The sequence below is a fragment of the Pseudomonas shiyinii genome, assembly GCF_056725765.1.
Genome location: NZ_CM161522.1, coordinates 3,810,512 through 3,866,648, shown reverse-complemented (window position 1 = coordinate 3,866,648; position 56,137 = coordinate 3,810,512). Strand labels below are relative to the sequence as shown.

At 62.5% G+C, this 56,137-nt stretch carries 56 protein-coding genes and 1 tRNA gene (2 of these 57 cut by a window edge); 44 read left to right on the top strand and 13 right to left on the bottom strand.

Annotated features, from left to right (window positions below):
- Positions 1–340, bottom strand: the beginning of a protein-coding gene (selD, locus tag ACXHGZ_RS17445) for a selenide, water dikinase SelD (RefSeq protein WP_224456856.1). 695 nt of this gene lie to the left of the window's left edge; only the first 340 of its 1,035 coding nucleotides appear in the window; its start codon is at positions 338–340; its stop codon lies off the left edge, out of view.
- A gap of 123 nt (positions 341–463) precedes the next feature.
- Between selD and ACXHGZ_RS17440 the strand changes: the two genes are divergently transcribed.
- From ACXHGZ_RS17440 to ACXHGZ_RS17420, 5 genes are all read left to right on the top strand, one after another.
- On the top strand, positions 464–1,318 hold the full coding sequence (locus tag ACXHGZ_RS17440) for a putative selenate ABC transporter substrate-binding protein (protein WP_324814433.1): 855 nt from the start codon (positions 464–466) through the stop codon (positions 1,316–1,318).
- On the top strand, positions 1,315–2,109 hold the full coding sequence (locus ACXHGZ_RS17435; protein ID WP_480460700.1) for a phosphonate ABC transporter ATP-binding protein: 795 nt from the start codon (positions 1,315–1,317) through the stop codon (positions 2,107–2,109). The genes ACXHGZ_RS17440 and ACXHGZ_RS17435 overlap by 4 nt, the downstream gene beginning before the upstream one ends.
- Positions 2,103–2,930, top strand: a complete 828-nt coding sequence (locus ACXHGZ_RS17430; RefSeq protein ID WP_084858507.1) for a PhnE/PtxC family ABC transporter permease — start codon at positions 2,103–2,105, stop codon at positions 2,928–2,930. The genes ACXHGZ_RS17435 and ACXHGZ_RS17430 overlap by 7 nt, the downstream gene beginning before the upstream one ends.
- A complete protein-coding gene (gene phnE / locus ACXHGZ_RS17425; RefSeq protein WP_480460699.1) occupies positions 2,927–3,694 on the top strand; it encodes a phosphonate ABC transporter, permease protein PhnE in 768 nt (255 codons plus the stop codon). The genes ACXHGZ_RS17430 and phnE overlap by 4 nt, the downstream gene beginning before the upstream one ends.
- Before the next feature lie 806 nt (positions 3,695–4,500).
- Positions 4,501–4,797 (top strand): addiction module antidote protein, encoded by a 297-nt coding sequence (locus ACXHGZ_RS17420; RefSeq protein ID WP_224456851.1) that lies wholly within the window; start codon positions 4,501–4,503, stop codon positions 4,795–4,797.
- A 9-nt stretch (positions 4,798–4,806) separates the two neighbouring features.
- On the opposite strand, the gene ACXHGZ_RS17415 is transcribed toward ACXHGZ_RS17420, so the two are convergent.
- The 4 genes from ACXHGZ_RS17415 to ACXHGZ_RS17400 form a co-directional block, all read right to left on the bottom strand.
- Positions 4,807–5,286 carry a GNAT family N-acetyltransferase gene (locus tag ACXHGZ_RS17415; protein WP_084858505.1) on the bottom strand — a complete coding sequence of 160 codons (480 nt, stop codon included), beginning with the start codon at positions 5,284–5,286 and terminating at the stop codon, positions 4,807–4,809.
- 232 nt (positions 5,287–5,518) lie between these two features.
- Complete coding sequence (locus ACXHGZ_RS17410; RefSeq protein WP_172403054.1) at positions 5,519–5,776, bottom strand: DUF3077 domain-containing protein; 258 nt, start codon at positions 5,774–5,776, stop codon at positions 5,519–5,521.
- A gap of 14 nt (positions 5,777–5,790) precedes the next feature.
- Positions 5,791–6,024 (bottom strand): hypothetical protein, encoded by a 234-nt coding sequence (locus ACXHGZ_RS17405; RefSeq protein WP_480460698.1) that lies wholly within the window; start codon positions 6,022–6,024, stop codon positions 5,791–5,793.
- 717 nt (positions 6,025–6,741) lie between these two features.
- On the bottom strand, positions 6,742–6,927 hold the full coding sequence (locus ACXHGZ_RS17400; protein ID WP_196154559.1) for a hypothetical protein: 186 nt from the start codon (positions 6,925–6,927) through the stop codon (positions 6,742–6,744).
- Positions 6,928–7,188: 261 nt separating this feature from the next.
- On the opposite strand from ACXHGZ_RS17400, the gene ACXHGZ_RS17395 reads away from it, so the two are divergent.
- Complete coding sequence (locus tag ACXHGZ_RS17395; RefSeq protein WP_480460697.1) at positions 7,189–7,845, top strand: hypothetical protein; 657 nt, start codon at positions 7,189–7,191, stop codon at positions 7,843–7,845.
- On the top strand, positions 7,842–8,942 hold the full coding sequence (locus ACXHGZ_RS17390) for a helix-turn-helix domain-containing protein (protein WP_480460696.1): 1,101 nt from the start codon (positions 7,842–7,844) through the stop codon (positions 8,940–8,942). The genes ACXHGZ_RS17395 and ACXHGZ_RS17390 overlap by 4 nt, the downstream gene beginning before the upstream one ends.
- 14 nt (positions 8,943–8,956) lie before the next feature.
- Here ACXHGZ_RS17390 and ACXHGZ_RS17385 read toward each other — a convergent pair whose 3' ends face one another.
- Complete coding sequence (locus ACXHGZ_RS17385; RefSeq protein WP_480464123.1) at positions 8,957–9,469, bottom strand: hypothetical protein; 513 nt, start codon at positions 9,467–9,469, stop codon at positions 8,957–8,959.
- Complete coding sequence (locus ACXHGZ_RS17380; RefSeq protein ID WP_480464085.1) at positions 9,355–9,747, bottom strand: plasmid recombination protein; 393 nt, start codon at positions 9,745–9,747, stop codon at positions 9,355–9,357. The genes ACXHGZ_RS17385 and ACXHGZ_RS17380 overlap by 115 nt, the downstream gene beginning before the upstream one ends.
- Positions 9,748–10,145: 398 nt before the next feature.
- Here ACXHGZ_RS17380 and ACXHGZ_RS17375 point away from each other — a divergent pair, with 398 nt between their 5' ends.
- Together ACXHGZ_RS17375 and ACXHGZ_RS17370 are read left to right on the top strand one after the other, a co-directional pair.
- Entirely contained in the window at positions 10,146–11,150 is a 1,005-nt protein-coding gene (locus tag ACXHGZ_RS17375) for a hypothetical protein (RefSeq protein WP_480460695.1), read from the top strand.
- A gap of 526 nt (positions 11,151–11,676) precedes the next feature.
- A complete protein-coding gene (locus tag ACXHGZ_RS17370; protein WP_480460694.1) occupies positions 11,677–11,934 on the top strand; it encodes a helix-turn-helix transcriptional regulator in 258 nt (85 codons plus the stop codon).
- 1,102 nt (positions 11,935–13,036) lie between these two features.
- On the opposite strand, the gene ACXHGZ_RS17365 is transcribed toward ACXHGZ_RS17370, so the two are convergent.
- Positions 13,037–13,121 (bottom strand) — tRNA-Leu (locus ACXHGZ_RS17365).
- A 108-nt stretch (positions 13,122–13,229) separates the two neighbouring features.
- Between ACXHGZ_RS17365 and queA the strand changes: the two genes are divergently transcribed.
- From queA to ACXHGZ_RS17330, 7 genes are all read left to right on the top strand, one after another.
- Positions 13,230–14,279 (top strand): tRNA preQ1(34) S-adenosylmethionine ribosyltransferase-isomerase QueA, encoded by a 1,050-nt coding sequence (gene queA / locus ACXHGZ_RS17360; protein ID WP_480460693.1) that lies wholly within the window; start codon positions 13,230–13,232, stop codon positions 14,277–14,279.
- 14 nt (positions 14,280–14,293) lie between these two features.
- Entirely contained in the window at positions 14,294–15,409 is a 1,116-nt protein-coding gene (gene tgt / locus ACXHGZ_RS17355; RefSeq protein ID WP_172403058.1) for a tRNA guanosine(34) transglycosylase Tgt, read from the top strand.
- A 39-nt stretch (positions 15,410–15,448) separates the two neighbouring features.
- Positions 15,449–15,784: a preprotein translocase subunit YajC gene (gene yajC, locus ACXHGZ_RS17350; protein WP_010223473.1), complete on the top strand. Its 336-nt coding sequence runs from the start codon at positions 15,449–15,451 to the stop codon at positions 15,782–15,784.
- A 63-nt stretch (positions 15,785–15,847) separates the two neighbouring features.
- Positions 15,848–17,710, top strand: a complete 1,863-nt coding sequence (gene secD, locus ACXHGZ_RS17345) for a protein translocase subunit SecD (protein WP_480460692.1) — start codon at positions 15,848–15,850, stop codon at positions 17,708–17,710.
- Positions 17,711–17,720: 10 nt separating this feature from the next.
- The gene (gene secF, locus ACXHGZ_RS17340; RefSeq protein ID WP_224456847.1) at positions 17,721–18,629 is read left to right on the top strand and encodes a protein translocase subunit SecF; all 909 of its coding nucleotides are present in this window, start codon (positions 17,721–17,723) and stop codon (positions 18,627–18,629) included.
- A 117-nt stretch (positions 18,630–18,746) separates the two neighbouring features.
- Positions 18,747–19,295, top strand: coding sequence for a glycine zipper 2TM domain-containing protein (locus ACXHGZ_RS17335; RefSeq protein WP_084858495.1), 549 nt, complete (start codon positions 18,747–18,749; stop codon positions 19,293–19,295).
- 256 nt (positions 19,296–19,551) lie between these two features.
- A protein-coding gene (locus ACXHGZ_RS17330; RefSeq protein WP_416768414.1) for an IS3 family transposase occupies positions 19,552–20,771 on the top strand; the annotation gives its coding sequence in 2 pieces (ribosomal slippage) (positions 19,552–19,900 and positions 19,900–20,771; 1,221 coding nt in all).
- A 60-nt stretch (positions 20,772–20,831) separates the two neighbouring features.
- Here the strand turns inward: ACXHGZ_RS17330 and suhB are convergent.
- Positions 20,832–21,650, bottom strand: a complete 819-nt coding sequence (suhB, locus tag ACXHGZ_RS17325) for a type III secretion system regulator SuhB (protein WP_084858494.1) — start codon at positions 21,648–21,650, stop codon at positions 20,832–20,834.
- 150 nt (positions 21,651–21,800) lie between these two features.
- On the opposite strand from suhB, the gene trmJ reads away from it, so the two are divergent.
- The 21 genes from trmJ to ACXHGZ_RS17220 all read left to right on the top strand — a co-directional run bounded on the left by trmJ (position 21,801) and on the right by ACXHGZ_RS17220 (position 40,584).
- Positions 21,801–22,571 (top strand): tRNA (cytosine(32)/uridine(32)-2'-O)-methyltransferase TrmJ, encoded by a 771-nt coding sequence (gene trmJ, locus ACXHGZ_RS17320; protein ID WP_084858493.1) that lies wholly within the window; start codon positions 21,801–21,803, stop codon positions 22,569–22,571.
- A 6-nt stretch (positions 22,572–22,577) separates the two neighbouring features.
- Positions 22,578–23,363 (top strand): serine O-acetyltransferase, encoded by a 786-nt coding sequence (gene cysE / locus ACXHGZ_RS17315; RefSeq protein ID WP_416768174.1) that lies wholly within the window; start codon positions 22,578–22,580, stop codon positions 23,361–23,363.
- A gap of 168 nt (positions 23,364–23,531) precedes the next feature.
- Positions 23,532–24,023 (top strand): Fe-S cluster assembly transcriptional regulator IscR, encoded by a 492-nt coding sequence (gene iscR, locus ACXHGZ_RS17310; protein WP_084858491.1) that lies wholly within the window; start codon positions 23,532–23,534, stop codon positions 24,021–24,023.
- A 42-nt stretch (positions 24,024–24,065) separates the two neighbouring features.
- Positions 24,066–25,280 (top strand): IscS subfamily cysteine desulfurase, encoded by a 1,215-nt coding sequence (locus tag ACXHGZ_RS17305; protein ID WP_084858490.1) that lies wholly within the window; start codon positions 24,066–24,068, stop codon positions 25,278–25,280.
- Positions 25,281–25,326: 46 nt separating this feature from the next.
- Entirely contained in the window at positions 25,327–25,713 is a 387-nt protein-coding gene (gene iscU / locus ACXHGZ_RS17300) for a Fe-S cluster assembly scaffold IscU (protein ID WP_084858489.1), read from the top strand.
- 39 nt (positions 25,714–25,752) lie between these two features.
- Positions 25,753–26,076, top strand: coding sequence for an iron-sulfur cluster assembly protein IscA (gene iscA / locus ACXHGZ_RS17295; protein WP_084858488.1), 324 nt, complete (start codon positions 25,753–25,755; stop codon positions 26,074–26,076).
- Between the two features lie 8 nt (positions 26,077–26,084).
- Positions 26,085–26,606, top strand: coding sequence for a co-chaperone HscB (gene hscB / locus ACXHGZ_RS17290; RefSeq protein WP_084858487.1), 522 nt, complete (start codon positions 26,085–26,087; stop codon positions 26,604–26,606).
- A 43-nt stretch (positions 26,607–26,649) separates the two neighbouring features.
- Positions 26,650–28,512, top strand: coding sequence for a Fe-S protein assembly chaperone HscA (gene hscA / locus ACXHGZ_RS17285; RefSeq protein ID WP_480460691.1), 1,863 nt, complete (start codon positions 26,650–26,652; stop codon positions 28,510–28,512).
- A 3-nt stretch (positions 28,513–28,515) separates the two neighbouring features.
- Entirely contained in the window at positions 28,516–28,857 is a 342-nt protein-coding gene (fdx, locus tag ACXHGZ_RS17280) for an ISC system 2Fe-2S type ferredoxin (RefSeq protein WP_084858485.1), read from the top strand.
- A 9-nt stretch (positions 28,858–28,866) separates the two neighbouring features.
- Positions 28,867–29,067, top strand: a complete 201-nt coding sequence (gene iscX / locus ACXHGZ_RS17275; RefSeq protein WP_003257859.1) for a Fe-S cluster assembly protein IscX — start codon at positions 28,867–28,869, stop codon at positions 29,065–29,067.
- Positions 29,068–29,154: 87 nt separating this feature from the next.
- A complete protein-coding gene (gene ndk / locus ACXHGZ_RS17270; protein ID WP_023382208.1) occupies positions 29,155–29,586 on the top strand; it encodes a nucleoside-diphosphate kinase in 432 nt (143 codons plus the stop codon).
- Between the two features lie 24 nt (positions 29,587–29,610).
- The gene (gene rlmN / locus ACXHGZ_RS17265; RefSeq protein ID WP_084858484.1) at positions 29,611–30,756 is read left to right on the top strand and encodes a dual-specificity RNA methyltransferase RlmN; all 1,146 of its coding nucleotides are present in this window, start codon (positions 29,611–29,613) and stop codon (positions 30,754–30,756) included.
- Between the two features lie 12 nt (positions 30,757–30,768).
- Positions 30,769–31,530 carry a type IV pilus biogenesis/stability protein PilW gene (pilW, locus tag ACXHGZ_RS17260; RefSeq protein ID WP_480460690.1) on the top strand — a complete coding sequence of 254 codons (762 nt, stop codon included), beginning with the start codon at positions 30,769–30,771 and terminating at the stop codon, positions 31,528–31,530.
- Complete coding sequence (locus tag ACXHGZ_RS17255; protein WP_480460689.1) at positions 31,527–32,606, top strand: RodZ domain-containing protein; 1,080 nt, start codon at positions 31,527–31,529, stop codon at positions 32,604–32,606. Before pilW ends, ACXHGZ_RS17255 begins: the two co-directional genes overlap by 4 nt.
- A 3-nt stretch (positions 32,607–32,609) precedes the next feature.
- Positions 32,610–33,719: a flavodoxin-dependent (E)-4-hydroxy-3-methylbut-2-enyl-diphosphate synthase gene (gene ispG, locus ACXHGZ_RS17250; protein WP_480460688.1), complete on the top strand. Its 1,110-nt coding sequence runs from the start codon at positions 32,610–32,612 to the stop codon at positions 33,717–33,719.
- Positions 33,720–33,743: 24 nt separating this feature from the next.
- Positions 33,744–35,033 carry a histidine--tRNA ligase gene (hisS, locus tag ACXHGZ_RS17245; RefSeq protein WP_084854594.1) on the top strand — a complete coding sequence of 430 codons (1,290 nt, stop codon included), beginning with the start codon at positions 33,744–33,746 and terminating at the stop codon, positions 35,031–35,033.
- 40 nt (positions 35,034–35,073) lie between these two features.
- Entirely contained in the window at positions 35,074–35,715 is a 642-nt protein-coding gene (locus ACXHGZ_RS17240) for a tetratricopeptide repeat protein (protein WP_084854593.1), read from the top strand.
- 1 nt (position 35,716) lies between these two features.
- Positions 35,717–36,859, top strand: a complete 1,143-nt coding sequence (gene bamB / locus ACXHGZ_RS17235) for an outer membrane protein assembly factor BamB (RefSeq protein ID WP_084854592.1) — start codon at positions 35,717–35,719, stop codon at positions 36,857–36,859.
- A 117-nt stretch (positions 36,860–36,976) separates the two neighbouring features.
- Positions 36,977–38,443: a ribosome biogenesis GTPase Der gene (gene der, locus ACXHGZ_RS17230; protein WP_480460687.1), complete on the top strand. Its 1,467-nt coding sequence runs from the start codon at positions 36,977–36,979 to the stop codon at positions 38,441–38,443.
- A 213-nt stretch (positions 38,444–38,656) separates the two neighbouring features.
- On the top strand, positions 38,657–39,805 hold the full coding sequence (locus tag ACXHGZ_RS17225; protein WP_480460686.1) for a pyridoxal phosphate-dependent aminotransferase: 1,149 nt from the start codon (positions 38,657–38,659) through the stop codon (positions 39,803–39,805).
- The gene (locus ACXHGZ_RS17220; RefSeq protein WP_084854589.1) at positions 39,793–40,584 is read left to right on the top strand and encodes an amidohydrolase; all 792 of its coding nucleotides are present in this window, start codon (positions 39,793–39,795) and stop codon (positions 40,582–40,584) included. The genes ACXHGZ_RS17225 and ACXHGZ_RS17220 overlap by 13 nt, the downstream gene beginning before the upstream one ends.
- A gap of 120 nt (positions 40,585–40,704) precedes the next feature.
- Here ACXHGZ_RS17220 and ACXHGZ_RS17215 read toward each other — a convergent pair whose 3' ends face one another.
- Positions 40,705–43,260 (bottom strand): PepSY domain-containing protein, encoded by a 2,556-nt coding sequence (locus ACXHGZ_RS17215; RefSeq protein ID WP_480460685.1) that lies wholly within the window; start codon positions 43,258–43,260, stop codon positions 40,705–40,707.
- A gap of 103 nt (positions 43,261–43,363) precedes the next feature.
- A complete protein-coding gene (locus ACXHGZ_RS17210) occupies positions 43,364–45,646 on the bottom strand; it encodes a TonB-dependent receptor (protein ID WP_480460684.1) in 2,283 nt (760 codons plus the stop codon).
- A 219-nt stretch (positions 45,647–45,865) separates the two neighbouring features.
- Between ACXHGZ_RS17210 and ACXHGZ_RS17205 the strand changes: the two genes are divergently transcribed.
- The 3 genes from ACXHGZ_RS17205 to ACXHGZ_RS17195 all read left to right on the top strand — a co-directional run bounded on the left by ACXHGZ_RS17205 (position 45,866) and on the right by ACXHGZ_RS17195 (position 47,990).
- Positions 45,866–46,546 carry a Fe2+-dependent dioxygenase gene (locus ACXHGZ_RS17205; protein ID WP_084854586.1) on the top strand — a complete coding sequence of 227 codons (681 nt, stop codon included), beginning with the start codon at positions 45,866–45,868 and terminating at the stop codon, positions 46,544–46,546.
- Positions 46,547–46,549: 3 nt separating this feature from the next.
- Positions 46,550–47,299, top strand: coding sequence for a tetratricopeptide repeat protein (locus ACXHGZ_RS17200; protein WP_480460683.1), 750 nt, complete (start codon positions 46,550–46,552; stop codon positions 47,297–47,299).
- 160 nt (positions 47,300–47,459) lie between these two features.
- Positions 47,460–47,990, top strand: a complete 531-nt coding sequence (locus ACXHGZ_RS17195; protein ID WP_480460682.1) for a hypothetical protein — start codon at positions 47,460–47,462, stop codon at positions 47,988–47,990.
- 224 nt (positions 47,991–48,214) lie between these two features.
- Here ACXHGZ_RS17195 and ACXHGZ_RS17190 read toward each other — a convergent pair whose 3' ends face one another.
- A complete protein-coding gene (locus tag ACXHGZ_RS17190; protein ID WP_084854583.1) occupies positions 48,215–49,378 on the bottom strand; it encodes a type III PLP-dependent enzyme in 1,164 nt (387 codons plus the stop codon).
- 534 nt (positions 49,379–49,912) lie between these two features.
- Here ACXHGZ_RS17190 and ACXHGZ_RS17185 point away from each other — a divergent pair.
- The 4 genes from ACXHGZ_RS17185 to ACXHGZ_RS17170 all read left to right on the top strand — a co-directional run bounded on the left by ACXHGZ_RS17185 (position 49,913) and on the right by ACXHGZ_RS17170 (position 55,762).
- A complete protein-coding gene (locus ACXHGZ_RS17185) occupies positions 49,913–50,455 on the top strand; it encodes an RNA polymerase sigma factor (protein WP_416768181.1) in 543 nt (180 codons plus the stop codon).
- A gap of 17 nt (positions 50,456–50,472) precedes the next feature.
- Positions 50,473–51,432 (top strand): FecR family protein, encoded by a 960-nt coding sequence (locus ACXHGZ_RS17180; RefSeq protein ID WP_480460681.1) that lies wholly within the window; start codon positions 50,473–50,475, stop codon positions 51,430–51,432.
- Between the two features lie 108 nt (positions 51,433–51,540).
- Complete coding sequence (locus ACXHGZ_RS17175) at positions 51,541–53,970, top strand: TonB-dependent siderophore receptor (protein WP_480460680.1); 2,430 nt, start codon at positions 51,541–51,543, stop codon at positions 53,968–53,970.
- A 208-nt stretch (positions 53,971–54,178) separates the two neighbouring features.
- Positions 54,179–55,762 (top strand): peptide chain release factor 3, encoded by a 1,584-nt coding sequence (locus tag ACXHGZ_RS17170; RefSeq protein WP_084854574.1) that lies wholly within the window; start codon positions 54,179–54,181, stop codon positions 55,760–55,762.
- 117 nt (positions 55,763–55,879) lie between these two features.
- On the opposite strand, the gene ACXHGZ_RS17165 is transcribed toward ACXHGZ_RS17170, so the two are convergent.
- Positions 55,880–56,137 carry the final stretch of a polyamine ABC transporter substrate-binding protein gene (locus ACXHGZ_RS17165; protein ID WP_480460679.1) on the bottom strand. The gene runs 822 nt beyond the window's last position, so only the last 258 of its 1,080 coding nucleotides appear in the window; its start codon lies beyond the right edge, outside the window; the stop codon is at positions 55,880–55,882.

Sequence of the window (56,137 nt, the reverse complement as noted above, 5' to 3'; positions counted from 1 at the left end):
GCGGCAGCACGTTGACCGGCCAGCCGAGGATGGCGATGGCCATCAGCGGGTCACCGCCCATGGCATAGATATCGCTGATGGCGTTGGTGGCGGCGATGCGGCCGAAGTCGTACGGGTCGTCGACGATGGGCATGAAGAAATCGGTGGTCGAGACCACGCCGCGCTCATCGTCCAGCGCATAGACCGCCGCGTCGTCGCGCGAGGCGTTGCCGACCCAGAGTTTCGGGTCCAGGGCCTGGGTGCCGCTCTCGGCGAGGATCACATCCAGCACCTTGGGTGAAATCTTGCAGCCGCAGCCAGCGCCATGGCTGTACTGGGTCAGGCGAATCGGTTCGCTCATACGCACCTCGAATTTTCGTGATGCGCGATTGTAGCAAAGCTGGCCTTTGCGCCAGCGACTCTTATAATTCCCCTCCGTCGGCGCGTCGCCGGCCCTTTCCCCGCTATTGAACCGGAGAATCCCATGCTCAAACGTCCCCTGGCGGTCGCCGCCGGCCTCGTGCTGTCTTGCTGTGCCGTCATTGCCCAGGCTGCTGATACCCTGCGGGTGAGTGCCATCCCCGATGAGGCACCGACCGAACTGCTGCGCAAGTTCAAGCCACTGGGTGAATACCTTTCCAAGCAATTGGGCATGGATGTGAAGTTCGTACCGGTGGCCGACTACCCGGCCGTGGTCGAGTCGTTGGCGTCCAACCGCCTGGACATGGCCTGGCTGGGTGGTTTCACCTTCGTCCAGGTGCACCTGAAGGACCCGACCGCCACGCCATTGGTGCAGCGTGAACAGGACGCCCAGTTCACCTCCAAGTTCATCACCGCCAACCCGGATGTGAAGAGCCTGGCCGACCTCAAGGGCAAGTCGTTCGCCTTCGGCTCGATCTCGTCCACCTCCGGCAGCCTGATGCCGCGCTACTTCATGCTCAAGCAGGACAACATCAAGCCTGAAGGCTACTTCAGCCGTGTGGCCTACTCCGGTGCCCACGACGCCACGGTCGCCTGGGTCCAGGCCGGCAAGGTCGACGGTGGTGTACTGAACGCCAGCGTCTGGCAGAAGCTGGTCGACGCGGGCAAGGTCGATACCAGCAAGGTGAAGGTCTTCGCCACCACGCCGACCTACTTCGACTACAACTGGACCGTACGCGGCAACATGGACCCGGCTTTGAAGGACAAGATCAAGGCCGCCTTCCTCGCCCTGGACCCGGCCAACCCCGAGCACAAGGCGATCCTCGACCTGCAGGCCGCCAGCCGCTTCATCGAAACCAAGCCTGAGAACTACGTGGGCACCGAGCAGGCCGCACGCGAGGCCGGTCTGCTCAAGTGACTATCCATCTGCACGGTGCGAGCCTGAGCCATGGCCAGGTCCGCGCGCTCGATGCGGTGAGCCTGCGTATCGACAAGGGTGAGCGAGTCGCGATCATCGGCCCCTCGGGGGCCGGTAAGTCCAGCCTGCTGCATGTGATGGCCACGGCTGTACAGCCCAGTGCCGGGCGCCTGGAACTGCTCGGCGAACAGCCCTGGGCGCTGTCGGCCAGGGCCCGGCAGCGCCTGCGCGCACGGGTGGGGCTGGTGCATCAGGCGCCGCCCTTGCCGCCACGCCAGCGTGTGGTTACCGCAGTGCTGGCCGGGCGACTGGGGCAGTGGGGCACGTTGCGGGGCCTGCTCAACCTGGTCTACCCAACCGACGTGCCGGGCGCGCGTCAGGCCTTGGCGGAACTGGGCCTGGCCGACAAACTGTTCGTCCTGTGCGGCCAGCTCTCCGGCGGCCAGTTGCAGCGCGTCGGCATTGCCCGTGCGTTGTACCAGCGCCCTGACGTCTTGCTGGCCGACGAGCCGGTATCGGCCATGGACCCGGTGCTCGCTGACCACAGCCTGGCGCTGCTCAACCGCCACGCCCAGGCCAACGGCGTAACGCTGGTGGCCAGCCTGCATGCGGTGGAGCTGGCGCTGGCGCATTTCCCCCGGGTGGTGGGTATCCGCGATGGCCAGGTGGCGTTCGACTGCCCGGCCCAGGCGGTGACCGAGAGCCTGCTCGACGCGCTGTACGCCAACGAGCAGTTGGGCTCGCCGCCCACGCCGGGGCCGACCCTGACGGTACAGATTCCACGATGCTGAAGGCCGACGCCCGCGACCCGGCGGCTTGGCCCCGGTTGTTACTGACCCTGCTCGCCCTGGCCGCGCTGTGGCCGGGCTTGCGCCTGAGCGAGCTCAACCCGGGTGTGCTGCTGCAGGCCGAAAACCGCCAACAGATGGCCAGCTTCGCCAGCGGATTCTGGCCGCCGGCCCATGATGCCGATTTCCTCTCGCTGCTGTTCGAGGCCACTTTGCAGACCCTGGCCGTGGCCACGGCCGGCATGGCCCTGGCCTTGCTGCTGGCGGTGCCGACCAGTTTGCTGGCCAGCCGCGCACTGTCGCTGCGTGCGGCTTCCCGCGGCGGGCGCCCGGGGCTGTGGTCGCGACTGCTGCGCCTGCCGGTGCGCGGGCTGCTGGTGTTCCTGCGCAGCGTGCCCGAGATCGTCTGGGCGTTGCTGTTCGTCCGCGCCGTGGGGCTGGGGCCGACCGCCGGGGTACTGGCCATCGCCATCACCTATGCCGGCATGCTGGGCAAGGTCTATGCGGAAATCTTCGAATCGGTGGACCAACGCCCGGCCCATGCCTTGTTGCAGGCGGGCAGCGGGCGGCTTACGGCATTCTTCTACGGCATCCTGCCGGGGGCGGCAGCAGAGGTGGTCTCCTATACCGTCTACCGCTGGGAATGTGCCGTGCGCGCCTCGGTGGTGATGGGCTTCGTCGGTGCCGGTGGGCTGGGGCAGCAGATCGACCTGTCGATGCGCATGTTCGCCGGGGCCGAGGTGGCGAGCATGCTGCTGGCGTTCCTGGTGCTGGTGATGCTGGCCGACGTGCTCAGCCGCGTGCTGCGGGGGAGGCTGGCATGAACCGGGTGATCAACCTGCTGGTAGTCATCGCGATTCTCGCCGCCGTGGTGGCGTCGTTCGGCTACCTCGAGCTGGACATGACGTCGGTGGTCGGCAACGGCGGGCTGGCGCAGATGGGCGAATATGCACACCGCTTCCTGAGCCCGGACCTGTCCGCCGAGCACCTGCGGGCCGTAGGCAAGGGCGCCTTGGAGACCCTGGCCATGTCTGGCCTGGGTACGCTGCTGGCAATGGTGCTCGGCCTGTTACTGGCGTTGCCGGCCGCTGGCCGCTTCGGCTGGCCGCTGCAGGGGGCTGCGCGGCTGCTGCTCAATGCCTTGCGTGCAATCCCTGAGCTGGTCTGGGCCGCCCTGACCGTGCTCGCCGCAGGCCTGGGCCCCAACGCCGGTACCCTGGCCCTGGCCCTGCATACCGCGGGCGTATTGGGCCGGCTGTTCGCCGAGGCCCTGGAAAACGCGCCCGCCGAGCCTGCCGCCGCCATCCGCCTGCAAGGTGGCAGCCAGGTGGCGGCGTTCTGCTTCGGCACCTTGCCCAACCTCTGGCCACAACTGCTTGCCTACAGCCTTTACCGCTGGGAGAACAACATCCGCATGGCCAGCGTGCTGGGCTTCGTCGGTGCCGGCGGATTGGGGCAGATGCTCTACACCACCTTGAGCCTGTTCCAGGAAGCCCAAGCCAGCACCGTGATCATCGGCATGCTGGTGCTGGTGCTGCTGGTGGATGCCTTCAGCGACGTGCTGCGCCAGCGGTACGTGCGCGCCTGAGCCATCCCTGGGGCCGCCTTGCGGCCCCACATGGATTTCGCAAGTCTTGAGAGCGGCACGATCTCGGTGGGAGCTGGCGATAGCCTGCGATGGGCTGCAAAGCAGCCCCAAGCCCTCAAACGCTGGAGCCCCTCTTGACTCAAGGGGCCGCTTTGCGGCCCATCGCAGGCTGTCGCCAGCTCCCACGACGCAAGCGGAGCCTGGGCCGTATTTGCTGCATGGTTGAGAAGTATGTATTGAACCAACCGAAGGCAATTTGAGCGTGTCCAGCCCCATACAATCTCTCATAGAACAACGCTTGATCATTTGATTTGCGGCACCTGTGGGAGCGGGCTTGTCCCGCGATTAGGCCGGGCCCGATATCACCGTCGCCTGGCAAGGGCTTCGCCCTTGATCGCGGGACAAGCCCGCTCCCACAGGGGCAACATTGGCCGCTTGTTCTCTGCGAGACAGCGCAGCCCGAAGGGCTGGGTAATCTCCCACAGATATGGCGCTGGTCTCGAGGGCGGCAGTGCCCCTGTGGGGGCGGGCTTGCCCCGCGATCGAGCGTAGCACCCGTTATCTGATGTCTCTCGAACAGCGACGATAAAGCTCACCCCAATCGTGGGACCGCACTGACTATCTCATCGCTGGAGCGCTTGTCAGAGTGAATCGCTTCCAAATCTTGTTGCGCTGTATCCATTAGGATACGATGGGGTCTATTTCACCTGCAAGGCGGGTCGGCTGATCCTCCTGCTGGCAGGTGGGGGCAAGTCCTCTCAGGCCTCCGATATCCTCAAAGCCAGGCAGCTCGCGAAGGAGATGAAATGAAAGAGAAGCTGATCCCTTTTGACATGGCTACATTGCTGGACAGCGATGAGGCCATCAGTGAATACCTGAGCCAGGTGCTGGCCGATGGTGACAGCGATGAGATCATTCGTGCACTCGGGCATATCGCCAGGGCGCGGGGAATGTCCAAGATCGCAGCAGACAGCGGTCTGGGGCGTGAAAGCCTTTACAAGGCGCTAACGCCAGGTGCTAAGCCGCGCTTCGATACCGTTCTGAGGGTCGTTCGTGCGTTGGGAATCGACCTTTTGGCACGACCCCATTTCGTATCGCGCTGACGTAGGTGCTCATATGAGCGTTTGACTCATCTGTACCAGCGCGACCCGGCTGCCGTCCGGTGCCTGCCGTTCCTCGATACCAAACGGCACGAACCCCAGCTGTGGATAAAGCAGCAGCCCCGCCGTGTTGTGGTTGAAGCACGACACCCACACCTCGCGCGCGGCGAACTGTTCGCGAGCCAAGTCGATCATGCACTGCACCAGGTAGCGTGCTACGCCACGGCCACGGGCGGCCGGAGCGACCACCACGTTGCCCAATGCACATACGCCACCGTGCTCGGCCTTGTAGAAATTGGCGAAGCCCAGCACCACGCCATCACCTTCGATCACCGTCGACCCGCTGCGCTGGGCGATGGCATCGCTCAGTTGGTCCGGCGTGAGCGGGTAGGTGGCCTTGGGGAACATATAAAACAACTCATCCGCACCTTGCGGGAAACAGCAGATGGCGGCGATATCGTCGTGGCGTACGGGGCGGTGTGTCAGCTTCATGGGGTATGCCTTGGATCAGTGGGGCTCACTTCAAGGATACATCGAAGGCGAATGCGTGCCCTTGCACTGTCCCCCTGTAGGAGCGGGCTTGCCCCGCGATCAAGGGCGAAGCCCTTGCCATGCCGGTGTGTTTCCAGGCCCGGCCAATCGCGGGGCAAGCCCGCCCCACAAGGCTCCGCGGATCAAAGGGCTATGCATCGTTCAATCAGAGCGGGCTTATCCGGCGATGGGCCTATGGCTGTGCGCGCTGGCGCCCAACCTCCACGTCATCCATGATCGCCTTGGCCATATCGCTGAGCAGATGTGCCGCCCAGCCGAGGTCCGCCTCGCCATCGGTCGCCGCCAGCAGCGTCATCCGCCGTACACACTGCAGCATCGCCGAGGCCTGGTCCAACGCCAGGATTGCGTCCTGTCCCGGTTCCACCCGAAACAAAGGCGCATCACCCGTGCCGTAGCCAAAGCAGGTCACGCCTACTGTCTTGCTTGTCATCTTCATGCTCCTTGTCAGTGGCGTACCTGAACCTTGCTCAGCGCCATTTCCACCATGCCGCGAGCCGCCTCGATCTCGTGCATCGTGGCCAGGGTCAGCGCCTGGGCGGATGAGGTCTGATGGGTGAGGGTGTTCTGCTGGGCGATGGAGAGGGCGCAAACCAGGTATTCGGAGGTCTGCATCAGAATGTCTTCGAGAGAATGGGCGAGCTCGGTGGGGTAGGGTGGGTCGGGGACGATCTTTAACATGGTGAAGCTCCTCATTTGAATGGAGCTGCCACCTTCTGCTGTCAAACAAATAGGTGGCAGCTATACGCGGGGTTGACAGACCGGTCAAATAGAGGAAACCCGGCGCACACGAGGTGCCCCCACGTACAGCTGCCATTGAGGGCAAGCCAAGAGGTTTCTATTTGAGTCGGCCTGTCAAAGCCGGTCGTTGAATTGGCAACGACAGGCCGAGACTAGAACCCGATCCAGAGCACCGCAATGGCTTGAAAGGGATAGGGAGTATGTTTGGGAAACAGCCTACAGGGAATGCGGAAAATCTGAAAATTTGAAGCTGTCGCGCATACCCTGTAGGAGCGGGCTTGCCCCGCGATCAAGGGCGAAGCCCTTGCCATGTCGGCACGTTTCCAGGGCCGGCCAATCGAGGGACAAGCCCGCTCCTACAGAGACGGCGCCATGGCTGTTCAAATCCCAGGCATAAAAAAACCGACCATAAGGTCGGTTTCTTTCGGATCTTGGTGCCCGAGGGAGACTCAATATACTTAAGTAAATATATGAATTTGTTGGCATTTTTCTGTGTTCGGTTTTTTATCTACTTACAAATCTACTCACTTGTGCGTCTGCTGGGTGCGTTGGATTCGGATGATTCGTCCGCCGCGCACACCTTCATGCCGCATCGTGACTGCGCCGTGACAAGTGTGACTTTGCCGTGACCTTCGATTCCTCGGGCCGCGGCGGGGGCTACTTCGCGTGATAGGCCCACCAGTCATCAATGGTTACGGTTGGCACCCGCGTGCGCTCCAGGCCGGTTGCATGGCTCCACAGGGTCAACAGGCGATCGCCACCCGAATGGGGCGGTTCTGCACCTTGGCGCCAACCTATGAGGGTGGTACGCGCCACCATCAGCTCATCTGCCAAGGCTTGCATGGAGTAACCTTTGCGGGATAGCGCAGTGATCACCTGGAACCAGTCGATGTGCTTCGCTGGCGCCTTCCGCCGAGTCATAATGGCCCCCTAAACGCGCGCGCGAGGGAAGCCTCACCAGCCTCATCACCATGATCCTTATCAATTCGCACCTTCCTCACGGGTTCATTCTTTCGGATCGGGTTCGCCCTGGCTGTCTGGAATTGCTTGTTTTTGCACATCAAACGATGTAAAAAAACGAGTAATTCCCCAGGGGCATCCCAAATGCTAGAAAACGCTGACTTACGGTCACTCTCGGTCGAAGACGTCCTGTCGTCGCTTGGTCTTCCTGCTCACATTCTGCCTATTGTGGTTGAGCAGCTCTTGCGTGACTTCAGGGCTACCGGCCCTAACAAACCAAAGAGCGCGCCTGGTACGAATGCTTGGCAGCGGGGTATCGAGGTTCTCCGTGAAGAGACCATCCTGTTGGGATGGACGCCAGATGAGCCCAACAACCAACCCCGCACTGTCTCGCCCGATGGGAAAATCGCTATCACGGTAAGCAGTGGGGACACGAACACCGGTAATCCAAACAAAGAACCTCAGACCAGAAATGACAAGGGGTCTCAGACCTCGCGGTGCGCTCATTATAACTCTCAACAAGGAGAGTTATTCCCATCGCAGCACAATGTTGTCAGCTTGAATAGGAGCGTGACAGAGGAGCAGGGGCCAGAGCTCTGGATCCTTCTTTTCTTCATTGACCTGGATAAGAAGGAAGTCCGTTACGAATTGTCGCGCCCCACATCCATGAGTGAAAAGTCCAAGGTCAATGGATGGTCGCACCGTTTGATTATGCCGCCAGTTGCGTTTGAAGATTCTAGTGCACGACAGTCTCCAGATAGCCCAGCAGAAGTTGACGTACCAGTAACGCCGAAATCATGAGCCACCAAACATTGTTTAACCTAAATCGCTTGATTTTGGCCAGGCGCCGTAGGGGGCTGACCAAAAAAGGTTTATCTGAGCTGTCTGGTATTAGTCTGTCTAGCATCAGTAAGGTGGAGAACGGTGGGCACTCTCCATCAGCTGAAATGATCACGTCCTTTTCACAAGCCCTGAACTTCCCGGAAGCGTTCTTTTACGGCGCGGACATTGATACTCCCAGCGAAGTAAACGCGAGTTTTAGATCATTCTCTAGAATGACGTCAGGGCAGCGTGATGCGGCCTTAGCAGCTGGTGGGATCGCATATTTCTTCAGTGACTGGGTTGCGTCTCGCTTCAACCTTCCTGAAATTGCCGTACCTGACTGCTCCGGGATGGAACCAGAAGTTGCCGCTGACACGGTAAGGGCTCTGTGGGGGCTGGGGTTCGGCCCGATCAAGAACATGATCCATCTTCTCGAATCGAAGGGAGTCAGAGTATTCAGCCTGGCGGAGGAAACCAGTCAAGTAAACGCGTTCTCATGCTGGAGAGGAGGAGTGTCTCCATACGTGTTCCTCAATACTATGAAGTCGAGTGAGTCCAGTCGTTTCGACGCGGCCCATGAATTAGGACATTTGGTGTTACACCGACATGGTGAGAACAAAGGCAAGCCCGTGGAGAATGAGGCCAACGCTTTTGCTTCGGCGTTTCTGATGCCCAGGAAAGGAATGCTTGGCACCGCGTACGGTTGTAAAACGGTCTCTGATGTAATAGTGCGCAAAAAAGACTGGACGGTGTCTGCAATGGCATTCACATACAGGCTTCATCAGATTGGGTTGCTCTCAGAGCATACTTATAAGGGGCTTTGCATTGAATTGAGCGTTATGGGTGCCCGGAAGAGTGAGCCAGAGTCAGCTCCCAAAGAGACTTCTTTGATTCTTCAAAAGGTTCTTGGCTTTCTTCGCGAAAAGGGTGTCGGGGTTAACTCTATCGCTGCTGAGATCGCCGTGGAGGCCAATGATTTGAACCAGATTTTGTTCGGTCTTGCCCCTGTAATGGTCACTTCTTCCGCAGGTGTTCTCAAGACTCCTTCTCGAGCGAATCTTCGTCTCGTCAACTGATGGCGATTGCTCATCTAAATTGATGGTGAAGCCCCTGTGCGTTCCGGGGCTTTGCCAGATCCGCACTCTAGACGCCGCATTGTTTCAATTTGGATCGATAATAGATTCGCGCGCTCCTTCTCCATCTCTGCATCACGCAAAGCCGAGGAAAGCGCAGCATCGATACCCCCCAATCGATCCAGGCGCTGTTCTAGCTCAAGCTCCCGAATCTCAAGCGCTATCCGCCAGCGTTCTAGGGCCAAGGCTTTTTGGTTCAACGTGGCTTGCCTCGCCTTCAGCGCCTTTTGCGCAGCCGCCTGTAATTCGTATTGGATGGCTGAAGCTCTTACCCAACGTTTGAACTCCATGTAGCGCTTCGTATGCAAGCCCAGTGCTGCTGCAGCCAGGTCGGAACGCACGAGGTGAGGCGGATCTACATTAAGCCCCTGGTAATAGCGCCGTATCGCCTGATGCTGGGCTGTCGAGCCCTTGATACCGCGAGCCAGCTCGAACGGCTTACCACACGAGCGGTGGAAGTCGGTTTGCATCTTACGCAGTTTGGTAGGGCCTCCAAGAAAATCACTGCCGACAAACGCCCGTCATGGGTCAGAGGCATGATGTACGCAACGAGGTGCGGAGTCCTCTCGTCCAGGTGCAACTCTGCGCAGACAATATTCGCTGCTCCATGACGAGTATTTAGCCAAATCATGGCTTGATCAAAGTAGCCGCCTGTGTCGGGAATCGTACCGCTATGCCTCTTGAATGCTTCCGGACTCGCTGTGATCAAGTATTCGATGCAGAGCACTGCATCTCTTCGTCGCTTCATTGGAAGCCTAGCCAGAACGGCCTGGGACAATTCGGCAGAGCTTGTTGCACCGCAGATATGCACGCTGGGCGCGCCATCTGAATTCGGAGTTGGTATCTCTCGGAACGTATGTCGGCCTGATCCCAATATCCCGGCGACCGTTTTCAGCTTTTTCGTCCTCAGTATTGCGTAGGGCATCCTGGGCCACCGTATTGACAGTGTTTGCTCTATCGTGTGGATGGAGCAAAGCCCGATGCAAGAGTCTCTAGCCAAGGCCTGTGCATATACTCACTACACATTGTTCTTTCCGCTGACGAAATCTGCTGTGCCGCTAGGGGAGTCAAGGCGTGGTCACTGGTACGCCACATCAGCAGGCATTGCCTGGGTTACAGTGTGTGCATCTAAAGCAAGGAAGAGTCATGGAAAATATGACGAGCATTGAGGCGCGCATGATCAGCTTCCTGGAAACACAGGATCATGTGCAGGTGCTAGATGGCAGGGTTGATCAGCCCAAAAACGTAAAAATGGCCGACTACTTATTTTTCAACGGTCGAGCGGTAACCGAACTCAAGACGCTTGAGATAGACCCTAAAGATAAGATTTTCGCCCTGGCCAAATCGGCAATGGACTCCGCTGATTTCCCTCTGATTTTCGGTCAGTACGATCTAGAAGCTGCGATCAAGACAATGCCCGATGGTGAGGCAATCATGGGCAGGATATTCACCAGTGCAACCAGAATGGTTGAAGGTGTATGCCGCCAAGCAAGGGATCAGATTAAGTCAACGAAGGATCATCTTGGCCTTGATCCGGAAACCCCTGGGATCCTACTCGTATTGAACGAGACCGTAGAGAGCATCCCGGTTAACCAATTGGTGGATCGATTCAATTTCTGGCTTGAAGGTGGTAGCGAGAAGAGACTGGATCGCTTTTCCCATATCGATTTCGTTGTGCTAATCCAAACCACTTATCGTGTCAGAGGCAACCAAGGTAAGGTGGTACCGGCATTCATCATTTACAACGAGTGTAATCCACACCGACACCACCTTGTGGAAGAGGATATTCAGAAATTCTTGGCGTCGTGGGCACGATTTCAAGGGCACCATTTCACCACCGCAGAGAACATTCAAAGCCTGAAGTTCGAGCCTGACTTCTCTCCCCCATCGCCTCCGCAATCCAGGCAAGAACATGTGGAATATCGCTATCGACAAAATCGATATCTCCAAAATTTCACCGAGGAGCAGATTATTCAGTACGGCTGCAAGGTCATGGAGCAAGTGTTCTCAATTGCTCTGACTGGCGTTCCGAAGCCTTCGGATGAGACTGCGATGCTGTACTTGACACAATTTACGGAGTTTCTAGAAGAGTGCCGGCTGAGAAGCTTCGATCTGAAGAAAGTAACTAGCAGGTTGCCGCCACGAGCCTAATAGCCTTTCGAGTCGACGGGGTAATTGTTTACATCATGACTGCTGCGAACAAGCGTGCGAACTGCCTGGAACCAGAATGCGTGCCAACAGTACGAACCCTTCAGTTGCTGTCACCCGGAGCAGTTCGCTTTGACTTACTTGACGCTAGTCAGTGTCATCGGCGCTTTCCGTTTCCGACCGGCTTTGGCTGGTTTGTGTATGCCCAGCTCGTACTCTTCCAAGAACTTGCGCACCGTGGCGACCCGCCAGCACACGCGCTTGCCCTGCTTGAAGCATGGCGGCAGCCAACTGGCCCCGTCCTGCCGCGCTCTGCTGCTGTCGATAGCTGACGCTCTGCCTGAATAGACACCAATCCAGGCTACCAGCCGCGCCTTGAGGGTGATTCCGGTGCCCCTACATACGGTGGAGATCATCGGCGAGGGGCTTCCAGCGGCGACTACGCTCATCAAGCCTGTGCTCGGCGGGGGCTTCTGCTATCGCCGGGCTCCATGGCGATCAATCCAACCCGTTGCTGGAGGTTACACAGATGAATGGAGCAACCCCTGTTCCTACAAGCGGGACGAAGGACCTCGCAGACGATATCGAGTTCATCAGGCTGCGTGAGGTGAAGAGGATTACCGGAATGGGCACCACGTACATCTACGAGAAGATGAAGACTGGGGATTTCCCTGGCCAGATCAAGCTTGGCCCCCATGCTGTCCTCTGGATCAAGGCAGAGGTACTTGCATGGGCAAGGGAGCAAGTGACCCGTACCAGGGGAGCAGCAACGCCAGAACGCATATGAGAGGTTGGGCGCCCTTGATGTTGAGGGCTGCCCGGTCACAGTGTCAGCCAGCGAGCTGCTGGCCCAGGCCGACGAAGACACCAGACCGCTCAGCAGGATGCCCGAGGATTCGCCGCTGCCGCCGCCTGCTTCCTGAAGCGTGGTTTAGACTGAGTTCAATCTGCCACCACAACGAGAAGAGACCATCATGAAATGGCTTCCGCTGCTAATGCTCCCGCTCATGGTGTCCGGGTGCGCTACGACCGGTAAATATGAAAAGGTTCTACAAAGCTGGGTTGGCTCCAGCGAACTGGATTTGGTGCGAAGCTGGGGGCCGCCGCAGCAAACATATGAAGCAAGTGGCAGGAAATTTCTGATCTACTCGAGTAGCAATGACATGTATCTGCCAGGTAGTGCGCCTACGTACCAAACCACGGTCGTGGGCAACACCGCATACACCAACTCGTATGGCGGAACCCCAGCTATGAATATTCAGCTGTCCTGCACCACTACATTTGAGATCACCGCCGATATCATTACCAGCTGGCAGTGGCGGGGTAACAACTGCGTATCCAGGTAGCTAAATAGTCGGGAATCGACACCTCTCCGCACCGAAGCTCTGTCCATCGTCGCCCGAAAGGTCGGCGGTGGCAGGGTAGTCGCTCCTACAGGTGCTATGACCTTTGGCAAAAAAGGTTCTTCACGGAAAGCTGGGGAAGAGTGGCTACGATTTGCTTGTCGGGGAGGGAGGGTGAGGGCTTCCAGGTGCATGCCTTGGGATTTAAGGTGATGCACAGATCGAGCGCCGCCCGCGCGGCGCATCGCGAGCTACGCTCGCTCCTACGTTTGTTTACGGCCAGTAACGCTTGTGACAGGCGCGCGCGACCGCCTGGTTTGTGCGACACGATCTTGCGTCAGGCGCCGAAGGCGTCCGCGCGAAAATCCCACAGGATGGATTGGCCCGAAACAAACGTAGGAGCGAGCGTAGCTCGCGATGCGCCGCGCGGGCGGCGCTCGATCGGATAGGCGCTGAATCGTTCAAGACAAACTCATAACGCCCCATGAAAGAGGCCAAATCCCAGGCACAAAAAAACCGACCATAAGGTCGGTTTCTTTCGGATCTTGGTGCCCCGAGGGAGACTCGAACTCCCACTCCTTTCGAAAACGGATTTTGAATCCGCCGCGTCTACCAATTCCGCCATCAGGGCTTGTGGGGGCGCAGTATAGAGAGCCTCCGTGGGTCGGTCAATCGGGTTTCATGGTCAATTTTCACTCTTTGGGCTAAACTTTCCGGCCCTGTCGAACCGAACACCATCATGCGCGTCGCCGATTTTTCCTTCGAACTCCCCGATTCCCTGATCGCCCGCCACCCCCTGGCCGAGCGCCATGGCAGCCGTCTGCTGGTCCTCGATGGGCCGAGCGGTGAGCTGGCGCACCGCCAGTTCACCGACCTGCTCGACTACCTGCGCCCCGGTGATCTGATGGTATTCAACAATACCCGGGTGATTCCGGCGCGGCTGTTTGGCCAGAAGGCCTCCGGCGGCAAGCTGGAAGTATTGGTCGAGCGCGTGCTCGACACTTATCGGGTACTTGCCCATGTGCGCGCCAGCAAGGCGCCCAAGCCGGGCACGCAGATCCTCATCGACGGCGGCGGCGAAGCCGAGATGGTGGCGCGCCATGAGACCCTGTTCGAGCTGCGCTTCAGCGAAGAAGTGCTGCCGCTGCTCGAGCGCGTCGGCCATATGCCGCTGCCGCCCTACATCGACCGCCCGGACGAAGGCGCCGACCGCGAGCGCTACCAGACCGTCTACGCCGAGCGCGCCGGTGCCGTGGCCGCGCCGACCGCCGGCCTGCACTTCGACGAAGCGCTGCTGGAGAAGATCGCGGCCAAGGGCGTCGAGCGTGCCTTCGTCACCCTGCACGTGGGCGCCGGTACCTTCCAACCGGTGCGGGTCGACAAGATCGAAGACCACCACATGCATAAAGAATGGCTGGAGGTCAGCCAGGACGTGGTCGACGCCGTCCTGGCGTGCCGTGCCCGAGGGGGCCGGGTGATCGCGGTGGGCACCACCAGCGTGCGTTCGCTGGAAAGTGCCGCCCGTGACGGCCAGCTGAAGGCCTTCAGCGGCGACACCGACATCTTCATCTACCCAGGCCGGCCGTTCCATGTGGTCGATGCCCTGGTCACCAACTTCCACCTGCCGGAGTCCACGCTGCTGATGCTGGTCTCGGCCTTCGCCGGCTACTCCGAGACCATGGCTGCCTACGCGGCGGCGGTCGAGCAGGGGTACCGCTTCTTCAGTTACGGTGATGCCATGTTCATCACCCGCAATCCGGCGCCACGCGGCCCCGAGGATCAAGCATGAGTCGCACCTGTCGAATGTCGTTCGAACTGCTGGCCACCGACGGCAAGGCCCGTCGCGGCCGCCTGACCTTCCCCCGTGGCACGGTGGAAACCCCGGCGTTCATGCCGGTGGGTACCTACGGCACGGTCAAGGGCATGCTGCCTCGCGACATCGAGGCCATCGGCGCCGAGATCATCCTGGGCAACACCTTCCACCTGTGGCTGCGCCCAGGCACCGAGGTGATCAAGAAGCACGGCAGCCTGCATGATTTCATGCAGTGGAAGGGCCCGATCCTCACTGACTCCGGCGGCTTCCAGGTATTCAGCCTGGGCGCCATGCGCAAGATCAAGGAAGAGGGCGTGACCTTCGCCTCGCCGGTCGACGGTTCCAAGGTGTTCATGGGGCCGGAGGAGTCCATGCAGGTCCAGCGCGACCTGGGCTCGGACATCGTGATGATCTTCGACGAGTGCACGCCGTACCCGGCCGAGCACGACGTGGCGCGCGCCTCCATGGAGCTGTCGCTGCGCTGGGCCCAGCGCTCGAAGAACGCCCACGCCGACAACACCGCTGCGCTGTTCGGTATCGTCCAGGGCGGTATGTACCAGGACCTGCGCATGCGCTCGCTGGAAGCGCTGGAGAATATCGGCTTCGACGGCCTGGCCATCGGTGGCCTGTCGGTGGGCGAGCCCAAGCACGAAATGATCAAGGTGCTGGATTACCTGCCTGGCCAGATGCCCGCTGACAAACCTCGTTACCTTATGGGGGTAGGCAAACCCGAGGATCTTGTAGAGGGTGTGCGCCGCGGCGTCGACATGTTCGACTGCGTGATGCCGACGCGCAACGCGCGCAACGGCCATCTGTTCGTCGATACCGGGGTGATCAAGATCCGCAACGCGTTCCATCGCCATGATGATTCGCCGCTGGATCCGACCTGTGACTGCTACACCTGCACCAACTTCTCCCGCGCCTATCTCCATCACCTGGATAAATGTGGCGAAATGTTGAGCAGCATGCTGAATACCATCCACAACTTGCGCCATTACCAGCGCTTGATGGCCGGTTTACGCGAGGCTATTCAACAAGGTAAATTGGCCGCCTTTGTCGACGCCTTCTACGCCAAGCGCGGGCTGCCCGTGCCGCCCTTGGACTGACTGTTTGCACTTATAAACTTATAGCAACTGGAGTGCCCAATGAGCTTTCTGATTCCCGCCGCCTACGCGGATGCTGCTGCCCCTGCCGCCGGCCCAGCCGGTACCGGCTTCGAATGGATCTTCCTGGTCGGTTTCCTGGTCATCTTCTACCTGATGATCTGGCGCCCGCAGGCCAAGCGTGCCAAGGAGCAGAAGAACCTGCTGAGCAACTTGCAAAAGGGTGACGAAGTTGTCACCAACGGCGGCATCGCCGGCAAGATCGTCAAAGTGGCCGACGACTTCGTGGTCCTGGAAGTGTCCGACAACGTCGAGCTGAAGTTCCAGAAGGGCGCCGTGGCTGCGACCCTGCCAAAAGGTACGCTCAAGGCTATCTGAGTTACCGGTTTTCTTTTCCAGTCGGGGCGCGCAACGCGCCCCGCGTCTTGAACGGGCGGCGTGATGCTGAACAAATACCCTCTGTGGAAATACCTGCTGATCCTGGTGGTACTGGCGATCGGCTTTATTTATTCCGCTCCCAACCTCTACCCGGATGATCCGGCGGTGCAGATCAGCGGTGCGAGCTCCGCGCTGCACGTGAGCCAGGCCGACCTGGACCGCGCCACCAAGGCGCTGACCGATGCCGGTATCGCCGTCAAGGGCGGCAGCCTGGGCGAGAAGGGCAGTGCGCTGGTGCGCCTGACCAACCAGGAAGACCAGCTCCCGGCCAAGGATGTGGTGCGCAAGGCACTGGGCGATGATTACGTCGTGGCCCTGAACCTGGCCCAGACCACCCCGCAATGGCTGCGCAACCTGGGCGCAAGCCCGATGAAACTGGGCCTGGACCTGTCCGGTGGTGTGCACTTCCTGCTGGAAGTGGACATGGACAAGGCCATGAGTGCCCGCATGAAAGTCTACGAAGGCGAGGTCAAGACCTTGCTGCGCAAAGAGCGCGTCCGCTACCGCAGCCTGCCCCAGCAGGATGGCGGCATCATGCTGGGCTTCGCCGACGATGCCACCCGCGAGCAGGCACGCAGCCTGATCCGCAAGAATTTCAATGATTTCGACCTGACCACCACCGAGCGTAATGAGCTCGCCGTGCTGCGTCTGGCGCTGACCCCGGCGAAAGTGACCGAGATCCGCGAGTACTCGATCAAGCAGAACCTGACCACCGTGCGCAACCGGGTCAACGAGCTGGGCGTGGCCGAGCCGCTGGTCCAGCGCCAGGGCGCCAACCGTATCGTGGTCGAGCTGCCAGGCGTGCAGGACACCGCCGAAGCCAAGCGTATCCTGGGCAAGACTGCCAACCTGGAGTTCCGCTTCGGTGCCGAGCCGGGCGCCTCCAAGGCCACCACCGAGGTCTTCGAGTTCCGCGAAGGCGGCCGTTCCGCTGCGGTCGAGCGTGGCCTGATCATCACCGGTGACCAGGTGACTGACGCCCAGGCCAGCTTCGACGAGCATGGCCGTCCGCAGGTCAACATTCGCCTCGACGGCCACGGTGGCGAGCTGATGAGCCGCGCCACCCGCAGCAACGTCGGCCGCAGCATGGCGGTGATCTTCATCGAGCAGAAGCCGATGACCCGCTACGAGAAGCAAGTGGTCGACGGCATCGAGAAGGACGTGGCGATCCAGACCTTCAAGGAAGAGAAGAAGATCATCAGCCTGGCGACCATCCAGTCGCCGCTGGGTAGCCAGTTCCGCATCACCGGCCTGAACGGCCAGGGCGAGTCGTCCGAGCTTGCCTTGTTGCTGCGCGCCGGTGGCCTGGCCGCGCCGATGTACTTCGCCGAAGAACGCACCATCGGCCCGAGCCTGGGTGCCGACAACATCACCAAGGGTATCGATGCATCCCTGTGGGGCATGCTGTTCGTCTCGCTGTTCATCATTGCCATCTACCGCGCCTTCGGCGTGCTGGCCACCATCGCCCTGGCGGGCAACATGGTCCTGCTGCTGGCGCTGATGTCGCTGCTGGGCGCCACCCTGACCTTGCCGGGGATCGCCGGTATCGTGTTGACCATGGGTATGGCGGTGGACGCCAACGTGCTGATCTTCTCGCGTATCCGCGAAGAGATCGCCGCCGGCATGTCGGTGCAGCGCGCCATCCACGAGGGCTTCAATCGCGCCTACTCGGCGATCGTCGATGCCAACCTGACCACCCTGCTGGTCGGCGGCATCCTGTTCGCCATGGGTACTGGCCCGGTCAAGGGCTTCGCGGTCACCATGTCCCTCGGGATTTTCACCTCGATGTTCACCGCCGTCATGGTGACCCGTGCACTGGTCAACCTGACCTGCGGCGGGCGTGACATCAAGAAGCTGTGGGTTTGAGGGAGCTGCGATGAAAACCATCAACTTCATGGGCGTGCGCAATGTCGCGTTCGCCATCACCGTGCTCCTCACTGTCCTGGCGCTGTTCAGCTGGTGGCACAAGGGTCTGAACTTCGGCCTGGACTTCACCGGCGGTACGCTCATCGAGCTGACCTACGAGCGCCCGGCCGACCTCAAGGCGGTGCGTGCCGAACTGGTCCAGTCCGGTTTCGACGAGGCCGTGGTGCAGAGCTTCGGCGCCACCACCGACCTGCTGGTGCGCATGCCTGGCGACGACCCGCAGCTGGGCAACCGCGTTGCCGCGGCGCTGCAGAAGGCCGGGGGCGACAACCCGGCCACGGTCAAGCGCGTCGAGTTCGTCGGCCCACAGGTGGGCGAGGAGCTGCGTGACCAGGGTGGCCTGGGCATGCTGCTGGCCCTGGGCGGCATCCTGGTCTACCTGGCCTTCCGCTTCCAGTGGAAGTTCGCCGTCGGTGCCATCGTTTCGCTGATCCACGACGTGGTGGTGACCCTGGGCATCCTGTCGTTCTTCCAGATCACCTTCGATCTGACGGTGTTGGCGGCGGTCCTGGCGATCATCGGTTACTCGCTCAACGACACCATCGTGGTGTTCGACCGGGTGCGTGAGAACTTCCGTGTAATGCGCAAGGCGTCGCTGATCGAGAACATCAACGTCTCGACCACCCAGACCCTGCTGCGTACCGTGGCCACCTCGGTGTCGACCTTGCTGGCCATCGCTGCACTGCTGTTCTTCGGCGGCGACAACCTGTTCGGCTTCTCCCTGGCGCTGTTCATTGGTGTCATGGCCGGTACCTATTCGTCGATCTACATCGCCAACGTGGTGCTGATCTGGCTGAACCTGAGCAGCGAAGACCTGATCCCGCCGGTCAAGGCCGAGGGCGAGGACGACCGCCCGTAAGCTGTTCCAAGTCGCCGTCTGGCGTAAAGAAAGGCGCGGGTATTGAACTCGCGCCTTTTTTTATGCTCCAAGGCTGGGAGAAGGCGGCTAACCCCGCCGGTATATCAGGAGGTTCACGTGAATAAATCAATGCTTGTGGGTGCGGTACTGGGTGCTGTCGGTGTGACCGCCGGAGGTGCTGTCGCCACCTACAGCTTGGTGAACAAGGGGCCGGAGTACGCCCAGGTTACGGACGTGCAGCCCATCAAGGAAACCATCAAGACGCCACGCCAGGTGTGCAAGGACGTCACCGTGACGCGCCAGGCACCGGTGAAGGACCAGCACCAGATCGCCGGTACCGTGGTCGGTGCCATTGCTGGCGGCCTGCTGGGCAACCAGATCGGTGGTGGTTCGGGCAAGAAGATCGCCACCGTGGCCGGTGCCGTGGGCGGTGGTTACGCGGGCAACAAGGTGCAGGAGGGCATGCAGGAGCGTGACACCTATACCACTACGCAAACCCGCTGCAACACCGTCAACGACCTGAGCGAGAAGGTGGTCGGCTACAACGTGACCTACTCCATCGGCGATAAGGTTGGCCGAGTGAAGATGAATCATGAGCCGGGTTCCACCATTCCGTTGGACAAGAACGGCAACCTGGTGTTGAGCGAGAACCAGGCTGGGCAGTAAACCGCGATCTGCCTTTTATGTAGGAGCGGCCTTGCGCCGCGAAAGGGGTGCGAAGCGCCCCCAGGGTGTGAACTTGGCAGAAATTGCCGGGGCTGCTCTGCAGCTCTTTCGCGGCACAAGGCCGCTCCTACAGGGAATTGCGCTATGCCTTGGACAACGGCCACAAAAAAGCCCGCATCGCTGCGGGCTTTTTTGTGGCAGGTGTCCCGTCCTGAATAAGGTTTACACCTCCTATCCCGATTTTCCGGAGAGCTAGATGGAGCAAGGTGTAAAGCGCACGCAGCGAGATTACTCGCTGTCTTTTAAATTGGCTGTCGTTGATCAGATCGAAAAAGGCGAGCTGACCTACAAACAGGCCCAGGCGCGATATGGCATCCAGGGTCGGTCGACTGTTCTGGTATGGTTGCGTAAGCATGGTCGGCAGGATTGGAGCCAAGGGGCGTCGATCCGGGCCGAGAGGAGCTGCGCGATGTCCGACCCTAAAACGCTCACTCCAGAGCAGCGGATCAAAGAGCTTGAACAGCAGCTTGAGTTAATGAGCCAGAAGGCTCAGTTCTTCGAGACCGTCGTTGATGTCCTAAAGAATGACTACGGTGTGTCGGTCGTAAAAAAGCGATCCGGCAAGTCCTCTCGCAAGGTCAAGTCGCAGGACTGAGCATTGCTAGGGCTTGTCAGTTTCTAGGCATCAGCCGACAGGCTTACTACAAACGTAATCGAGTTGCTGATAGCAAAGCGCGCCAGGCAGATCGGGTTGTCGAGTTTGTGCAACAAGTCCGGATGCGTCAGCCACGGCTAGGCACACGGAAACTGCACTATCTGCTGCGTTGCCAGCCTGATAGGCGGATTCAAGTTGGCCGAGACCGGCTGTTTGAGGTCTTGGGGGAGCGCCGTTTGTTGGTGCTACCCAAGCGGGCGTATCACAAGACGACACAGAGCTTTCATCGCTTCTATCGTCATCCCAACCTACTCAAGCCAGGCCCCAATCAGATTGTCCCATCAGGGCCAGAGCACGTGTGGGTGGCGGACATCACCTACCTGCCGGCCAGAAGCGGCCCACTGTACCTAAGCCTGGTAACAGATGCTTACTCTAGAAAGATTGTTGGCCATCATGTTCATGAGAGCCTGCATGCCGAGTCGGTTGCACAAGCCTTTAGACAGGCCCTGCGCAAACGGCGGCGTCGCCAGCCGTTAGTCCATCACTCAGACCGAGGCATTCAGTACTGCTCAGCGCTGTATCAGTCACTGCATGCACGGAACGGGGTCCAATGCTCGATGACTGACGGATATGACTGCTATCAGAACGCGCTGGCCGAACGGATCAACGGAATCCTCAAAACAGAGCTGCTGCTGAGCAATCCAGAAAATCTGGAGCAGGCGAGAAAGATGGTTGATGAGGCGGTGCAAATCTACAACACGGAGCGGCCTCACATGGCCCTGAAAAACAAAACGCCCGATGCGGTGCATCGGGCGTTTTGAGGCCTATCGGCCTACCTGAACAGGTGTAAACCTATTTCAGGACTAGACAAGGTGTAGCGTTTAGCGCTTCATGTACTCGGGCAGGTGCGGCTGGATAGCCGTCAGCACAGCCTTGAAGCACTTGATGTTGCCCGCGACGATATGGCCCTTCTCGAGGAAGTCGTGGCCACCATTGAAGTCGCTCACCAGGCCACCGGCTTCCTGGATCAGCAGCACGCCTGCGGCCATATCCCACTCAGACAGGCCCGACTCCCAGAAGGCGTCGAAGCGGCCGGCGGCCACGTAGGCCAGGTCCAGGCTGGCGGAACCGGCGCGGCGGATGCCAGCGGTCTGGCCGGTCAGTGCGCGGAACATGCCCAGGTAGTTGTCCAGGTCGGCCATCTGGTTGTCACGGAACGGGAAACCGGTACCCAGCAGGGCGCCTTCCAGGCTGGTGCGCGAGCTGACGCGCAGGCGGCGGCCGTTGAGCTGGGCGCCGCGACCGCGGCTGGCGGTGAATTCTTCCTGGCGAACCGGGTCGACGATGACGGCATGCTCGAGGCGGCCGCGGTATTTGCAGGCGATGCTGACCGCAAAGTGAGGAACGCCACGCAGGAAGTTGGTGGTGCCGTCCAGTGGATCGATGATCCACAGGTAGTCCTTGCCTTCTTCACCGGTACCGGCGTGCAGGCCAGTTTCTTCACCCTGGATGGAGTGGTTCGGGTAGGCCTTGCGCAGGGCGTTGACGATGGTCTGCTCGGCGGCGCGGTCAACCTCGGACACGTAGTCCTTGGCTTCTTTCTCGTCGACTTTGATGCTGTCCAGGCGTTCGATGGAGCGGAAAATCAATTCACTGGCGCTGCGAGCGGCGCGCAGGGCGATATTCAGCATAGGCTGCATGGGCGTTTCACCTGGGATGTTAAAGAGGAAAGCCGCATAGTCTATCAGAAATCTGCTTCGGCAGAAGGGTGACATGCGCTTTCATGGCGTTACGTCCGTCGCTTCTGTAAGATCGTTTGCCCTGTTATCCACATCCGTGAGCTCAACACCTTGTTGCAGAATATTCGTGTTGTTCTGGTCAATACCAGCCACCCCGGCAATATCGGCGGCGCTGCACGTGCCATGAAAAACATGGGCCTGTCGCGCCTGGTGCTGGTCCAGCCTCTGGATTTCCCTGCCGTGGATGCCACGGCGCGCGCGTCCGGCGCCGACGATGTGCTGGACAACGCCCAGGTCGTCGACAGCCTCGAAGAGGCATTGGTCGGCTGCAGCCTGGCGATCGGCACCAGTGCCCGCGAGCGCAGCATCCCCTGGCCGTTGCTCGACCCCCGCGAATGCGGTGCCAAGGTCGTCGAGCATGCCGGCGTCGGTGAGGAAATCGCCCTTGTGTTCGGTCGCGAGCACGCCGGCCTGACCAACGAAGAGCTGCAGCGATGTCACTTCCACGTGCACATTCCCTCGAACCCCGACTTCAGTTCGCTGAACCTCGCCGCGGCGGTCCAGGTGCTCTCCTACGAGGTGCGCATGGCCTGGCTGGCGGCCCAGGGCGCGCCGACGAAGGTCGAGAAGTTCGAAGCCAACTCGCTGCGCAGCGGCGAGCTGGCGACCATGGACGAGATGGAGCTGTTCTACGAGCACCTGGAGAAGACCCTGGTGCAGATCGGCTTTCTTGACCCGGAAAAGCCCAAGCACCTGATGCCGCGCCTGCGCCGGCTCTATGGGCGCAGCTCGGTCAATCGTTCGGAAATGAGCATTTTGCGCGGCATCCTCACCGAGACCCAGAAAGTCGCACGGGGCGAGCCGCATAAGCGGAAGGACTAGAAAAAGATGTTCGAACGTCTGCGCGAAGATATCCAGAGCGTATTCCATCGTGACCCGGCGGCGCGCAATGCCTTCGAGGTGCTGACCTGCTACCCGGGCATGCATGCCATCTGGCTGCACCGCCTGGGCCATGCCTTGTGGGTGCGCGAGTTCAAGTGGCTGGCGCGCCTGGTGTCGAACTTCGGCCGCTGGCTGACCGGTATCGAAATCCACCCCGGTGCCACCATCGGCCGGCGTTTCTTCATCGACCACGGCATGGGCATCGTCATCGGCGAGACCGCCGAGATCGGTGACGATGTCACCCTGTACCAGGGCGTGACCCTGGGCGGCACCAGCTGGAACAAGGGCAAGCGCCATCCGACCCTGGAGAACGGCGTGGTGGTCGGGGCGGGGGCCAAGGTGCTCGGCCCGTTCACCGTCGGTGCCGGGGCCAAGATCGGCTCCAATGCCGTGGTGACCAAGGCGGTGCCTGCCGGGGCCACGGCGGTGGGGATTCCGGGGCGGATCATCGTCAAGACCGAAGACAGCGAGGTCGAGGCCAAGCGCAAGGCCATGGCCGAGAAGATCGGCTTCGATGCCTACGGTGTCAGTGGCGACATGCCCGACCCGGTGGCTCGCGCCATCGGCCAGATGCTCGATCACCTGCAGGCGGTCGACGAACGGCTCGAAGGCATGTGCGGTGCGTTGACCAAGCTGGGCAGCGACTATTGCGGCAAGGAACTGCCAGCGCTGCCCGAGGAGGACTTCGTCGAGGTCAAGCAGACCGCGCAGAGCGACACCCAGGCGCATTGATTACGGCGCGATGAGATATGGGGCGTGTGCTCACGCCCCCGGTCTGTTAGACTCGCGCCCGCCTCCCCGATGCATACCCGACTAAAGCACTAGGTCTAATAGTTGACTTAAATGCTCGGGAATCGCATACTCGCACACATCCTGTAACTCCCGTGGTACCCATTAGCCATGCGACTGACTACCAAAGGCCGATATGCCGTGACCGCCATGCTTGACCTGGCGTTGCATGCGCAGCATGGGCCGGTGTCTTTGGCCGACATTTCCGAGCGCCAGGGCATTTCCCTTTCTTATCTGGAACAGCTGTTCGCCAAGCTGCGCCGCGGCAGCCTGGTTTCCAGCGTGCGCGGCCCAGGCGGCGGCTACCAGCTGTCGCGGGGCATGGAAACCATCCAGGTGGCCCAGGTCATCGACGCGGTCAACGAATCGGTCGATGCCACCCGTTGCCAGGGCCTGGGGGACTGTCACGCCGGCGACACCTGCCTGACCCACCACCTGTGGTGCGACCTCAGCCAGCAGATCCATGAGTTCCTCAGCGGCATCAGCCTGGCCGACCTGGTCGAGCGCCGCGAGGTGCAGGAAGTCGCCCATCGCCAGGACCTGCGCCGCGTCTCGGGCCGTACCGCCCGGATGGACAAGATTGAGACGTCCGCCGTCGACTGATCGCAGCGACGAGCGACGCCACCGCCTGATAGGAGATACCCAATGAAGTTGCCGATCTACCTCGATTACTCCGCGACCACTCCGGTCGATCCGCGCGTCGCCCAGAAGATGGCCGACTGCCTGCTGGTCGACGGGAACTTCGGTAACCCGGCCTCGCGTTCCCACGTGTTCGGCTGGAAGGCCGAGGAAGCCGTCGAGAACGGCCGTCGCCAGGTTGCCGAGCTGATCAACGCCGACCCGCGCGAGATCGTCTGGACCAGCGGTGCCACCGAGTCCGACAACCTCGCCCTCAAGGGCGTGGCGCACTTCTATCAGACCAAGGGCAAGCACATCATCACTTCCAAGATCGAGCACAAGGCGGTCCTGGATACCGCTCGCCAGCTCGAGCGCGAAGGTTTCGAAGTCACCTACCTCGAGCCCGGTGAAGACGGCATCGTCACCCCGGCCATGGTCGAGGCTGCCCTGCGCGAAGACACCATCCTGGTCTCGCTGATGCACGTGAACAACGAGGTCGGCTCGATCAATGACATCGCCGCCATCGGTGAACTGACCCGCTCGCGCGGTGTGCTGTTCCACGTCGATGCCGCCCAGTCCGCAGGCAAGGTCGAGATCGACCTGCAGAAGCTGAAGGTCGACCTGATGTCGTTCTCGGCGCACAAGGTCTATGGCCCGAAAGGTATCGGCGCGCTGTACGTCAGCCGCAAGCCGCGCGTACGTCTGGAAGCCATCATCCACGGCGGTGGCCATGAGCGCGGCATGCGTTCGGGTACCCTGCCGACCCACCAGATCGTCGGCATGGGCGAGGCCTTCGCCATCGCCAAGCAGGAGATGGCCGCCGAGAACGTGCGCATCAAGGCCCTGAGCGACCGCTTCTTCGAGCAGGTGTCCAACCTCGAGGAGCTGTACGTCAATGGCAGCCGTACTGCTCGCGTGCCGCACAACCTGAACCTGAGCTTCAACTACGTCGAAGGCGAGTCGCTGCTGATGTCGCTCAAGGACATCGCCGTATCGTCCGGCTCGGCCTGCACCTCCGCTTCGCTCGAGCCGTCCTACGTGCTGCGCGCCCTGGGCCGCAACGACGAGCTGGCGCACAGCTCGATCCGCTTCTCCTTCGGCCGCTTCACCACCGAGGAAGAAGTCGACTACGCCGCGCAGAAGGTCTGCGAGGCGGTGAACAAACTGCGCGAATTGTCGCCGCTGTGGGACATGTACAAAGACGGCGTCGACATCTCCAAGATCGAGTGGGCCGCCCACTAAGCAGTCGCCGGCAAGAGCGGCTCCCTGATGAGGAAGGAATTGCACCATGGCATACAGTGAAAAGGTCATCGACCACTACGAAAACCCGCGCAACGTCGGCAAGATGAACGCCGACGACCCGGATGTCGGTACCGGCATGGTCGGCGCGCCGGCCTGCGGCGACGTCATGCGCCTGCAGATCAAGGTCAACGAGCAGGGCATCATCGAAGATGCCAAGTTCAAGACCTACGGCTGTGGCTCGGCCATCGCCTCCAGCTCCCTGGCCACCGAGTGGATGAAGGGCAAGACCCTGGACGAAGCCGAGACCATCAAGAATACCCAGTTGGCCGAAGAGCTGGCGTTGCCGCCGGTCAAGATCCACTGCTCGGTGCTCGCGGAAGATGCCATCAAGGCCGCTGTTCGCGACTACAAGCAGAAGAAAGGCTTGGTCTAAGACGCGTGTGCGCTAACTGAAGTTGAGGAAAGAGTTCCGATGGCTATCAGCATGACAGAAGCCGCCGCCAACCACGTGCGGCGTTCCCTCGAAGGGCGCGGCAAGGGCGAGGGCATCCGCCTGGGCGTGCGCACCACCGGCTGCTCGGGCCTGGCCTATGTGCTGGAGTTCGTCGATGAAGTGGCGGCCGAAGACCAGGTCTTCGAGAACCATGGCGTGAAGGTCATCATCGACCCCAAGAGCCTGGTCTACCTCGACGGCACCGAGCTGGACTTCGTCAAGGAAGGGTTGAACGAAGGCTTCAAGTTCAACAACCCCAACGTGCGCGGTGAATGTGGCTGCGGCGAAAGCTTCAATGTCTGAGGCTTGACGTGGGTACTCCTTGCCATTTCGCCCTGTTTGACCTGCAGCCCGGCTTCCGCCTGGACCTCGACAAGCTGGCCACGCGCTATCGCGAGCTGGCCCGCGAGGTCCACCCGGACCGCTTCGCCGACGCCTCCGAGCGCGAGCAGCGTGTCGCGCTGGAGAAGTCCGCGGCCCTCAACGAGGCCTACCAGACCCTGCGCAGCGCCCCGCGGCGTGCCCGCTACCTGCTGGCCATCGGCGGCCACGAAGTGCCCCAGGAAGTCACGGTCCACGACCCGGACTTCCTGCTGCAGCAGATGCAGTGGCGCGAAGAGCTCGAAGAGCTGCAGGACGAAGCCGACCTCGACGGTGTCGCTGTCTTCAAGAAGCGCCTGAAGGCCGCCCAGGAGGCGTTGAACGAGGATTTCGCCGCCTGCTGGGATGTGGCTGCCGAGCGTGACAGGGCAGAGCGCCTGATGCGCCGCATGCAGTTCCTCGACAAGCTCGCCCAGGAAGTGCGCCAACTCGAAGAGCGCCTCGACGATTAACCCCGGCGTTGCACGTGACGACGCCTAAGGTACTCAGATAAGCATGGCCCTACTGCAGATCGCCGAACCCGGTCAAAGCCCCCAACCGCACCAGCGCCGCCTGGCGGTGGGGATTGACCTGGGCACCACCAATTCCCTGGTCGCCGCCGTACGCAGCGGTCGCAGCGAACCGCTGCCCGATGCGCAGGGCAATGTCATCCTGCCCTCGGCGGTACGTTACCTCGACGGCGGCATCGACGTAGGCCTGGCGGCCCGCGAAGCGGCTTCCAGCGACCCGCTGAACACCATCTTGTCGGTCAAGCGCCTGATGGGGCGCGGCCTGGCCGACGTCAAGCAGCTGGGCGAACAGCTGCCGTACCGCTTCGTCGGTGGCGAGTCGCACATGCCGTTCATCGACACCGTCCAGGGGCCGAAGAGCCCGGTGGAGGTGTCCGCCGACATTCTCAAGGTGTTGCGCCAGCGTGCCGAGCAAACCCTCGGCGGCGAACTGGTGGGCGCAGTGATCACCGTGCCGGCCTATTTCGACGACGCCCAGCGCCAGGCCACCAAGGATGCCGCACGCCTGGCCGGCCTCAACGTGCTGCGCCTGCTCAACGAGCCGACCGCTGCTGCCGTGGCCTATGGCCTGGATGAGAAGGCCGAGGGCGTGGTGGCTATCTATGACCTGGGTGGCGGTACCTTCGACATTTCCATCCTGCGCCTGACTGCGGGCGTCTTCGAAGTGCTGGCCACCGGTGGCGACACCGCCCTGGGGGGCGATGACTTCGACCACGCCATCGCTGGCTGGATCGTCGAGCAGGCCGGGTTGTCGTCCGACCTCGACCCCAGCGCCCAGCGCCAGCTGCTGCAGGCCGCCTGCGCCGCCAAGGAAGCCTTGACCGACGCCGACGTGGTCGGCGTACGCCACGGCACCTGGCAGGGTGAGCTGACCCGCGCCGCTTTCGAAGCCCTGATCGAACCACTGGTCGCCCGCAGCCTCAAGGCCTGCCGCCGCGCCGTGCGCGACAGCGGTGTCGAGCTCGAAGAGGTGGGGGCCGTGGTGATGGTGGGCGGTTCGACCCGCGTCCCCCGTGTGCGCGAGGCCGTAGGTGGGCTGTTCGGCCGTACCCCGCTGACGTCGATCGACCCGGACCAGGTGGTGGCCATCGGCGCCGCGATCCAGGCCGACACCCTGGCCGGCAACCGTCGTGAGGGTGGCGAGCTGTTGTTGCTGGACGTCATCCCGCTGTCCCTGGGCCTCGAGACCATGGGCGGGTTGATGGAAAAGGTGATTCCGCGCAATACCACCATCCCGGTGGCCCGCGCCCAGGAGTTCACCACCTATAAAGATGGCCAGTCGGCCATGATGATCCACGTCCTGCAGGGCGAGCGCGAGCTGATCAGCGACTGCCGCTCCCTGGCGCGCTTCGAACTGCGCGGCATTCCGGCCATGGTCGCCGGCGCGGCGAAGATCCGCGTCACCTTCCAGGTCGATGCCGACGGCCTGCTCAGCGTCTCGGCCCGCGAACTGGGCTCTGGCGTGGAATCGAGCATCCAGGTCAAGCCGTCCTATGGCCTGACCGATGGCGAGATCGCCCGCATGCTCAAGGATTCCTTCGAGCACGCCGGCTCCGACAAGCAGGCGCGCCAGCTGCGTGAGCACCAGGTCGACGGCGAGCGCCTGCTCGAGGCGGTGCAGGGCGCCCTGGATGCCGACGGCGAGCGGTTGCTCAGCGCCGAGGAGCGCGAGGCGATCGAGTACCAGATGCAAGAATTGCGTGATTTGCTCACCGGCACCGATGGCGCGGCCATCGAGCAGCAGACCAAGCGTCTGTCGCAGGTGACCGATGCTTTTGCCGCCCGTCGCCTTGATTCGACGGTCAAAGCCGCACTGGCCGGGCGCAACCTGAATGAGATCGAGGAGTAACCGATGCCCCAGGTGATTTTCCTGCCGCACGAGAAGTTCTGCCCGGAGGGGCTGGTGGTAGAGGTGGAGCCAGGCACCAACATCCTGGAGCTGGCCCATGAGCATCACATCGAGATGGAAAGCGCCTGCGGTGGCGTTTGCGCCTGCACCACCTGCCACTGCATCGTCCGCGAGGGTTTCGACTCGCTGGAAGAAGCCGATGAGCTGGAAGAGGATATGCTGGACAAGGCCTGGGGCCTGGAAGCGCAATCGCGCCTGGCCTGCCAGGTGATCGTCGGCGACGAAGACCTGACGATCGAGATCCCCAAATATTCGCTCAACCACGCCGCCGAAGCGCCGCACTGAGGTTCCAGCATGAGCCTGAAATGGATTGATGTACTTGAGATCGCCATCCAGCTTGCGGAAAGCAAGCCCGAGGTCGATCCTCGTTATGTGAATTTCGTCGATCTGCACCGCTGGGTACTGGCCTTGCCAGAATTCAGCGACGATCCGTCACGCGGCGGTGAGAAAGTGCTCGAGGCCATCCAGGCGGCCTGGATCGAAGAAGCCGACTGAGCGTCACCTGCAGGTTAGGCAATCCCCTGGAACCCGCGTATAATTCGCGGGTTTAATTTTTCGCAACACTCAATTTTGGAGTTATCCATGGCTGTTCAACGTACCTTCTCCATCATCAAGCCTGACGCCGTTGCCAAGAACGTCATCGGCGAGATCACCACTCGCTTCGAAAAAGCCGGCCTGCGCGTCGTCGCTTCGAAGATGAAGCAACTGTCCAAGGCCGAGGCCGAAGGCTTCTACGCTGAGCACAAAGAGCGCGGCTTCTTCGCCGACCTGGTTGCCTTCATGACTTCGGGCCCTGTCATCGTTCAGGTTCTGGAAGGCGAAAACGCCGTTCTGGCCAACCGCGAACTGATGGGCGCCACCAACCCGAAAGAAGCTGCTGCCGGCACCATTCGCGCCGACTTCGCCGTTTCCATCGACGAGAACGCTGTTCACGGTTCCGACTCGGAAGCTTCGGCTGCCCGCGAAATCGCTTACTTCTTCTCCGCTACCGAGCTGTGCGACCGCATTCGCTAAGCGAAGCAGGTCTTGGGTGATTCCATGAGTGACATGACTGGCAAGATCAACCTGTTGGGCCTGACCCTGCAGGAAATGGAAAAATTCTTCGAGTCCATCGGAGAGAAGCGTTTTCGTGCCGGTCAGGTCATGAAATGGATTCACCACTTCGGCGTCGATGATTTCGCCGCCATGACCAATGTCGGCAAGGCCTTGCGCGAAAAGCTCGAGGCCGTTGCCGAGATTCGGGGGCCAGAGGTGGTCAGCGAAGACATTTCCGCCGACGGTACCCGCAAGTGGGTGGTCCGCGTTGCCTCCGGCAGCTGCGTCGAGACCGTCTACATCCCCACCGACGACCGCGGTACCCTGTGCGTCTCGTCGCAGGCCGGCTGCGCCCTGGACTGCAGTTTCTGCTCCACCGGCAAGCAGGGCTTCAACAGCAACCTCACCGCAGCCGAAGTGATCGGCCAGGTGTGGCTTGCCAACAAATCCTTCGGTACCGTCCCGGCCAAGATCGACCGCGCCATCACCAACGTGGTCATGATGGGCATGGGCGAACCGCTGCTGAATTTCGACAATGTCATCGCCGCCATGAAGATCATGATGGAAGATCTGGGCTATGGCATTTCCAAGCGCCGCGTCACGCTGTCCACCTCGGGCGTGGTGCCGATGATCGACGAACTGGCCAAGCACATCGACGTGTCGCTTGCGCTGTCGCTGCATGCGCCGAACGACGAACTGCGCAACCAGCTGGTTCCGATCAACAAGAAGTACCCGCTCAAGGTCCTGCTGGACTCCTGCATGCGCTACATGTCCACCCTGGGTGGCAAGCGCGTGCTGACCGTCGAGTACACCCTGCTCAAGGACGTCAACGACCAGCCCGAGCATGCGGCCCAGATGATCGAGCTGCTGCGCGACGTGCCGTGCAAGATCAACCTGATCCCGTTCAACCCGTTCCCGCATTCGGGCTACGAGCGGCCGAGCAACAACGCCATCCGCCGCTTCCAGGACCTGCTGCACCACGGCGGCTTCAATGTCACCACCCGTACCACCCGCGGCGAGGACATCGACGCTGCTTGTGGCCAACTGGTGGGCCAGGTCATGGACCGCACCCGTCGTAGCGAGCGCTACATCGCCGTGCGCCAGCTGAGCGCCGACGCGGAGCTCCAAGACAACGCCGTGCGCCACTGACAGGACCTGGCCATGACCCTGCGCGCCGCGCTGTCGATCCTGACGCTTTCGCTGCTGGCCGGCTGCGTGTCCGGTGGCGCGGGCGACCCCCTGGCCAGTCGCCAGGGGCGGGAGGAAGCAGGTCGGGCCTACGTGCAGTTGGGCCTGGGTTATTTGCAACAAGGTTTGACCGGGCAGGCCAAGGCGCCGCTGGTCAAGGCCCTGGCGCTCGACGGCAATGACGCCGATGCCCACGCCGCCCTGGCCCTGGTGTTCCAGGCCGAAGGCGAGCCGGCCCTGGCCGAGACGCACTTTCGCAAGGCCCTGTCGACCCGCCCGGGCGACACACGAATTCGCAACAACTACGGCAGTTTCCTTTATGCTCAGGGGCAATTTCGCCAGGCCCAGCAGATGTTTCGCCAAGCCGCGGCCGATACCCTGTATCCTGAGCGCTCGCGGGTCTATGAGAACTTAGGCCTGGTAGCCCTGAAGCTCGAGCATCGCGATCAGGCACGCGAATACCTGGGCAAGGCCCTGCAACTCGACCCTCGGCAACCGAAAGCGTTGCTGGAAATGGCTGAGTTGTCCTACGAAAACAGGCATTATGTGCCGGCCCGGGACTACTACGATCGTTTCAGCCAGCTGAGCGACGCGAATGCCCGAAGCCTGCTGTTGGGCAGCCGCCTTGCCAGGGCCTTCGATGAGCCGGGCACCGTGGCAGAGCTGGGCCAGCAATTACAACGACTTTATCCCGGTACGCCGGAATATCAGCAATACCTGTCGGAGCAACGATGAAAGCCGCGCACCCCGAAGTAGCAGCAGCGACTCGCCAGAATCCCGGTGAGGTCTTGCGCCAGGCCCGCGAGAACCGGGCGTGGTCGCAAGCCGAGGTGGCCCGCAAGCTCAACCTCACGGTAAGTTCGTTGAACAACCTGGAAAACGGCGCCTTCGACAAGCTGCCGGGGCATACCTTCGCCCGCGGCTATATCCGTGCCTATGCCAAGCTGATGGACATGGACCAGGCGCCGCTGGTCGAGGCTTTCGACCAATACACCGGCACCCATGCCAAGGGCAGCGAGGTTCATTCGCTGGGCCGTATCGAAGAGCCGGTGCGCCTTTCGCACAATATCCTGCGCGGTGTCAGCCTGTTGCTGCTGGTGGTCGTGGTCGGCGGTGGCTTCTTCTGGTGGCAGGACCAGAGCAGCCTGCGCGGCAAGGACCTGGCCAAGATGGCCCTGGAGCATGTCGAAGTCGAAAGCGCCGACGGCACCACCCAGATCCACCCGCTGGACGAGCCTGAAGACCAGGCGGTGACCGCGGGCCAACAGCCTGAAGCTGCACCGCTGCCGCTGGAGCAAGCCGAAAGCGCTGCGGCGCCAGAGGCCGGCAGCGCCAGCGCGACGCCGGCCGAGCCGGCTGCCACGCCTGCGCCCGCCGCGCCGGCGGTAGCCCCGGCACCGGCCGAAGCCGCAGCCCCGGCGGCCTCGACGCCACCGGCCACCCCGGTCGCGCCGGCCCCCAGTGCTCCCGCTGCTGCCGCCACCGCGCCAGCTGCCCCGGCTACCCCGGTTGCCCCCGTTGTTGCGGCTGCAACCACGCCCCAGGCTGCCCCGGCCGAAATCCCGGCCGGCAGCGGCAAGGTACAGATCCAGTTCACCGCCGATTGCTGGACCCAGGTCACCGACGGCAACGGCAAGGTGCTCTTCAGCGCGATCAAGCGCAAGGGCGACAGCCTCGACCTGAGCGGCAAGCCTCCGTTCGCAGTGCGCCTGGGCTTCGCCCGTGGCGCACAGGTCAGCTACAACGGCCAAGCGGTCGATGTGGCTCCGTTCACCAGTGGCGAGACCGCTCGCCTGAAGTTGGGACAGTAAGTCATGCACGGCGAATCTCCGATCAAACGTCGCGAATCCCGGAAGATCTGGGTCGGCAATGTACCGGTGGGCGGTGATGCGCCCATCGCGGTGCAGAGCATGACCAACACCGACACCAATGATGTCGCGGCCACCGTGGCGCAGATCCAGCGCCTGGTCGATGCCGGCGTCGATATCGTCCGTGTCTCGGTGCCGGACATGGACGCCGCCGAGGCGTTCGGCCGCATCAAGCAGCAGGTCAGCGTGCCGCTGGTCGCCGACATCCATTTCGACTACCGCATTGCCCTGCGCGTGGCCGAGCTGGGGGTCGACTGCCTGCGCATCAACCCGGGCAACATCGGCCGCGAAGACCGTGTGTGCGCGGTGGTCGATGCCGCCCGTGACCGCGGCATCCCGATCCGCATCGGCGTCAACGCCGGCTCCCTGGAAAAGGACCTGCAGAAGAAATACGGCGAGCCGACCCCGGCCGCACTGGTCGAGTCGGCCTTGCGCCATGTCGAGCACCTCGACCGCCTGGACTTCCAGGACTTCAAGGTCAGCGTCAAGGCCTCCGACGTATTCATGGCTGTCGAAGCCTACCGTCTGCTGGCCAAGCAGATCGTCCAGCCGTTGCACCTGGGCATCACCGAAGCCGGTGGCCTGCGCTCGGGGACGGTGAAATCCGCCGTCGGCCTCGGTATGCTGCTGGCCGAAGGCATCGGCGATACCATCCGCATTTCCCTGGCCGCCGACCCGGTCGAGGAAGTGAAGGTCGGCTACGACATTCTCAAGTCGCTGCACCTGCGCTCACGTGGCATCAACTTCATCGCCTGCCCCAGCTGCTCGCGGCAGAACTTCGATGTGGTCAAGACCATGAACGAGCTGGAAGGGCGCCTGGAAGACCTGCTGGTACCGATGGACGTGGCCGTGATCGGCTGCGTGGTCAACGGCCCGGGCGAAGCCAAGGAGTCCCACGTGGGGCTGACCGGCGGTACGCCGAACCTGGTCTACATCGATGGCAAGCCGTCGCAGAAGCTGACCAATGACAACCTGGTCGATGAGCTGGAAAAACTCATCCGCCAGAAAGCGGCCGAAAAGGCCGAGGCCGACGCGGCGCTGATCGCCCGTGGCTGATACCCAGATTCGTAAGGATTTTTCGTGAGCAAATCGCTGCAAGCCATCCGTGGCATGAACGACATCCTGCCTGAGCAGTCGCCCCTGTGGCGCTACTTCGAGGGCACCGTGGCCGGGCTGCTGGACACCTACGGCTACAGCCAGATCCGCACGCCGATCGTCGAGTTCACCGAGCTGTTCAAGCGCTCCATCGGTGAAGTCACCGACATCGTCGAAAAAGAGATGTACACCTTCGAGGACCGCAACGGCGACTCGCTGACCCTGCGCCCCGAAGGCACCGCCGCCTGCGTGCGCGCCGTGCTCGAGCATGGCATCACCGGCAACGGCCAGGTGCAGAAGCTCTGGTACATCGGCCAGATGTTCCGCCACGAGCGCCCGCAGAAGGGCCGCTACCGCCAGTTCCACCAGATCGGTGTGGAAGTGTTCAACCTGGAAGGCCCCGATGTCGATGCCGAGCTGATCATGCTGACCTGGCGTCTGTGGGGCTTGCTCGGCATCCAGGACGCGGTCAAGCTCGAGCTCAACAGCTTGGGCACCAGCGAAGCCCGCGCGCGCTACCGTGACGCGCTGGTCGAGTTCCTGTCGGCTCGCCTCGAGCAACTGGACGAAGACAGCCAGCGCCGCCTCAAGAGCAACCCGCTGCGCATCCTCGACAGCAAGGACCAGGGCACCCAGGCGGTGCTGGTCGACGCACCGAAGCTCGAGGACTACCTGGACGAAGAATCCCGCGTGCACTTCGAGGGCCTCAAGGCCCGCCTGGACGCCGCCGGCATTCCGTTCGTGATCAACACCAAGCTGGTTCGTGGCCTGGACTACTACAGCAAGACCGTGTTCGAGTGGGTCACCGACAAGCTCGGGGCCCAGGGCACCGTCTGCGCCGGTGGCCGCTACGATGGCCTGGTCGAGCAGATGGGCGGCAAGCCGACTCCGGGCGTGGGCTTCGCCATGGGCATCGAGCGCTTGATCCTGCTGCTCGAGACCCTGGGCAAGGTACCTGAGTCCATCAGCCGCCAGATCGATGTGTACCTGTGCGCCTTCGGCGAGCAGGCCGAGCTCGCTGGCCTGCGCCTGTCCGAGACCCTGCGCGATCGCCTGCCGGGCCTGCGCCTGGCGGTCAACGCTGGTGGCGGCAGCTTCAAGAGCCAATTCAAGAAGGCCGACAAGAGCGGGGCGCTGTTCGCCCTGATCCTCGGCGACGACGAGCTCGCGCAGCGCGTGATTGGCGTCAAGCCCCTGCGTGGCCAGGGCGAACAACAGAACATTGCCTGGGATGCTCTGGCCGAGCATCTGCAAGCCGCTTTCGCCCCGGCGTGAAGCGGACCAACCAGCCGAATTGCTGAAAAGGAGTATTGGGGTGTCGAGTACCGATGATGAAGGCCTGGCCGCAGCCAAGGACTGGTGGAACCGCAACGGCAAGCCGCTGCTGACCGGTGCCCTGCTGGCCGCCGCGGTGGTGATGGGCTGGCAGACCTGGCAGAAATACCAGACCAACCAGTCCCAGGGCGCCTCGGCCTTGTACCAGGCCCTGTTGGAAACCAGCCTGACGCCGAACGGCCAGCCCGACGCGGCCAAGGTCGCGGAGCTGTCCGGCAAGCTCAAGAGCGAGTTCGGTGGTTCGGCCTACGCCCAGTACGGCAGCCTCTTCGTGGCCAAGGTCGCGGTCGAGAGCGGCAAGCTGGACGACGCCGCTGCTGAGCTCAAGGGCGTGATGGACAAGCCGGCCGATGCCACCCTGGGCGAGATCTCGCGCCAGCGCCTGGCCCGCGTCCTGGCTGCCCAGGACAAGGCCGAGGAAGCCCTGAAGCTGCTCGATGGCGATACCGACAAGGCCTTCCAGGCCAGCCGCGAAGAGCTCAAAGGCGACCTGCTGGTCCAGCTGGGCCGCGCCGACGATGCCCACGGCGCCTATGAAAAAGCCAAGGCCGCGCTGTCTGACGACGCCGCGATCGGTGGCCTGCAACTGAAGCTGGATGACCTGGCCAAAGGGGACGCCTGACGTGATCGGTTGGAAACAAGCAGCAGTGTTGACCCTGGCCGTACTGGCGGCAGGTTGCAGCAGCAACAGCAAGAAGGAACTGCCCCCGGCCGAACTGACCAAGTTCACCGAGGAAGTGGTACTCAAGAAGCAATGGAGCCGCTCGATCGGTGACGGCCAGGGCGAGACCTACAACACCCTGGTACCTGCCATTGAGAACGACCGCATCTACGCCTCGGACGTCAACGGCCGGGTCATGGCCCTGGACCGCATCAACGGCGACGTGGTGTGGAAGCAGGACCTGGACCTGCCGGTTTCCGGCGCTGTGGGCGTCGGCTACGGCCTGGTCATGCTCGGCACCCTCAAGGGTGAGGTGATCGCCCTGGATGCCAGCACCGGTGAAGAGCGCTGGCGTTCGCAGGTGACCAGCGAAGTGCTGGCACCGCCGGCCAACAATGGCGACGTAGTCGTAGTGCAGACCCAGGACGATCGCCTGATCGGCCTGGATGCCGCGACCGGCGACCGCCTGTGGATCTACGAGAACACCCCGGCCGTGCTGACCCTGCGGGGCACCGGCGCGCCGGTCGTGACCAACCGCCTGGCCGTTGCCGGCCTGTCCTCGGGCAAGGTGATCGCCGTGGATATCCGCAACGGCGTACCGGTGTGGGAAAGCCGCGTGGCCATCCCCCAGGGCCGGTCCGAGCTGGATCGCGTGGTCGACATCGACGGCGGCCTGCTGCTGTCCGGTGGCACGCTCTACGTGAGCACCTACCAGGGCCGCGTCGCTGGCCTGGACCTGGAAAGCGGCCGCGTGCTGTGGCAGCGCGATGCTTCGAGCTACGTGGGTGTCGCCCAGGGCTTCGGCAACGTCTACGTCAGCGAGGCATCGGGCACCGTCGAGAGCATCGACGAGCGTTCGTCCACCGCGCTGTGGAGCAACGACAGCATGGCGCGCCGCCAGTTGTCGGCCCCGGAGGTGTTTTCCAGCTATGTGGCCGTGGGCGACTTCGAAGGCTACCTGCACCTGCTCAGCCAGGTCGATGGCCGCTTCGTCGGCCGTGAGAAGATCGACAGCGATGGCCTGCGCGCCCGGCCCCTGGTGGTCGGCGACACCATCTACGTCTTCGGCAACAGCGGCAAGCTCGAGGCACTGACCCTGCGCTGAAGCTAAGCTTGGGGTCGCATTCGGTCCCGAGCGGCGGCGCATGATGCGCCGCACGAACTCCGGCCGCTGCTTTGCAGCGGCCTTTGCATTTTCAAGAATTCAAGAGTGGAGAGCCGCATGGTTCCCGTAATCGCCCTGGTGGGACGGCCGAACGTCGGCAAATCCACCATGTTCAACCGCCTGACCAAGACCCGCGATGCCATCGTCGGCGACCTGTCGGGCCTGACCCGTGACCGCCAGTATGGCGATGCCACCTGGCAGGGTCGCTCCTACATCCTGATCGACACCGGCGGTATCACCGGCGACGAAGTGGGCATGGACGAGAAAATGGCCGAGCAGTCGCTGATGGCTATCGAGGAAGCCGACTATGTCCTGTTCCTGGTAGACGCCCGCGCCGGCATGACCGCTGCCGACCAGATGATCGCCGAGCACCTGCGCAAGCGGAACAAGGAAGCCATCCTGGTCGCCAACAAGATCGACAACATCGATGCGGACGTCGCCCGCGCCGAGTTCTCGCCCTTGGGCATGGGCAACGCCATTCCGGTGGCCGGCTCCCAGGGCCGCGGCATCAATGCGCTGATGGAGGCCGTGCTCGGCCATATCCCGCGCGACAATGTCGAGGAAGCCCTGGACGAGGAAGTCGCCGAAGGCGAGGAGGCCACGCGCATCCCCGGCCCGAGCGAGAAGGATGGCATCAAGATCGCCATCATCGGCCGCCCGAACGTCGGCAAGTCGACCCTGGTCAACCGTATGCTCGGTGAAGAGCGCGTGGTGGTGTACGACCAGCCGGGTACCACCCGCGACAGTATCTATATCCCGTTCGAACGTGACGACGAGAAGTACACCTTCATCGACACCGCCGGGGTGCGCAAGCGCGGCAAGATCCACGAGGAAGTCGAGAAGTTCTCGGTGGTCAAGACGTTGCAGGCGATCAAGGACGCCAACGTGGTGATCTTCGTCATGGACGCCCGCGAAGGCGTGGTCGACCATGACCTGAACCTGCTGGGCTTTGCCCTGGAAGCCGGCCGTGCCATCGTCATCGCCTTGAACAAGTGGGACGGCATGGAGCCGAGCGAGCGCGACTACGTCAAGACCGAGCTGGAACGCCGGCTGTTCTTCGTCGACTTCGCCGACATCCATTTCATCTCCGCCCTGCATGGTACGGGCGTGGGTCACCTGTACAAGTCGGTGCAGGCAGCATTCAAATCGGCCGTCACCCGCTGGCCGACCAGCCGCTTGACCCAGATCCTCGAGGACGCCATCAGCGAGCACCAGCCGCCGATGGTCAACGGTCGCCGGATCAAGCTGCGCTACGCCCACCTCGGTGGTGCGAACCCGCCACTGATCGTGATCCACGGCAACCAGACCGACAAGATCCCGCGGTCCTACTCGCGCTACCTGGAAAACACCTACCGCCGGGTGCTCAAGCTGGTCGGCACGCCGATCCGCATCGAGTACAAGGGCAGCGACAACCCGTTCGAGGGCAAGAAGAACACCCTCACCGACCGCCAGGTCAACAAGAAGCGCCGCCTGATGTCGCACCACAAGAAGGCCGAGAAGAAGCGTAAGGACAAGCGCAAGTAAGCCTAGCGCTCTGCTACAGCCCAATCGCGGGACAAGCCCGCTCCCATAGGTTCACCGTTGCGCTGAAGGCCGCGGTAAGTCTGTGGGAGCGGGCTTGTCCCGCGATTGGGCTACGTAGCCGCCCATCTTGTTTCAACCTTTTTCCTGACCGCCCGATCCGCTATGCTCGGCCTCTACCCCGTGCCGAATGCAGTGTCCAGGAAAGAGGGCGTCATGATCCGCAGCAAATTGCCGAACGTCGGCACGACCATCTTCACCACCATGTCGCAGTTGGCCGTGCAGACCGGTGCGCTCAACCTCTCCCAGGGCTTCCCCGACTTCGACGCGCCCCAGGCGTTGCTCGATGCCGTCTGCCGCCATGTGCTGGCAGGGCACAACCAGTATTCGCCGATGACCGGCCTGCCGGCGTTGCGCCAGCAGGTGGCGGCCAAGATCGCCCGGCTCTATGGCGCCAAGGTCGATGCCGACCAGGAAGTGACCATCACCCCGGGGGCCACCGAGGCGATCTTCTGCGCCATCCAGGCGGTGATCCAGGCCGATGACGAGGTGATCGTCTTCGACCCGTCCTATGACAGCTACGAGCCGTCCGTGGAGCTGGCCGGTGGCCGCTGCGTGCATGTGCAGCTCACCGACGGCGATTTTCGTATCGACTGGCAGAAATTCAGCGATGCCCTGACCCCGCGCACCCGCATGGTCATCCTCAACTCGCCGCACAACCCCAGCGGCGCGCTGATCAGCCGCGAGGACCTGGACCAGCTGGCGCGGCTGATCGAAGGCCGGGATATCTACCTGGTCAGCGATGAGGTGTATGAGCACCTGGTCTACGACGGGGTGCGCCATGCCAGCGTGCTGGCCCATGAGCAGCTGTACTCGCGGGCGTTCGTGATCAGCTCGTTCGGCAAGACCTACCATGTCACCGGCTGGAAGACCGGCTACGTGGTGGCGCCTCCGGCGTTGAGCGCCGAGCTGCGCAAGGTCCACCAGTACGTCAACTTCTGTGGTGTGACGCCTTTGCAGTGCGCCCTGGCCGACTTCATGGCCGAGCACCCGGCGCACATCGACGAACTGCCAGGCTTCTACCAAGCCAAGCGCGACCTGTTCTGCGATTTGTTGCAGGGCTCGCGTTTCAATTTCACCCGCACGCCGGGCACCTATTTCCAATTGGTGGACTATTCGCAGATTCGCCCGGACCTGGGCGACGTCGAGATGTCCCTGTGGCTGACCCGTGAGCATGGCGTAGCCGCCATTCCGGTCTCGGTGTTCTACCAGCAACCCATTCCCGAGCAACGCCTGGTACGCCTGTGCTTTGCCAAACGCGAGGAGACGCTGCGTCAGGCAGCGGAAAGACTATGCGCGATCTGAGTGCACTGCCCAACCTGAAAATCGCCCTGGTGCAGACGACCTTGGCCTGGCACGACCGCGAGGCCAACTATGCCCACTTCGAGGAACTGCTGGCGCAGGCCGGCGATGCGGACCTGGTGATCCTCCCTGAAATGTTCACCACCGGCTTTTCCATGGAGTCCGAGCGTCTCGCCGAGCCGGAGAACGGGCCGACCTATAAATGGCTCAAGGCCCAGGCCAAGAAGCACGATACCGTGATCACCGGGAGTGTGATCATCCAGGCGGCCGATGGCAGCCACCGCAACCGCCTGCTCTGGGCCCGGCCCGATGGTGAGATCCTGCACTACGACAAGCGCCACCTGTTCCGCATGGCCGGCGAGCACAAACACTACACCCCGGGCGAGCGCCAAGTGCAGTTCGAGCTCAAGGGCTGGCGGGTGCGCCCGTTGATCTGCTACGACCTGCGCTTCCCGGTATGGAGCCGCGACGCCCAGGATACCGACTTGCTGCTGTATACCGCCAACTGGCCGGCCGCGCGTCGTCAGCACTGGAACCGGCTGTTGCCGGCGCGGGGCATCGAGAACCTGTGCTTCGTGGCGGCGGTGAACCGGGTGGGCACCGACGGCAAGGGCTTTGCCTATTCGGGCGACAGCCAGGTGCTGGACTTCCAAGGTGAGAGCCTGCTCAGTGCGGGCGAGGCCGACGGGGTGTTCACCGTGGTGTTGCGAGCGGCGGAGCTGGCCGCCTACCGGGCGCGGTTCCCGGCCAACCTGGATGCCGATACCTTCGAGTTGCATTGACCGACAATACCGGCCCTGTCGCGGGACAAGCCCGCTCCTACAGGTATCGCGGTGCCGCCATGGACTGCGCTGTACCTGTAGGAGCGGGCTTGTCCCGCGACAGGGCCAGTACGGCCTACATCAATACACATCGCGCCGATACCGCCCATCCTCGATCAGCTGCTGTACCACTTCGCTCCCGAGAATGCCGTTGAGCGCCGCGTCCACACCGGCCGCCATGCCCTTCAAGCTGCCGCATACATGGATGCATGCCCCGTCGGCGACCCAGCGCTTGAGCGTCTCGGCCTGCTGCAGCAATACATCCTGCACATAGACCTTCTGCGCCTGGTCCCGCGAGAACGCCAGGTCCAGCCGCTGCAGGTCACCCTTGGCCAGCCACGCTTGCAGCTGGTCACCGCACAACAGGTCGTAGGCCCGGTTGCGCTCGCCGAACAGCAGCCAGTTGCGTTGTTCGCCCTCGGCGATGCGTGCCTTGAGCAAGCTGCGCAGGCCGGCCAGGCCCGTGCCGTTGCCGATCAGGATCATCGGCGCTGGCGCATCAGGCAGGCGGAAGCCGCTGTTGCGCCGTAGGCGCGCGCTGACGTTGCCATGCACAGGCAGGTATTCGGTCAGCCACCCCGAACCCAGGCCCAAGGTGCCGTCAGGGTGCAGTTCCTGGCGTACGATCAGTTCCAGCACACCGTCGCTGGCAATCGAGGCAATGGAGTATTCCCGGGCCGTGATAGGGATCAGGGCATCGACCAAGGCCTGGGCATGCAGGCCTACCAGGTGTTCGCGGCTTCTGGGCAATTGCCGGCTGGCCAGGGCCTGCCCGAGGGGTTCGGTCAGGCCGTCGAGCTGGACGGGGGTAGCGGCATCCAGGCCCAGGCCGGCGAGCAGGGCGTCAACGCGGGGCTGGCCATTGCGTGGCAGCACTTCCACCAGGTCGCCGGCTTCCCAGGGCTGAGGTGCCTGTGGTTGCAGGCCGAGCAGGTAGACCGGCGCGCCCTGGCTGCCAGGGTTGAGCAACGTTCGGTGGTGCAGGGTCCAGTTGCTGAAGCTCGGCGGTTGCCAGGCATCGATCGGCTGGGCGCCGGTCAGTTGTGCCAGCTCCCGCTGCCATTGTTGCAGTGCGCCTTGATCGGCGTTGTCCACTTCCACCGGGCTGAAGGCGCGGGTGGCGCCGCGTTCGGCCAGCCAGGCCTGGAGCCTGCGGCCGAAGCCGCAGAAGTGCGGATACTGGCGGTCGCCCAGGGCGAGTACCGCATAGCTGAGGTTGTCCAGCGCCCACGGCTGGCCCAGGGCCTTGCGCTCGAAGGCGCGCGCACTGTCGGGCGCTTCGCCGTCGCCGAAGGTGCTGACCACGAACAATGCTCGCCTGGCCTGGCGCAGCTCGGCCTCGCCCAGCTCGGCCAGCGGGCGCACTTGCACCGGCAGGCCGGCCGCCTGCAGTTGCCCGGCGCTCTGCCAGGCCAGCTGCTCGGCGAAACCGCTTTGGCTGGCGAAGCCGATCAGCCAGCTGTCAGTGGTCGTGGCAGTGGGCGTGACGCTGCCGCGGGCGGCCAGGACCTGGCGTTTCTTGCGGCGACGGTCGAGGTACAACAGCCAGCCGGTGACGAAGAACAGCGGCATGGTGAGGCTGGCAAGGGTGGCGATGATGCGCCCTGGCAGGCCGAAGTATTCGCCGACATGCAGGGCATAGACACTCTGCAGCAGCTGGGCCTTGAAGGATTTGTCGGTGTAGCGGTCGTGGCGCTTCACCTGGCCGGTGGCCGGGTCCAGCACCAGCGTGTTGAACGCACGCGGGTGGTCGGCATTCTCCAGCAGGTAGAACAGATTGGCCGGCTGGCCGCCCGCCGGGGGCAGGCGCAGATTGTACATGGCCAGGCCGGGGCCTGCGGCGTCCTTGAGGTTGGCCCAGATCGCGTCGTAGTCGACCACCAATGGCGGAGCGTTCTTGTCCACCTTTGGTGGGCCGTGACGCCCGCGGCCTTCGCCACGTTTTTGCTGTTGCCCGGCGGCCGGCGCATCGGCCAGCAGCTTGTTCAGGCCCTCGCGGTACCACTCGTAGGACCAGAACAGGCCGGTGAGGGCGAACAGCAGGTAGAACAGCAAGCACCAGGTGCCTGCCACCGCGTGCAGGTCCCAATTGAAGGCGCGGCCTTTCTTGGCCCAGTCGAAGGTCAGCCAGGTGCGCCAGTTCAAAGCCTGGCGCGGCCAGCGCAGGTACAGGCCGGAGAGGCAGAAGAAGATCAGCATCAAGGTACAGGCGCCGGTGATCTGCCGCCCGGTGTCACCCATGGCCAGGAAACGGTGCAGCTGCAACATCAGGTTGAAAAAGCCCAGCCCGGTCACTTCGCCCTTGAGCTCACCTGTGTATGGGTCGGCATAGCGCAGCTCGCCGCGGCGCTCCCCTGGCGGGGGCGTGAAGAAGATGCGTGCGGCATTGCCGTCGCGGGTATCGACCCACAGCATCGCCACCTTGTCGCCCTGGGCCGCCTCGACCCGGCGTACCAGCTCGGCCGGTGGCAGCACGCCTTCCTTGCGCACCTCTACCTTCAATGCGTGCGGGTTGAGCACACGCAGCAGTTCGTCCTGGAACGAATAGAGCGCGCCGGTGATGCCCATCAGCGCCAGCACGAGGCCGGCGGTGATGCCAAAGAACCAGTGCAATTGGAACAGCGACTTCTTCACCACATCGATCACCTTGTCTTGGCGCCGGGCAGGGCGCGGCGTGCATTATGCCTTGGTACGCGAAAGCCCCGCACACCGGAATGGGCGGGGCTTTCGGTCAGCTTCCTCAGAAGTGGACGCTGGTAGTCAGCAGGGCAGTGCGACCTGCTGCCTGGTTGGCGAAGTGGGTGGAGTACGCCTTGTCGTAGTAGACCTCGTTGGTGAGGTTCTGCACGTTCAGTTGCAGGTCGATGTTCTTGGTCAGCTTGTAGGCCGCCATCGCGTCGTAGCGCACGTAGCTGTCGACCATGGTGGTGTTGGCAACGCTGCCGTACACGTCATCCACATAGAAGGCACCGCCACCGATTGTCAGCTTTGGCGTAACCGCGTAGGTGGTCCACAGGCTGGCGCTGTTGTTCGGGGTGTTTGGCAACTGGTTGCCATCATTGGCCTTGCCACGTGGACCACCATCGATCTGTCGGGCTTCCATGTAGGTGTAGCCGGCGAATACTTGCCACTTGTCGGTGAGCTTGCCGCTGGCCGACAGCTCGATACCCTCGACGCGGGTTTCGCCAACGTTCTCGTAACTGGTGGTGTCGACCTGGACGCGGGCGTTTTCCTTTTCGGTCCGGAACAGGGCTGCTGCCAGGGACAGCCGCTCGTCAAGCAGGTCCCATTTGGTGCCGATCTCGTAGTTGGTGGTCTCTTCCGGCTCCATGTCACTGCTCAAAATGTTACCGCCACGGTCTGGGGTGCCTGGCAACGGGTTGGCTTCGGTACCTTCGCCCAGCATGGCGCCCGGCGGGGTCGCGGAGGTGGCGTAGGAGACATAGATGCTGCCGTTGTCGGCCGGTTTCCACACCAGGCCCAGCTGACCGGTGAAGAACTCACTCTTGTCACGGCCTTTGTTCAGGGTGCCGTCCTTGTTCACGACGGTGGCGCCGGAGGCGTCGTAGCCGCGGAACTTGGTGTCGAAATGGTCGTAGCGCAGGCCCATGTTCAGCAACCACTGGGGTGTCAGCTCCAGGGTGTCGAACACATAGATCGCACGGGTCTTGCTGCTGGTCTTGGTGCCTGCATAGTTGCGCGTGACGGTGCCGTCCCAGGCATCGTCCGGGTTCGGATCGCTCAGCGATGTGCAGCTGCCACCATGGCTCGGCCCGGTGCAGTCGGTGATCTTGCTGTTCGGCGAAACCGTGTAGCTCTGGCGGTCGGATTCTTCCTTGGTGAACTCGACACCAGTAGAGAAACTGTTCTTGAAGCCGCCGACGTAGAACTCGCCGAACAGGTCGGTCTGGTTGGTTGTGGTAGCGGTATTGCCTACCCGGGTATTGGCGCGGCGCCAGACACCGTTGTTGTTGACGTTGCCCACGCTGTCGTCAGGCTGGGTCAAGACATAGTCCTGCATGCTGTTGCCATGGCGCAGGGTGTTCTTGATCGTCAGCGAGTCGGTCAGGTCGTGCTCGAGGGCGATGGTGGCGATATCAGTGCGGGTCTTGCGGAAGTCGCGGTCGGTCAGGCCGTAGAAATTATCGCTGTCACCGCCGTCGGTGGGCTTGCTTGGGTGCGCCGATGTGCGTGCGTTGCTGCCTGCGCGTGGAATGCTGTATGGGATGCCCGAATCCGGCAGGTCGTCGCTTTCCAGGTGGTAGTAGTCGAGGTTCAACCGGGTCGGTGTGCCGAGGCCGAAGGCCAGCGAAGGTGCGATACCCCAGCGGTCATAGTTGACCTTGTCGCGGCCGGCGACGTTGCTTTCGTGGGTCATCAGGTTGAGACGACCGGCGACGGTGTCGCTGAACTGGTAGTTGCCATCGAAGGTGTAGCGCTGGGTCTGGTCGCTGCCCCAGGTCCAGGCGCCATCAAGCGAGTTGCCCAGGTGCGCGCGCTTGCTGACCAGGTTGATCGTGCCGCCTGCAGCACCACGGCCGCCGATGGCCGAATTCGGGCCCTTGGCCACTTCCACCGATTCGATGGCAAAGATCTCGCGGGTTTGTGCACCAGTGTCGCGTACACCGTCCAGGTAGGTGTCACCCTGGGCATCGAAACCACGAATAAATGGGCGGTCGCCCTGGGGGTTACCGCCTTCACCTGCGCCGAAGGTGATGCCCGGGACCGTACGCAGGGCATCTTGCAAGGTCAGGGCATTGGTGTCCTTGATGACTTGCTGTGGAATCACGGTGATCGAGCGGGGAGTGTCCACCAGCGGAGCGGTGTACTTCTGCGAGGAGGCTTTGTCGACCTTGTACTCAGTATTGGCCTGTTCTGCCTTGCCGTTGATGCTGGTGGCGTCCAGGGTGATGGCATTGCTGGCAGCAGGGTCTGCCGCATAGGCGGAAGTAGCGCTGATCGCCACGCCAATGGCAGAGGCAAGCAGACGAGGTGAACTCACAGCAGATGGCACGTGACGCATTTTGATGAACCTTCCCCAAGGTATGAACTGCGCGGATCTTAATGTAAGCAATTGTGACTAACAATTGAGAACCGTTAACATTCGTGAGGAATTTACAATCTTTACAATTTCTCTTTACGGTTTTAAGCAGCTGAAACGTCGGAAGCGGCGAGTGGGGCTTGTGGGGAGTAAAAGGTAATCAATATCATTGGCGACTTCCTCCTGCCAGGTGCCGCCGCCATGCTGCTTCACATCCCCGGTCTGTTCGACGCCGACGAGCTGTCTCGCATCCGCGAGGCGCTGGAGCAGGCCGACTGGGCCGACGGCAAGGTCACGGCGGGCTACCAGTCGGCCAAGGCCAAGCACAACCTGCAATTGCCCGAGGGGCATGCGCTGGCCAAGGAGATCGGCAGTGCCCTGATCGAGCGCCTGTGGCGCAACCCGCGGTTCATGTCCGCGGCCTTGCCGCACAAGGTGTTCCCGCCGCTGATCAATTGCTACCGCGAAGGCGGCAATTTCGATTTCCACATCGACAACGCTCTGCGTCAGCCCAAGGGCAGCCCAGAGCGGGTGCGTACCGACCTGTCCTCGACCTTGTTTCTCAGCGACCCCGGCAGCTACGACGGCGGTGAACTGGTGATCCAGGACACCTTCGGCACGCAGCAGGTCAAGCTGGCGGCCGGGGACATGGTGCTGTACCCCGGTACCAGCCTGCACAAGGTCAACCCGGTGACCCGAGGGGCCCGCTATGCGGCGTTCTTCTGGACCCAGAGCCTGGTGCGCGAGGACAGCCAGCGGGCGCTGCTGTTCGAGATGGACAACGCCATCCAGCAATTGACCGCCGACGTGCCCGACCACCCCTCGCTGCTGCAGCTGACCGGCACCTACCATAACCTGCTGCGTCGTTGGGCCGAGGTCTGAGCGGTGTCCTACCCGTTGCGCCGTGAGGAAGTGGTGGATGTCGCGAGCCTGCAGGCCATGCTCGAAGACAGCCCCGGCAAGGCTGCCCAGGCGATCCTGGCGGCAGCAGGGCAGGGCGTGGTGCAGGCCCAATTGTTGTTGGGGCAGATCCTGCTCGATGGGCGGGGCATCGAACGTGACCCTGCCCTGGCTCGTCAATGGTTTGGTATCGCCGCCCAGGCCGGCAGTGCCATGGCGCACAACATGCTGGGGCGATGCCTGGAACAGGGTTGGGGTGGGGCGAGCAACCTGGCGCAGGCGGCCATTCATTATGCCCGGGCAGCCGATGCCGGGTTGGACTGGGGCCTCTACAACCTGGGCAACCTGCTGGCCACCGGGCGCGGGGTGCCGGCCGACCAGGCCCAGGCTTTGGCCTGTTACGAGAAGGCCGCGCAGCTGGGGCATGCCAAGTCGATGAACCTTTATGGGCGCTACCTGGAACAGGGCATTGCCACCGCAGCCAGCCCGGCACGGGCGGTTCGCTGGTATCGCCGGTCGGCCGAGGCGGGGGATTTCCGGGGCATGTTCAGCCTGGCGATGGTCCTCATCGAGCGAGGGCAGATGCATGAAGCCGGCCCTTGGCTGGAGCGTGCGCGTGTCGAAGGCAATCACAACTTTTTACGCAGTGCGTTGGCCACCTTGCTTGGCGCCGGGCCTTTGCTGGCTGAGCATGCGGCAGCCTATGCCGCTGAGCTGGAGATGCGCGAAGCCTGACCAGCCGGCCAATTCGCGGGACAAGCCCGCTCCCACAGGGGCGGTGCCATCCATCTGTTCTGCGGCCGCACTTGCCATGCAGGGAAGCGGCTCAGGCTTAATCCGCTGCCGGGAAGCATGGATCGTTGCCGCTCCTACATGGCAACTGAGGAAAACGACCATGCGCTTCATACAAGAACGCTCCTTCATCGCAACCTTCACCTCCGTGACGCCTGGCTATCTGGGCATACTCGATTCGGTCGAGGGTACTCCCGGGGAGCGCAAGAATGCCTGGCTGACCATTGGCTCCCCCAGCTGTGTCAAAGAGCAGCAACGTTTCTGGTTCGGGTATTACGAGGGGCAGGACGCGGGATATCAGGTGCGGACCGTGATGTCCGGGGACGATAGCGCCCATCGCACTATCTGGGACCTGAGCTTCAACAAGTCGGTGGGGTACTACCAAAAGAGTGACAAGCCAGTCCTGTGGCGGGTGCGGGTCGAGGGGGCGAAGCTGCAGATGCCTGAAGTTCGCATCTACGAAGATGTCACGCTGGCCATGCCCGGGCAGGCGATGATGAGCGTGGCCAACCGGGCGCCATGGGATGAACACTATGTCGGGATCGGCAGGCCGAACACGCTGTACTTCAGAATGGATGTCCAGGAAACGAACGTGCCGGAGTTCGTGAGCTACGACCAATACCGACGCCGTTAAGCGGCTCAATGAAAAACGGGGCCTTGCGGCTAGTGCCGGTCAGTTGAGCCTTATCGGCTGCACTCGGGGCTGCTACACAGCCCATCGCCGGCAAGCCGGCTCCCACAGGGACAGCGCTGCTCTCGAGGCTGACGCGGTATTGTGGGAGCCGGCTTGCCGGCGATGGCGTGCAGCGTCCCACATCCTTAACTGACAGGCTTTAGGCTTTGCGGCCCCGTTCTGTTTTACAGGTAGTACGCCTTCAGCGGCGGGAAGCCGTTGAACTCCACCGCGCTGTAGCTGGTGGTGTAGGCGCCGGTCGACAGCCAATACAGGCGGTCGCCGATGGCCAGGTTCAGCGGCAGGCCGTATTTGTAGTGCTCGTACATGATGTCGGCACTGTCGCAGGTGGGGCCGGCGATGACCACTTCTTCCATCTCGCCTTTCTTCTCGGTCCAGATCGGGAACTTGATGGCTTCGTCCATGGTTTCGATCAGGCCGGAGAACTTGCCCACGTCGGTATAGACCCAGCGCTCCACCGCGGTGCGCGACTTGCGCGCCACCAGCACCACTTCGCTGACCAGGATGCCGGCGTTGGCGATCAGCGAGCGGCCTGGCTCGAGGATGATTTCCGGCAGGTCGTCGCCGAAGTCTTCCTTGAGGAAGCGGATGATTTCCTCGGCGTAGGTTTCCAGGCTGTTGGTGCGGGTGATGTAGTTGGCCGGGAAGCCGCCGCCCATGTTGATCATCTTCAGCTCGATGCCATCTTCATCCTTAAGGCGTTCGAAGATCACCTTCACCTTGGCGATGGCCGCGTCCCAGACGCTGATGTCGCGCTGCTGGGAGCCCACGTGGAACGACACGCCGTAGGGCACCAGGCCCAGGTCGCGGGCGAGGATCAACAGGTCCATGGCCATGTCGGTCTGGCAACCGAACTTGCGCGACAGCGGCCAGTCGGCGGTGGTCGAGCCTTCGGTCAGGATACGGACATAGACCTTCGAGCCCGGGGCAGCCTTGGCGATGTTGCGCAGATCCGCTTCGGAGTCGGTGGCGTACAGGCGCACGCCCTTCTCGTAGAAGTAGCGGATGTCCTTGGACTTCTTGATGGTGTTGCCGTAGCTGATGCGGTCGGCGCTGACACCCTGGTTCATCACCTTGTCCAGCTCGTAGATCGAGGCGATGTCGAAGTTCGAGCCCTTGTCCTTGAGCAAGTCGATGATCTCGACCGCCGGGTTGGCCTTGACGGCGTAGTACACCTTGGCGAACTCGAAACCGGCGCGCAGGTCATCGTAGGCCTGGCTGATGATCTGGGTATCGATGAGTACGAACGGGGTTTCCTGCTTGTCGGCGAACGCCTTCATCTTCTGGAAGGTTTCGCGCGCGAAATAGTCTTCGACCTGGATCGACATGCTGAGGGACTCCATGGGCAAACTGAAAAGGTAAGTGGCAGCAAACTGAACGTCCTCCGTATCCCCACTTTGGTTCGCCTACTTCCCAAGGCATGTCGCCGAAAGCAAAAAGGTCAACCGTGCCCGTGAAGCGGAGCGGCGGGTGACCTTGCTGTCTCGTCGTCAGTACTTGAGCCGGATGGATCGTTTCCAGCATGGACGTTCGGCGCGCACTTTAGGGCGTGAACAAAGCAAGATCAACAGGCAATCCCGGCGTGTTGGCCGCGGATCGACGACCAGCTCATGGAATAACCGACTCATGTGACCGGCTGATGTTCCCCAAGGGTTGGAAGGCGTAAAAAATTGTGGAATGCAGGGTGATCGTCTGTTCGTGGGTAAACCCGATCTCACAGGGTTTTCAAGTTCCCTGTGGGAGCGGGTTCACCCGCGAAAAAGCCAGAGGTGTTCATATTTATGGCCACATCCATCTGGTACGTCGGTGCCTGTATCGACGCATAAATTTTTTGTTGCCGACTGACGGATTTGCTGTGCTTGATGAGAAACATTACTATTCGCAGCCTTCTCCGCCTCCCTGATGACCCCCCGACTGTGTCTGGACCCAAAGGCTTCCTCGACCACTACCACGAGCTGATCGGCACCTGGACGCGCAAGCTGCGCAGTCGCCCCCAGGCCGAGGACCTCGCCCATGATGCCTTCGTGCGGGTGTTGGAAAACCCACACCAGGCCGTCGAGCAGCCGCGCGCCTACCTGCACCAGACGGCTCGCAATATCGCAGTGGACGGTTACCGTCGTGATGACCGGCGCCAAGCCTTGGAGGAAGGGATGCTCGACGCCGGCCACCCAGGCAATGGCGACCCTGAAGCCTATGTGCATGCCCTGGAGTTGGCCGACTGCGTCGAGCGGGCCCTGGCCGAACTGCCGCTCAACTGCCGGCGGGTATTCGTCTGGCAGAAGCTCGAGGGGCTGAGCCAGGCCGAGATCGCCGAGCGCATGGGGTTGAGCAAGAACATGGTCGAAAAGTATATGATCCGCACGCTCCGGCATCTGCGTGAGCACCTGGATGTGTCGACCAGATGAGTCAGGAGACCCTTTGCATGAAACAGCCCGGCGCCGAGGACGTGCGCGAACAGGCCGCCGAATGGTTCGCCCGCATCAACGATGCGCCCACAGACAGCCGGCTGCAGGCGCAGTTGCAGCAATGGCTCGACGCCGACCCGCGTCACCGCGAGGAATACGACCTGCTTGGCCGATTATGGCAGGCCGCAGGCCAGGTTCCGCACGCACGATTGCGAGCGCTGTGCGAGCCTGCCCCGGCCAGGCAGCTGCCGCGCCGGCGCTTTCTGCAACAGGCCCTGGCGGCCAGTGTGGGCGTTGCCGCCCTGGGGCTGGGCTGGCGCTGGCACTACCAGCGTGAGTATCACCGGCAGGACCTGCAGACGGCACTGGGCGAGCGCCGCCAGCTCGAGCTGCCGGATGGCTCGCGGCTCGAACTCAATGGCGGTACCCGCCTGGGCGTGCGTTTCGGCGCGGCCCAGCGTCAGGTCGTGCTCGAGGCTGGCGAGGTGATGTTCAACGTCGCCCACGACAGCACGCGGCCATTCGTGGTCGAAACCGCCCAGGGCACGGTCACCGTGACCGGTACCCGCTTCGATGTACGCCTGGACCCTGGCCAGACCCGGGTGGCGGTCGAACAGGGTGCCGTGCGGGTGCAGGGTGCTTCGGGTTCGTTGGCGCAACTGACGGCGGGCCTGGGCTCGCACATCGGCGCGCAGGGGCAGGTGGCCGAACCCTATCCGGTGAATGCTGCGGCCCTGACCGCCTGGCGCCAGGGCAAGCTGGTATTCGACGATGCCACCTTGGCCGAGGTGGTCGCCGAAGTGTCCCGCTACCGGGCCCAGCCGTTGCGCGTTGCTCCGGGCAAGGTGGCTGGGCTCAGGCTTTCCAGCACCTTCAATATCGATGACACCGACGCCTTGTTGCGGGCCCTGCCAAGCATCCTGCCGGTGGCGATCAAGGCCCACCCTGACGGCTCCAGCGAAATTATTTCGAAATAGATTCAGGTTTTTTTCCGCTCGTTCGTCTTCCTCGCCAGCTGCAACTGCCAAGCATTTCCATTTGCGTGCGGTTGGCGTTTATTCCGGTTTTCAGGATCTTTCGACGACGTGAACAACAACAAGCCCTTCCTGCGTTTTCGCATTCTCGCCCTGGCCCTGGCGGTCAGCGCCGCCACTGCCAATGCATACGCCGAACAAGCTCCGGCGGCCATCCAGATCCAGGCCCAGCCGTTGGCCTCGGCCTTGAGCCAGCTCGGCCAGCAAACCCGTTTGCAACTATTCTTCAGCCCCGAACTGGTGGCGGGCAAGCAGGCCCCGGCGGTGTCGGGCGAGTTGGCGCCGGAACAGGCCCTGCAGCAATTGCTGCAGGGCAGCGGGCTGACGTATGAAATGTCCCAGGACACCGTGGTGGTCAAGCCGGCCCCGGCCGCCGGTACGCTCACCACCGGCAGCCTGGAGCTGGCGCCCACCGATATCAAGGTGGTGGGTGACTGGCTGGGCGATGCCGAGCAGAGCGTGGTGCAGAACCACCCTGGCGCGCGCACCGTGGTGCGTCGTGAGGCCATGGTGGAGAAGGGCGCAATGAACGTGCGCGATGTGTTGCGTGGCATCCCCGGCGTGCAGGTGCAGGACTCCAACGGCACCGGCGGCAGCGACCTGTCGCTCAACGTCGGTGTGCGGGGCCTGACCTCGCGCCTGTCGCCACGCTCGACCGTGTTGATCGACGGCATCCCCGCAGCCTTCGCGCCCTATGGCCAGCCGCAGCTATCCATGGCGCCGATTTCCTCGGGCAACCTGGACAGCATCGACGTGGTACGCGGTGCAGGCTCTGTGCGCTATGGCCCGCAGAACGTCGGCGGGGTGATCAACTTCGTCACCCGGGCGATCCCCGAGAAGGCCACCGGTGAATTGTCCACCACCCTGGAAACTTCCCAACATGGCGGTTGGAAGCACACCGAGTCGGCCTTCGTCGGCGGCACCGCCGACAACGGCATGGGCGTGGCGCTGCTGTACACCGGCGTCAATGGCGACGGCTACCGCAGCAGCAACAATGACAACGATATCGACGATGTCATGCTCAAGACCCACTGGGCGCCTACCGACAGCGACGAGTTCTGGCTCAACTTCCATTACTACGATGGCCGCGCCGACATGCCCGGCGGGCTGACCCAGGCCCAGTTCGACCAGGACCCGTTCCAGTCGCTGCGTGACTACGACTATTTCAGCGGTCGACGCAAGGATGTGTCGTTCAAGTGGCTGCGCCAGATCGACGATGCCACCCAGTTCGAGGTGCTGACCTACTACACCGACAGCTTCCGCGGCAGCGCCATCGCCTCGCGGGACATGAAGACCCTGTCGACCTACCCGCGCAACTACCACACCTTCGCCATCGAGCCGCGGGTGTCGCGGATCTTCTTCGCCGGCCCCACCACCCAGGAAGTCAGCGTCGGCTACCGCTACCTGAAGGAAGCCATGCGCGAGCAGTCGACCCGCCTGGGGCTGGTCGACAACGTACCGACGCCGGTACCCGGCTCCGACGGCCATGTGTTCCAGGACCGCAGCGGTGGTACCGAGGCCAGCGCCTACTACATCGACGACAAGATCGATGTCGGCAACTGGACCATCACGCCGGGCATCCGCTTCGAGCATATCAATACCGACTGGCGCGATCGCCCGGTGATCGGTGCCAACGGACGCCCGGTGGCGGAGAAGAAGCGCAGCATCACCAGCAACGAGCCGCTGCCGGCGCTGAGCGTGATGTACCACCTCTCCGATGCCTGGAAGCTGTTCGCCAACTACGAAACCTCCTTCGGCAGCCTGCAGTACTTCCAGCTCGGCCAGGGCGGGACCGGCAACAGCACGGCCAATGGCCTGGAGCCGGAAAAGGCCAAGACCTACGAGATCGGTACGCGCTATGACAATGGCGACTGGGCCGGTGAGCTGACGGCGTTCTACATCGACTTCGACGACGAACTGCAGTACATCAGCAACGACGTGGGCTGGACCAACCTGGGCGCCACCAAGCACCAGGGCATCGAGGCTTCGGTGCGCTACGACCTGTCGGGCCTCGACCCGCGCCTGCAAGGGCTGTCGGCCAATGCCGGCTACACCTATACCCGTGCGACCTACGAGGGCGAGATCCCAGGCTTCAAGGGGCGCGACTTGCCGTTCTACTCGCGCCAGGTTGCCACCGCAGGCCTGCGCTACGAGATCAACCGCTGGACCTGGAACCTCGACGCCTATGCCCAATCGAAGCAGCGCGCGCCGGGGACCGGGATCAATTCCGATGGCAGCTTCAACGGCGACTACATCACCGAGCCGAGTGCCGACGGGCAGTATGGCGACATTCCGGGCTACGTGACCTGGCATGTGCGGGGTGGGTATGACTTCGGGCCACAGGCGTCGAACCTCAAGGTGGCCGCGGGGGTGAAGAACCTCTTCGACAAGCAGTACTACACCCGCTCCAGCGACAACAACGCCGGGCTCTATGTGGGCGAGCCGCGTACGTTCTATGTGCAGGCCAGTGTAGGGTTCTGATGTCGAGCGGGGCCGCTTTGCGGCCCTTTCGCGGCACAAGGCCGCTCCTGCAGGCCTGCACGGCCCCTGACCGATCCCTGTGGGGGCTTGTCCCGCGATTGGGCCAGCAGTGCCTTCCAGGGCTGCCGCTCATTCGCCGGATTTTGGCCGGCGGCCCGACTTCAGGTATGATACTGCCCCTTTTTGATCCCCAGTCAGGCGATTTCCCATGACCAACCAGGCCGCCGAAGTCGCGAAGCGCCGCACTTTCGCAATCATTTCCCACCCCGACGCCGGTAAGACGACCATCACCGAGAAGCTCTTGCTGATGGGCAAGGCGATTGCCGTTGCCGGTACCGTGAAGTCGCGCAAGTCCGACCGCCACGCCACCTCCGACTGGATGGAAATGGAGAAGCAGCGTGGCATCTCCATCACCACCTCGGTGATGCAGTTCCCCTATCGCGAACACATGATCAACCTGCTCGACACCCCGGGCCACGAGGACTTCTCCGAAGACACCTACCGCACCCTGACCGCGGTGGACTCGGCGTTGATGGTGCTCGACGGCGGTAAGGGCGTAGAGCCGCGCACCATCGCCCTGATGGACGTGTGCCGCCTGCGTGACACGCCCATCGTCAGCTTCATCAACAAACTCGACCGGGACATCCGCGACCCGATCGAACTGCTCGATGAGATCGAGGCGGTCCTGAAGATCAAGGCCGCGCCGATCACTTGGCCGATCGGTTGCTACCGTGACTTCAAGGGCGTGTACCACCTGACCGGCGACTACATCGTGGTCTACACCCCGGGCCACGGCCACGAGCGCACCGAAGCCAAGATCATCCAGAAGCTCGACTCCGACGAAGCTCGCGCGCACCTGGGCGACCAGTACGAGTCGTTCGTCGAGCAGCTGGAGCTGGTGCAGGGCGCCTGCCATGAATTCAACCAGGAAGAGTTCATCAACGGCCAGCTGACCCCGGTGTTCTTCGGTACCGCGCTTGGCAACTTCGGTGTCGACCATGTGCTCGATGCTGTCGTCGACTGGGCGCCCCGCCCGCTGGGCCGCGTCGCCCACGAGCGGACCGTCGAGCCCGTGGAAGAAAAATTCACCGGCTTCGTGTTCAAGATCCAGGCGAACATGGACCCCAAGCACCGCGACCGTATCGCCTTCATGCGCATCTGCTCGGGCAAGTACGAGAAGGGCATGAAGATGCGCCATGTGCGCCTGGGCAAGGACCTGCGCATCGGCGACGCCTTGACCTTCTTCTCCTCCGAGCGTGAACAGCTCGAGGAAGCCTATGCCGGCGATATCATCGGCCTGCACAACCACGGCACTATCCAGATCGGTGACACCTTCACCGAAGGCGAGGCGCTGGGCTTCACCGGCATTCCGCACTTCGCTCCGGAACTGTTCCGCCGCGTGCGCCTGAAGGACCCGCTCAAGTCCAAGCAACTGCGCCAGGGCCTGCAGCAGCTGGCCGAGGAGGGGGCGACCCAGGTGTTCTTCCCCGAGCGTAGCAACGACATCATCCTCGGTGCGGTCGGTGTGCTGCAGTTCGATGTGGTCGCCAGCCGCCTGAAGGAAGAGTACAAGGTCGAGTGTGCCTACGAGCCGATCACCGTCTGGTCGGCACGTTGGATCAGCTGCGACGACAAGAAGAAGCTCGAGGAATTCCAGAACAAGGCCATGGAGAACCTGGCCATCGACGGTGGCGGTCACCTGACCTACCTGGCCCCGACCCGGGTCAACCTGTCGCTGATGGAAGAGCGCTGGCCGGATGTGACCTTCCGCGCTACTCGCGAGCATCATTGATTGCAGGGGAGGGCATTGCCCTCCATTCGCGGCACAAGGCCGCTCCTACAGGAGACCGCATGCCCTTGTAGGAGCGGCCTTGTGCCGCGAATGGGCCGCAAAGCGGCCCCTTCTGATTCAATTCCCCGCTTTGATACTGGTCCAGATCCGCGTCCTGATCCGGTCGATCTTCGCCGGCATCGCCTCCAGGGCATAGAGCTTGCCCAGCACCTCGTCACTGGGGTAGATCATGCCGTTGGCCTTGAGCTGCGGGGCCACCAAGGCGTCAGCCTTGAGGTTGCCATTGGCATATTGCACATGGTCGCTGATCGCGGCCATCACCTCTGGCTGCAGCAGGTAGTTCATGTAGGCATAGCCGGCTTTCTCGTCCGGGGC

Bases quoted from the DNA above. Each gene is read 5' to 3' on its own strand.
- iscR (WP_084858491.1), top strand. From the start codon at position 23,532: ATGCGACTGACTACCAAAGGCCGATATGCCGTGACCGCCATGCTTGAC.
- ACXHGZ_RS17440 (WP_324814433.1), top strand. From the start codon at position 464: ATGCTCAAACGTCCCCTGGCGGTCGCCGCCGGCCTCGTGCTGTCTTGC.
- ACXHGZ_RS17210 (WP_480460684.1), bottom strand. From the start codon at position 45,646: ATGCGTCACGTGCCATCTGCTGTGAGTTCACCTCGTCTGCTTGCCTCT.
- cysE (WP_416768174.1), top strand. From the start codon at position 22,578: ATGTTCGAACGTCTGCGCGAAGATATCCAGAGCGTATTCCATCGTGAC.
- ACXHGZ_RS17225 (WP_480460686.1), top strand. From the start codon at position 38,657: ATGATCCGCAGCAAATTGCCGAACGTCGGCACGACCATCTTCACCACC.
- ACXHGZ_RS17415 (WP_084858505.1), bottom strand. From the start codon at position 5,286: ATGAAGCTGACACACCGCCCCGTACGCCACGACGATATCGCCGCCATC.
- ACXHGZ_RS17305 (WP_084858490.1), top strand. From the start codon at position 24,066: ATGAAGTTGCCGATCTACCTCGATTACTCCGCGACCACTCCGGTCGAT.
- iscX (WP_003257859.1), top strand. From the start codon at position 28,867: ATGAGCCTGAAATGGATTGATGTACTTGAGATCGCCATCCAGCTTGCG.
- secF (WP_224456847.1), top strand. From the start codon at position 17,721: ATGAAAACCATCAACTTCATGGGCGTGCGCAATGTCGCGTTCGCCATC.
- ACXHGZ_RS17180 (WP_480460681.1), top strand. From the start codon at position 50,473: ATGAAACAGCCCGGCGCCGAGGACGTGCGCGAACAGGCCGCCGAATGG.
- ACXHGZ_RS17400 (WP_196154559.1), bottom strand. From the start codon at position 6,927: ATGCAAGCCTTGGCAGATGAGCTGATGGTGGCGCGTACCACCCTCATA.
- suhB (WP_084858494.1), bottom strand. From the start codon at position 21,650: ATGCAGCCTATGCTGAATATCGCCCTGCGCGCCGCTCGCAGCGCCAGT.
- pilW (WP_480460690.1), top strand. From the start codon at position 30,769: ATGACCCTGCGCGCCGCGCTGTCGATCCTGACGCTTTCGCTGCTGGCC.
- ACXHGZ_RS17205 (WP_084854586.1), top strand. From the start codon at position 45,866: ATGCTGCTTCACATCCCCGGTCTGTTCGACGCCGACGAGCTGTCTCGC.
- ACXHGZ_RS17405 (WP_480460698.1), bottom strand. From the start codon at position 6,024: ATGTTAAAGATCGTCCCCGACCCACCCTACCCCACCGAGCTCGCCCAT.
- iscU (WP_084858489.1), top strand. From the start codon at position 25,327: ATGGCATACAGTGAAAAGGTCATCGACCACTACGAAAACCCGCGCAAC.
- der (WP_480460687.1), top strand. From the start codon at position 36,977: ATGGTTCCCGTAATCGCCCTGGTGGGACGGCCGAACGTCGGCAAATCC.
- hscA (WP_480460691.1), top strand. From the start codon at position 26,650: ATGGCCCTACTGCAGATCGCCGAACCCGGTCAAAGCCCCCAACCGCAC.
- ACXHGZ_RS17395 (WP_480460697.1), top strand. From the start codon at position 7,189: ATGCTAGAAAACGCTGACTTACGGTCACTCTCGGTCGAAGACGTCCTG.
- phnE (WP_480460699.1), top strand. From the start codon at position 2,927: ATGAACCGGGTGATCAACCTGCTGGTAGTCATCGCGATTCTCGCCGCC.
- rlmN (WP_084858484.1), top strand. From the start codon at position 29,611: ATGAGTGACATGACTGGCAAGATCAACCTGTTGGGCCTGACCCTGCAG.
- ACXHGZ_RS17170 (WP_084854574.1), top strand. From the start codon at position 54,179: ATGACCAACCAGGCCGCCGAAGTCGCGAAGCGCCGCACTTTCGCAATC.
- ACXHGZ_RS17190 (WP_084854583.1), bottom strand. From the start codon at position 49,378: ATGTCGATCCAGGTCGAAGACTATTTCGCGCGCGAAACCTTCCAGAAG.
- ACXHGZ_RS17185 (WP_416768181.1), top strand. From the start codon at position 49,913: ATGAGAAACATTACTATTCGCAGCCTTCTCCGCCTCCCTGATGACCCC.
- ACXHGZ_RS17195 (WP_480460682.1), top strand. From the start codon at position 47,460: ATGCGCTTCATACAAGAACGCTCCTTCATCGCAACCTTCACCTCCGTG.
- ACXHGZ_RS17420 (WP_224456851.1), top strand. From the start codon at position 4,501: ATGAAAGAGAAGCTGATCCCTTTTGACATGGCTACATTGCTGGACAGC.
- ACXHGZ_RS17410 (WP_172403054.1), bottom strand. From the start codon at position 5,776: ATGACAAGCAAGACAGTAGGCGTGACCTGCTTTGGCTACGGCACGGGT.
- ndk (WP_023382208.1), top strand. From the start codon at position 29,155: ATGGCTGTTCAACGTACCTTCTCCATCATCAAGCCTGACGCCGTTGCC.
- ACXHGZ_RS17220 (WP_084854589.1), top strand. From the start codon at position 39,793: ATGCGCGATCTGAGTGCACTGCCCAACCTGAAAATCGCCCTGGTGCAG.
- ACXHGZ_RS17385 (WP_480464123.1), bottom strand. From the start codon at position 9,469: ATGCAAACCGACTTCCACCGCTCGTGTGGTAAGCCGTTCGAGCTGGCT.
- ACXHGZ_RS17375 (WP_480460695.1), top strand. From the start codon at position 10,146: ATGGAAAATATGACGAGCATTGAGGCGCGCATGATCAGCTTCCTGGAA.
- secD (WP_480460692.1), top strand. From the start codon at position 15,848: ATGCTGAACAAATACCCTCTGTGGAAATACCTGCTGATCCTGGTGGTA.
- ACXHGZ_RS17255 (WP_480460689.1), top strand. From the start codon at position 31,527: ATGAAAGCCGCGCACCCCGAAGTAGCAGCAGCGACTCGCCAGAATCCC.
- ACXHGZ_RS17430 (WP_084858507.1), top strand. From the start codon at position 2,103: ATGCTGAAGGCCGACGCCCGCGACCCGGCGGCTTGGCCCCGGTTGTTA.
- ACXHGZ_RS17390 (WP_480460696.1), top strand. From the start codon at position 7,842: ATGAGCCACCAAACATTGTTTAACCTAAATCGCTTGATTTTGGCCAGG.
- queA (WP_480460693.1), top strand. From the start codon at position 13,230: ATGCGCGTCGCCGATTTTTCCTTCGAACTCCCCGATTCCCTGATCGCC.
- fdx (WP_084858485.1), top strand. From the start codon at position 28,516: ATGCCCCAGGTGATTTTCCTGCCGCACGAGAAGTTCTGCCCGGAGGGG.
- yajC (WP_010223473.1), top strand. From the start codon at position 15,449: ATGAGCTTTCTGATTCCCGCCGCCTACGCGGATGCTGCTGCCCCTGCC.
- tgt (WP_172403058.1), top strand. From the start codon at position 14,294: ATGTCGTTCGAACTGCTGGCCACCGACGGCAAGGCCCGTCGCGGCCGC.
- ACXHGZ_RS17380 (WP_480464085.1), bottom strand. From the start codon at position 9,747: ATGAAGCGACGAAGAGATGCAGTGCTCTGCATCGAATACTTGATCACA.
- ispG (WP_480460688.1), top strand. From the start codon at position 32,610: ATGCACGGCGAATCTCCGATCAAACGTCGCGAATCCCGGAAGATCTGG.
- iscA (WP_084858488.1), top strand. From the start codon at position 25,753: ATGGCTATCAGCATGACAGAAGCCGCCGCCAACCACGTGCGGCGTTCC.
- ACXHGZ_RS17370 (WP_480460694.1), top strand. From the start codon at position 11,677: ATGAATGGAGCAACCCCTGTTCCTACAAGCGGGACGAAGGACCTCGCA.